General features: G+C 71.7%; 47 protein-coding genes (1 of these 47 running past the window's edge). 29 read left to right on the top strand and 18 right to left on the bottom strand.

Going from position 1 to position 57,671, the window contains the following annotated elements:
• Nucleotides 1–103: the start of an alkyl hydroperoxide reductase gene (locus AB0D74_RS39215; RefSeq protein ID WP_362598075.1), read on the bottom strand. 437 nt of this gene lie to the left of the window's left edge; 103 of the gene's 540 nt are visible here — the first part of the coding sequence; its start codon is at nucleotides 101–103; its stop codon lies off the left edge, out of view.
• Nucleotides 104–107: 4 nt separating this feature from the next.
• Nucleotides 108–659: a peroxiredoxin gene (locus AB0D74_RS39210; protein ID WP_362597908.1), complete on the bottom strand. Its 552-nt coding sequence runs from the start codon at nucleotides 657–659 to the stop codon at nucleotides 108–110.
• A gap of 219 nt (nucleotides 660–878) precedes the next feature.
• Here AB0D74_RS39210 and AB0D74_RS39205 point away from each other — a divergent pair, with 219 nt between their 5' ends.
• Entirely contained in the window at nucleotides 879–1,787 is a 909-nt protein-coding gene (locus AB0D74_RS39205) for a LysR substrate-binding domain-containing protein (protein WP_362598072.1), read from the top strand.
• Between the two features lie 6 nt (nucleotides 1,788–1,793).
• On the opposite strand, the gene AB0D74_RS39200 is transcribed toward AB0D74_RS39205, so the two are convergent.
• From AB0D74_RS39200 to AB0D74_RS39190, 3 genes are read right to left on the bottom strand one after another with little or no spacing between them, the layout of a single operon-like run.
• Complete coding sequence (locus AB0D74_RS39200) at nucleotides 1,794–4,142, bottom strand: FtsX-like permease family protein (protein WP_362597905.1); 2,349 nt, start codon at nucleotides 4,140–4,142, stop codon at nucleotides 1,794–1,796.
• Nucleotides 4,139–4,828, bottom strand: a complete 690-nt coding sequence (locus AB0D74_RS39195) for an ABC transporter ATP-binding protein (protein ID WP_362597902.1) — start codon at nucleotides 4,826–4,828, stop codon at nucleotides 4,139–4,141. The genes AB0D74_RS39200 and AB0D74_RS39195 overlap by 4 nt, the downstream gene beginning before the upstream one ends.
• Entirely contained in the window at nucleotides 4,825–5,349 is a 525-nt protein-coding gene (locus tag AB0D74_RS39190) for a PadR family transcriptional regulator (RefSeq protein WP_362597899.1), read from the bottom strand. Before AB0D74_RS39190 ends, AB0D74_RS39195 begins: the two co-directional genes overlap by 4 nt.
• 228 nt (nucleotides 5,350–5,577) lie before the next feature.
• Between AB0D74_RS39190 and AB0D74_RS39185 the strand changes: the two genes are divergently transcribed.
• From AB0D74_RS39185 to AB0D74_RS39160, 6 genes are all read left to right on the top strand, one after another.
• A complete protein-coding gene (locus tag AB0D74_RS39185) occupies nucleotides 5,578–6,510 on the top strand; it encodes an NAD(P)-dependent oxidoreductase (protein WP_362597896.1) in 933 nt (310 codons plus the stop codon).
• Between the two features lie 244 nt (nucleotides 6,511–6,754).
• Complete coding sequence (locus AB0D74_RS39180; protein ID WP_362597893.1) at nucleotides 6,755–9,211, top strand: transglycosylase domain-containing protein; 2,457 nt, start codon at nucleotides 6,755–6,757, stop codon at nucleotides 9,209–9,211.
• A 210-nt stretch (nucleotides 9,212–9,421) separates the two neighbouring features.
• Nucleotides 9,422–9,871 (top strand): DUF2690 domain-containing protein, encoded by a 450-nt coding sequence (locus tag AB0D74_RS39175; protein ID WP_362597890.1) that lies wholly within the window; start codon nucleotides 9,422–9,424, stop codon nucleotides 9,869–9,871.
• Between the two features lie 63 nt (nucleotides 9,872–9,934).
• A complete protein-coding gene (locus AB0D74_RS39170) occupies nucleotides 9,935–12,181 on the top strand; it encodes a glycoside hydrolase domain-containing protein (protein WP_362597887.1) in 2,247 nt (748 codons plus the stop codon).
• 5 nt (nucleotides 12,182–12,186) lie between these two features.
• Complete coding sequence (locus tag AB0D74_RS39165) at nucleotides 12,187–12,669, top strand: hypothetical protein (RefSeq protein WP_362597884.1); 483 nt, start codon at nucleotides 12,187–12,189, stop codon at nucleotides 12,667–12,669.
• The gene (locus AB0D74_RS39160) at nucleotides 12,666–13,433 is read left to right on the top strand and encodes a hypothetical protein (protein WP_362597881.1); all 768 of its coding nucleotides are present in this window, start codon (nucleotides 12,666–12,668) and stop codon (nucleotides 13,431–13,433) included. Before AB0D74_RS39165 ends, AB0D74_RS39160 begins: the two co-directional genes overlap by 4 nt.
• A 73-nt stretch (nucleotides 13,434–13,506) precedes the next feature.
• On the opposite strand, the gene AB0D74_RS39155 is transcribed toward AB0D74_RS39160, so the two are convergent.
• The 3 genes from AB0D74_RS39155 to AB0D74_RS39145 form a co-directional block, all read right to left on the bottom strand.
• Nucleotides 13,507–15,597 carry a SpoIIE family protein phosphatase gene (locus tag AB0D74_RS39155; RefSeq protein WP_362597876.1) on the bottom strand — a complete coding sequence of 697 codons (2,091 nt, stop codon included), beginning with the start codon at nucleotides 15,595–15,597 and terminating at the stop codon, nucleotides 13,507–13,509.
• A 304-nt stretch (nucleotides 15,598–15,901) separates the two neighbouring features.
• A complete protein-coding gene (locus tag AB0D74_RS39150; RefSeq protein ID WP_362597873.1) occupies nucleotides 15,902–16,615 on the bottom strand; it encodes a DUF402 domain-containing protein in 714 nt (237 codons plus the stop codon).
• 84 nt (nucleotides 16,616–16,699) lie between these two features.
• Nucleotides 16,700–18,085, bottom strand: coding sequence for a class II fumarate hydratase (locus AB0D74_RS39145; protein WP_362598069.1), 1,386 nt, complete (start codon nucleotides 18,083–18,085; stop codon nucleotides 16,700–16,702).
• 186 nt (nucleotides 18,086–18,271) lie between these two features.
• On the opposite strand from AB0D74_RS39145, the gene AB0D74_RS39140 reads away from it, so the two are divergent.
• On the top strand, nucleotides 18,272–18,646 hold the full coding sequence (locus AB0D74_RS39140) for a hypothetical protein (protein WP_362597870.1): 375 nt from the start codon (nucleotides 18,272–18,274) through the stop codon (nucleotides 18,644–18,646).
• Nucleotides 18,647–18,880: 234 nt separating this feature from the next.
• On the opposite strand, the gene AB0D74_RS39135 is transcribed toward AB0D74_RS39140, so the two are convergent.
• On the bottom strand, nucleotides 18,881–20,551 hold the full coding sequence (locus AB0D74_RS39135; RefSeq protein WP_362597867.1) for a fumarate hydratase: 1,671 nt from the start codon (nucleotides 20,549–20,551) through the stop codon (nucleotides 18,881–18,883).
• Between the two features lie 181 nt (nucleotides 20,552–20,732).
• Here AB0D74_RS39135 and AB0D74_RS39130 point away from each other — a divergent pair, with 181 nt between their 5' ends.
• Nucleotides 20,733–21,434: a DUF1707 domain-containing protein gene (locus AB0D74_RS39130; RefSeq protein WP_362597864.1), complete on the top strand. Its 702-nt coding sequence runs from the start codon at nucleotides 20,733–20,735 to the stop codon at nucleotides 21,432–21,434.
• A 153-nt stretch (nucleotides 21,435–21,587) separates the two neighbouring features.
• On the top strand, nucleotides 21,588–21,971 hold the full coding sequence (locus tag AB0D74_RS39125) for a WhiB family transcriptional regulator (protein WP_362597861.1): 384 nt from the start codon (nucleotides 21,588–21,590) through the stop codon (nucleotides 21,969–21,971).
• 154 nt (nucleotides 21,972–22,125) lie between these two features.
• Here the strand turns inward: AB0D74_RS39125 and glpX are convergent, their stop codons facing one another.
• A complete protein-coding gene (gene glpX / locus AB0D74_RS39120) occupies nucleotides 22,126–23,163 on the bottom strand; it encodes a class II fructose-bisphosphatase (protein WP_362597857.1) in 1,038 nt (345 codons plus the stop codon).
• A gap of 126 nt (nucleotides 23,164–23,289) precedes the next feature.
• Here glpX and AB0D74_RS39115 point away from each other — a divergent pair, with 126 nt between their 5' ends.
• On the top strand, nucleotides 23,290–23,814 hold the full coding sequence (locus AB0D74_RS39115) for a DUF4245 domain-containing protein (protein WP_362597854.1): 525 nt from the start codon (nucleotides 23,290–23,292) through the stop codon (nucleotides 23,812–23,814).
• Nucleotides 23,815–23,938: 124 nt separating this feature from the next.
• Here AB0D74_RS39115 and AB0D74_RS39110 read toward each other — a convergent pair whose 3' ends face one another.
• The 3 genes from AB0D74_RS39110 to xseA all read right to left on the bottom strand — a co-directional run bounded on the left by AB0D74_RS39110 (nucleotide 23,939) and on the right by xseA (nucleotide 26,162).
• A complete protein-coding gene (locus AB0D74_RS39110; protein ID WP_362597852.1) occupies nucleotides 23,939–24,529 on the bottom strand; it encodes a malonic semialdehyde reductase in 591 nt (196 codons plus the stop codon).
• Between the two features lie 141 nt (nucleotides 24,530–24,670).
• Nucleotides 24,671–24,922 carry an exodeoxyribonuclease VII small subunit gene (locus tag AB0D74_RS39105; RefSeq protein ID WP_362597849.1) on the bottom strand — a complete coding sequence of 84 codons (252 nt, stop codon included), beginning with the start codon at nucleotides 24,920–24,922 and terminating at the stop codon, nucleotides 24,671–24,673.
• A gap of 31 nt (nucleotides 24,923–24,953) precedes the next feature.
• Nucleotides 24,954–26,162, bottom strand: coding sequence for an exodeoxyribonuclease VII large subunit (gene xseA, locus AB0D74_RS39100; protein ID WP_362597846.1), 1,209 nt, complete (start codon nucleotides 26,160–26,162; stop codon nucleotides 24,954–24,956).
• A gap of 119 nt (nucleotides 26,163–26,281) precedes the next feature.
• Between xseA and AB0D74_RS39095 the strand changes: the two genes are divergently transcribed.
• Together AB0D74_RS39095 and ppgK are read left to right on the top strand one after the other, a co-directional pair.
• On the top strand, nucleotides 26,282–27,295 hold the full coding sequence (locus tag AB0D74_RS39095) for a 4-hydroxy-3-methylbut-2-enyl diphosphate reductase (RefSeq protein ID WP_362597843.1): 1,014 nt from the start codon (nucleotides 26,282–26,284) through the stop codon (nucleotides 27,293–27,295).
• A gap of 76 nt (nucleotides 27,296–27,371) precedes the next feature.
• A complete protein-coding gene (gene ppgK / locus AB0D74_RS39090) occupies nucleotides 27,372–28,121 on the top strand; it encodes a polyphosphate--glucose phosphotransferase (protein WP_362597840.1) in 750 nt (249 codons plus the stop codon).
• Nucleotides 28,122–28,226: 105 nt separating this feature from the next.
• Here the strand turns inward: ppgK and AB0D74_RS39085 are convergent, their stop codons facing one another.
• Complete coding sequence (locus tag AB0D74_RS39085) at nucleotides 28,227–28,778, bottom strand: DUF6542 domain-containing protein (protein ID WP_362597837.1); 552 nt, start codon at nucleotides 28,776–28,778, stop codon at nucleotides 28,227–28,229.
• Between the two features lie 198 nt (nucleotides 28,779–28,976).
• Between AB0D74_RS39085 and ychF the strand changes: the two genes are divergently transcribed.
• Nucleotides 28,977–30,065, top strand: coding sequence for a redox-regulated ATPase YchF (gene ychF / locus AB0D74_RS39080; protein WP_362597834.1), 1,089 nt, complete (start codon nucleotides 28,977–28,979; stop codon nucleotides 30,063–30,065).
• Between the two features lie 76 nt (nucleotides 30,066–30,141).
• Here the strand turns inward: ychF and AB0D74_RS39075 are convergent, their stop codons facing one another.
• On the bottom strand, nucleotides 30,142–33,402 hold the full coding sequence (locus AB0D74_RS39075; protein WP_362597831.1) for a choice-of-anchor D domain-containing protein: 3,261 nt from the start codon (nucleotides 33,400–33,402) through the stop codon (nucleotides 30,142–30,144).
• A 396-nt stretch (nucleotides 33,403–33,798) separates the two neighbouring features.
• Between AB0D74_RS39075 and AB0D74_RS39070 the strand changes: the two genes are divergently transcribed.
• On the top strand, nucleotides 33,799–36,012 hold the full coding sequence (locus AB0D74_RS39070) for a DEAD/DEAH box helicase (RefSeq protein ID WP_362597828.1): 2,214 nt from the start codon (nucleotides 33,799–33,801) through the stop codon (nucleotides 36,010–36,012).
• Between the two features lie 5 nt (nucleotides 36,013–36,017).
• Here the strand turns inward: AB0D74_RS39070 and AB0D74_RS39065 are convergent, their stop codons facing one another.
• Nucleotides 36,018–37,019 carry a LacI family DNA-binding transcriptional regulator gene (locus tag AB0D74_RS39065; RefSeq protein ID WP_362597825.1) on the bottom strand — a complete coding sequence of 334 codons (1,002 nt, stop codon included), beginning with the start codon at nucleotides 37,017–37,019 and terminating at the stop codon, nucleotides 36,018–36,020.
• Between the two features lie 244 nt (nucleotides 37,020–37,263).
• Here AB0D74_RS39065 and AB0D74_RS39060 point away from each other — a divergent pair, with 244 nt between their 5' ends.
• The 8 genes from AB0D74_RS39060 to AB0D74_RS39025 all read left to right on the top strand — a co-directional run bounded on the left by AB0D74_RS39060 (nucleotide 37,264) and on the right by AB0D74_RS39025 (nucleotide 49,449).
• On the top strand, nucleotides 37,264–38,598 hold the full coding sequence (locus AB0D74_RS39060) for an ABC transporter substrate-binding protein (RefSeq protein WP_362597822.1): 1,335 nt from the start codon (nucleotides 37,264–37,266) through the stop codon (nucleotides 38,596–38,598).
• Nucleotides 38,599–38,605: 7 nt separating this feature from the next.
• Entirely contained in the window at nucleotides 38,606–39,553 is a 948-nt protein-coding gene (locus tag AB0D74_RS39055) for a sugar ABC transporter permease (protein WP_362597819.1), read from the top strand.
• Nucleotides 39,554–39,600: 47 nt separating this feature from the next.
• Entirely contained in the window at nucleotides 39,601–40,407 is an 807-nt protein-coding gene (locus tag AB0D74_RS39050) for a carbohydrate ABC transporter permease (RefSeq protein ID WP_362598067.1), read from the top strand.
• A 29-nt stretch (nucleotides 40,408–40,436) separates the two neighbouring features.
• Nucleotides 40,437–43,163, top strand: coding sequence for an alpha-mannosidase (locus tag AB0D74_RS39045; protein WP_362597816.1), 2,727 nt, complete (start codon nucleotides 40,437–40,439; stop codon nucleotides 43,161–43,163).
• Between the two features lie 118 nt (nucleotides 43,164–43,281).
• A complete protein-coding gene (locus AB0D74_RS39040; RefSeq protein WP_362597813.1) occupies nucleotides 43,282–46,260 on the top strand; it encodes a glycoside hydrolase family 2 TIM barrel-domain containing protein in 2,979 nt (992 codons plus the stop codon).
• 74 nt (nucleotides 46,261–46,334) lie between these two features.
• Complete coding sequence (locus AB0D74_RS39035) at nucleotides 46,335–47,042, top strand: response regulator transcription factor (protein ID WP_362597810.1); 708 nt, start codon at nucleotides 46,335–46,337, stop codon at nucleotides 47,040–47,042.
• Nucleotides 47,039–48,625: a HAMP domain-containing sensor histidine kinase gene (locus tag AB0D74_RS39030; RefSeq protein WP_362597807.1), complete on the top strand. Its 1,587-nt coding sequence runs from the start codon at nucleotides 47,039–47,041 to the stop codon at nucleotides 48,623–48,625. The genes AB0D74_RS39035 and AB0D74_RS39030 overlap by 4 nt, the downstream gene beginning before the upstream one ends.
• Nucleotides 48,622–49,449: an oxidoreductase gene (locus AB0D74_RS39025; RefSeq protein ID WP_362597804.1), complete on the top strand. Its 828-nt coding sequence runs from the start codon at nucleotides 48,622–48,624 to the stop codon at nucleotides 49,447–49,449. The genes AB0D74_RS39030 and AB0D74_RS39025 overlap by 4 nt, the downstream gene beginning before the upstream one ends.
• Nucleotides 49,450–49,546: 97 nt before the next feature.
• On the opposite strand, the gene AB0D74_RS39020 is transcribed toward AB0D74_RS39025, so the two are convergent.
• Together AB0D74_RS39020 and AB0D74_RS39015 are read right to left on the bottom strand one after the other, a co-directional pair.
• Nucleotides 49,547–50,719, bottom strand: a complete 1,173-nt coding sequence (locus AB0D74_RS39020; protein ID WP_362597801.1) for a serpin family protein — start codon at nucleotides 50,717–50,719, stop codon at nucleotides 49,547–49,549.
• Entirely contained in the window at nucleotides 50,716–50,853 is a 138-nt protein-coding gene (locus AB0D74_RS39015; RefSeq protein ID WP_362597798.1) for a hypothetical protein, read from the bottom strand. Before AB0D74_RS39015 ends, AB0D74_RS39020 begins: the two co-directional genes overlap by 4 nt.
• Nucleotides 50,854–50,953: 100 nt before the next feature.
• Between AB0D74_RS39015 and AB0D74_RS39010 the strand changes: the two genes are divergently transcribed.
• The 6 genes from AB0D74_RS39010 (at nucleotide 50,954) to AB0D74_RS38985 (ending at nucleotide 57,536) form a co-directional block, all read left to right on the top strand.
• Nucleotides 50,954–52,192 (top strand): DUF4190 domain-containing protein, encoded by a 1,239-nt coding sequence (locus AB0D74_RS39010; protein ID WP_362597795.1) that lies wholly within the window; start codon nucleotides 50,954–50,956, stop codon nucleotides 52,190–52,192.
• A 147-nt stretch (nucleotides 52,193–52,339) separates the two neighbouring features.
• The gene (locus AB0D74_RS39005; RefSeq protein WP_362597792.1) at nucleotides 52,340–53,092 is read left to right on the top strand and encodes a GntR family transcriptional regulator; all 753 of its coding nucleotides are present in this window, start codon (nucleotides 52,340–52,342) and stop codon (nucleotides 53,090–53,092) included.
• Nucleotides 53,093–53,420: 328 nt separating this feature from the next.
• A complete protein-coding gene (locus tag AB0D74_RS39000; RefSeq protein WP_352365188.1) occupies nucleotides 53,421–53,618 on the top strand; it encodes an SPOR domain-containing protein in 198 nt (65 codons plus the stop codon).
• A gap of 21 nt (nucleotides 53,619–53,639) precedes the next feature.
• Entirely contained in the window at nucleotides 53,640–54,071 is a 432-nt protein-coding gene (locus AB0D74_RS38995) for a (deoxy)nucleoside triphosphate pyrophosphohydrolase (RefSeq protein WP_362597788.1), read from the top strand.
• 152 nt (nucleotides 54,072–54,223) lie between these two features.
• Nucleotides 54,224–54,688, top strand: a complete 465-nt coding sequence (locus AB0D74_RS38990) for an ATP-binding protein (RefSeq protein ID WP_362597785.1) — start codon at nucleotides 54,224–54,226, stop codon at nucleotides 54,686–54,688.
• Nucleotides 54,689–54,947: 259 nt separating this feature from the next.
• Nucleotides 54,948–57,536 (top strand): SpoIIE family protein phosphatase, encoded by a 2,589-nt coding sequence (locus AB0D74_RS38985; RefSeq protein ID WP_362597782.1) that lies wholly within the window; start codon nucleotides 54,948–54,950, stop codon nucleotides 57,534–57,536.
• Nucleotides 57,537–57,671 lie beyond the last annotated feature (135 nt).

Raw genomic sequence — 57,671 nt, 5'->3', positions numbered from 1 at the left:
GCTGCTGCGCCGGCAGCTCCGAGTTGCCGATGACCGAACCCAGGTTGAGCTTCAGGTCCTTGGCGTAGTCCGGGACACGGGACTTGAGGGCGTCGAGGGACACGGGGTCACTCACCCGCCAGCAGCGCGACCGGGTCGAGGGTGTCCTCGCCCTTGGACCAGTTGCACGGGCAGAGCTCGTCGGTCTGCAGGGCGTCCAGGACCCGCAGGACCTCCTTGGGGTTACGGCCCACCGAGCCCGCGGTCACCATGGAGAACTGGATCTCGTCGTTCTGGTCGACGATGAACACCGCCCGCTTGGCGAAGCCGTCCTCGCCCTCGATGCCGAGGTCGCGCATCAGCTCGTGCTTCGAGTCGGCCATCATCGGGAACGGCAGGTCGCGCAGGTCGTCGTGGTCCTTGCGCCAGGCGTGGTGGACGAACTCGGAGTCACCGGAGAAGCCGAGGACCTGCGCGTCGCGGTCGGCGAACTCCTCGTTCAGCTTGCCGAAGGCGGCGATCTCGGTGGGGCACACGAAGGTGAAGTCCTTGGGCCACGCGAAGACCACCTTCCAACCCTGGTAGGTCTTGTGGGTGATCGTCTCGAACTCCCGGCCCTTCTCCAGCGAGACGCAGGCGGTCAGTTCGAACTCGGGGAACTTGTCACCGACAGTGAGCACACGCTCTCCTTGCAGCGCGGAGCACCCCGGATCGCGGGGCCGGCTCCGATGGGTTGGACGCCGCCGATCGTGGCACAAGGTGCATTGATTCCTGAAATAGCTACACTCGGTCGGGTTGATCGGAGGTGGCTATTAGTGGCTGTGGGTAATTCCCTGGGGAACGGTACCGGGGGCGGGGCCGGGGCCGGCGGCAGGCGGCGGCAGCCGAGTCTGGCGCAGCTGCGCGCCTTCTCCGCGGTCGCCGAGCACCTGCACTTCCGGGACGCGGCAGCCGCGATGGGCATGAGCCAGCCCGCGCTCTCGGGTGCGGTCGCGGCCCTGGAGGAGACGCTCGGCGTCACCCTGCTGGAGCGGACCACCCGCAAGGTGCTGCTGTCGCCCGCCGGTGCGCGGCTCGCCGTACGGGCGAAGGCGGTGCTGGACGAGGTGCAGGCGCTGCTGGCCGAGGCCGAGGCGGTACGGGCGCCGTTCACCGGCGCGCTGCGGCTCGGGGTGATCCCCACCGTCGCGCCGTATCTGCTGCCCACGGTCCTCGGACTGGTCCACGACCGCTATCCGGACCTCGACCTCCAGGTGCACGAGGAGCAGACCGCCAGCCTCCTGGACGGGCTCGCCGCCGGCCGGCTCGACCTGCTGCTGCTCGCGGTTCCCCTGGGCATCCCCGGGGTGGTCGAACTCCCGCTGTTCGACGAGGACTTCGTGCTCGTCACACCGCTCGGGCATCCGCTCGGCGGCCGTACCGGCATCGCCCGCGAGGCGCTCAGGGAGCTGAACCTGCTGCTCCTGGACGAGGGGCACTGCCTGCGCGACCAGGCCCTGGACATCTGCCGGGAGGCGGGTCGGGCGGACGTCGCGGTGACCACCACGGCCGCCGGGCTCGCCACCCTCGTCCAGCTGGTCGCCGGCGGGCTCGGCTGCACCCTGCTGCCGCACACCGCCGTCAAGGTCGAGACCAGCCGCAGCGAGCAGTTGCTCACCGGTTCCTTCGCGGAGCCCGCGCCGAGCCGCCGGGTCGCCCTCGCGACGCGCGCCGGGGCGGCGCGCGGCGCCGAGTACCGGGAGCTGGCGGCGGCGTTGCGCGAGGCGCTGCGGCCACTGCCCGTCCGGGTCCTCGGCGCCGGTGCCTGACGCGGGCTACTCGGTGCGCAGGCCGTCGGGGCGCATCAGCCGCAGCAGCGGCGGCAGGCTGAGCAGGGTCACCGCGAGGACGACCGCCGCGCCGAAGCCGGTCATCGCCAGCACCCCCGGCCAGTCCACGTGCACCGTGGAGCCGACCATCTTCAGCAGCACCGTGCCGAGCGTCAGCCCCACCACGCCGGCCAGCAGCAGGCCGAGCCCGACCGGGATCGCGGTCTGCCACAGCACCGACAGGCTCAGCGTGCGGCGCCGGGTGCCGAAGGCGACCAGGGCCGACAGCAGCTTCCTGCGCTCACGCAGCTGCTCCAGCTGGCCGACCAGCAGACTCGCGCCGATCAGCGTCAGTACGGCGGCGGCACCGACGAACAGCCCGGTGCGGATGGAGCCGAACTGGCCGTCCTGCTCGAACGTGGTCAGCGCCTGCGCCTGCATCAGCGGGTCGATCCGGACCGCCGTGTTGATCACGTACTCGTTGGCGTCGTGGACCGCTGAGTCGATGGACAGGTAGACCACACCCCGCACCGCCGTACTGGCACCGTGCGGCAGCGCGCCCGGGGTGAGCAGGAAACCGCCGCGCTTGTAGCCGGTGGGGTCCTCGCGGGACTCGGCCTGCTTCAGCTGCGCCGGTACCGTCCAGGGGCTCGGTGAGGCGTCGTCGTCGCCGCTGTAGGAGGGGTCGAGGTACAGCGTCCGGCCGTGCTTCGCCCCGGCCGCCAGCAGCTTCGTGGTCTCGGAGTCGCTGTCGGACCCCTTCACCACGAAGGTGTCGCCGTCGTGGCAGGACGGCAGGGTGGCGACCTCCCGCAGCGAGGCGCAACTGCCCACGCTCACCGAGGCGGTCCGGTTCGGGTCCTTCTTCCGGTCGCCTGCCTCGCCGTCGGCGATCGAGACCACCTTCCGCACGCCCTTGGTGCCGGTCATGGCCTGGGCGACCTCGGGCACCTGGACGCCCGCCGGCACCTGGACCGACATCTGCGCGCGGGTGAGGTCGTTGCCGGTCCGCTTGGTGTAGTCGGCCTGGACGCCGGAGAAGAGCATCTGGAGCGCGATCGCGCCGGCCACCGCCACCGCGATGCCGTTGACCAGCCGGGCCGCCGTGCCGCTGCTCAGCTGGAGGCGGCGGACGGCCAGCTGCCAGGCCACCGCGCCCGCGCCGAGGCGTGCGACGACCGCCTCGACGACCCACGGCAGCAGGGCCGTGACGCCGACCAGGAGCAGCAGGACACCACCGGTGACCAGGTACTCGTTGAAGTCGCCGCCGTTGCGGCCCTGCCCGATCATCGGGTAGAGCGCGGCCAGACCGGCCACCGGGAGGAGCAGCCGCCACCACAGGCGACGGGGCCTGGGCTTCGCCGTCCGCACCACGCCGAGCGGTTCGATGACCACCCCGCGCAGGGTGAACATGGTCACCAGCACGGCCGCCGCCGGGACCGCGACCGCCACCAGCGCGGCCAGCAGCGGCGAGGGGTTGAGGTAGCTCGGGAACACGCTGGTGCCGAACACCTCGGCGTTGCCCGCGAACTGGCGGCCGACGAGGAAGAAGCCGGCGCCGAGGACGAGTCCGAGCAGTGCGCCCGCCATCGCCTCGCCGGCCGCGATCCGCCGTACCATCCGGCCGTCGGAGCCGACCAGCCGCAGCGCGGCCAGCCGCCGGTCGCGGCGCTCGCCGCCGAAGCGGACGGCCGCCGCGACGAACACGGCGACCGGCATCAGCAGCACCACGAACACCAGCAGCACGAGCAGGGTGAGGACCGGGTCGGACTCCGCGTCCGGCGACCGGGGGCTGCCGAAGTGGTCGATCCGGGCCACGTCCGGCGGGTGGATGTGGGCGGCGAGGTCGTCGGAGCCCGCGTAGTAGGCGAGTTCCTGTGAGCCGGTCAGCCCGCTCTCCGCGATGGTGGCGGTCACCCGGTAGGGCAGCCGGGCCCGCAGCAGCGCCCCGTCGGGGGAGTCGAGCAGCCGCTTCAGCGCGGGCGAGACGGCCATCTCGCCGGGCGCGGGGTACGCGGTGAGCCCGGGCGGCACCGGCGCCTGGTCGCCCTCCCGCTGGATCACCCGGCCGCGGATGTCGCTGCCGCGGTAGGGCGTCTCGATGTCCGCGATGACGAACGTCTTCTCGCCGGCCTTCATGGGGTGGCCGAAGACGTACGTGTAGTCCGCCCGTGCCACGTCGCGCTGGTGGCGCACGGCCAGCGCGTTCGGGAGGGCCGTGGTCAGCAGCAGCAGCGCCACCCCGAGGCCCACGCCCACCGCCGTCATCGCGGCCCGGAACCAGCCCTCCCGGCCGCCCCCGAAGGCGAACCGGACCCCCATGGCCAGATCCCTGCACCACTGCCTGACGTTCATACCGCCCGCTCCATGTCCCGGGACTTCCCGTCCCGTACGACGATCTCGCGGTCGGAGTAGGCGGCCACCCGTGCCTCGTGGGTGACGAGGACGACGGCGGCGTTGGTGGAGCGGGCGGCGTCGGTCAGCAGCTCCATCACCCGCTCGCCGTTGAGCGAGTCGAGCGCGCCGGTCGGCTCGTCCGCGAACAGCACCCGGGGACCGGTCACCAGCGAGCGGGCCACCGCGACCCGCTGGCCCTGGCCGCCGGAGACCTCGCCGGGCCGCTGCTTCGCGAGGCCGTCGACCTCCAGCTTCTCCATCCAGCCCAGCGCGGCCCGGTGGGCCTCCTTGCGGGAGGTGCCGTTCAGCCGCAGCGGCAGCGCGACGTTCTCCACGCAGGTCAGTTCGGGCACCAGCTGGCCGAACTGGAAGACGAACCCGAACTCGCTGCGCCGCAGCGCGCTGCGTTCGGCGTCGCTCATGGTGGCCATCTCGCGCCCGGCGTAGAGGATCGAGCCCGAGTCGGGCGGCACGATGCCGGCGAGGCAGTGCAGCAGCGTCGACTTCCCGGAGCCGGACGGCCCCATCACGGCGACGACCTCGCCCGGGTGTATGGAGAACTCGGCCCCGTCGAGGGCGACGGTCGGGCCGTACGCCTTGCGGAGGTCGGCGGCCGTGAGCAGCGAACCGGCGGGAGCGTTCACTTGGCCACCTCCGCGCGGAGCTTGTCGAGCCGGGCCGCGGTCAGTTCCAGCCAGCGCAGGTCGGCCTCCAGGTGGAACAGGGCGTGGTCGCAGACGAGCTGGTCCGCGAGATCGCCGTGGCGCTTGCGGTCGGTGAGGATGCGCATGCTGCGCAGGTGCTCGGAGCGCTGGCCGTCGAGGATGTCACCGGCGTTCCGGTGCGTCAGCAGCGCGAGCACGACCTTGGTGTACAAGGTCGACTGGAGGTACTCCGCCGGCTTCTCGGGTGTCGCCAGCCACTGCTCGACGTCGGTGACCCCGGCGTCGGTGATGGCGTACCGCTTCCGCTCGGGTCCGCCGCCGGCCTCGATGCCGTCGACTTCCACGAGCCCGTTCTTCAGCAGCCGGGACATCGTCGAATAGACCTGGCCGTAGTGGAGCGGCCGGTCGTGACCGAACTTCTCGTCGAAGGCCCGCTTCAGGTCGTAACCGTGGCGCGGGCCGGACTCCAGGAGCCCCAGGAGGGTGTGACCGATGGACATGGGGAGGACTCTACACACGGTGTATACGCCGCGTGTATACGCGCCGTGTGTAGATCATGGCCCGCTGTACGGACCCGCAGGTGGGGCGCGGGCGGGGGGTGATTGTCACGGTTCTGCGACAGGGCGGCGCCGGTGCGATGTCACAGCGGCGGGGGCCGTCTCGTCTCCGGTCCGGGAGCGGGTCTCCCGTGTCGGATCGGATCGGGTCGGAGCAGGAAGGTGATCACCATGCGGGTGTTCGTGGCAGGGGGCAGCGGGGTCCTGGGGCGGCGGCTGGTGCCGCAGCTGGTGGTGCGGGGGCATCAGGTGACGGCCACCACGACCGGCGCGGCCAGGCTCGGGCTGCTGGCGGAACTGGGCGCGGACGGGGTCGTGATGGACGGCCTGGACGCGCTGTCGGTCGGCGCGGCGGTGGCCGCGGCCCGCCCGGACGTCATCGTCCACCAGCTGACCGCCATCTCCATGGCGCACGCCGGCAAGCCCGACATCAGGCATCCCGACCGCTGGTTCGCCCTCACCAACCGGTTGCGCACCGAGGGCACGGACCACCTGCTCGCCGCCGCCGAGGCGACCGGCGTGCGGCACGTCGTCGCGCAGAGCCACGCCAGCTGGAACGGCATCCGCGAGGGCGGCTGGGTGAAGACGGAGGAGGACCCGCTGGACCTGATGGCGGGGACCCCCGCGCACGGCGGGATGCTCGCGCTGCGCCACCTGGAGGACGCGGTGCTGCGGGCCGGCGGCGCCGCCCTGCGCTACGGCGCCTTCTACGGCCCCGGCGCCATCGACGACCAGGTGGAGCTGGTCCGCAGGCGCCAGTACCCGCTGGTCGGCCGCGCCACCGGGTACAGCAGCTGGATCCACCTCGACGACGCGGCGAGTGCGACCGTCCTCGCGGTGGAGCAGCGGGCGCGGGGGGTGTTCAACGTCGTCGACGACGAACCGGCGCCGGCCGCCGAGTGGCTGCCGTACCTGGCCGAGTGCGCCGGGGCGAAGCGACCGCTGCGGGTGCCGGTGTGGCTGGCCCGCCGCATGGCCGGCGAACAGGCGGTCGTCATGATGACCCAGGGCCGTGGCTTCTCCAACGCCAAGGCCAGGCGGGAGCTGGGCTGGGAGCCGCGGTACCCCTCCTGGCGGCAGGGGTTCAAGGAGGAGCTGGCCTGAGACCGCTCTGGCCTGGTCTTTTCCGTCCCGGTGGTTTCACTTGCCCCCACCGGGCAACCCTCCGCCCTTTCCGCTCGTCGGTTCCGTTGGGTGGGGGTGCTGATTGTCACGTCCGAAAAAGGGCAGATCGTGCGTCCTCTGTCATAGAGAGCGGTGTTAGTTTTCTGGACTGACCTGAGCCACGTACCTGTGTGACACCCGTACACATGTGTGACAGCCGAGACGAAGCGGAGCAGACGGACTCATGGGACGAGCGGACGACAGAAGAGCGCGACAGCGTGGCGGTCGCCGCGCCGCGCCGCGGAACCGCACGTCCCAGCAGACCGGGCCCGAGACGTCGGTGACGGCGGAGGGCGGGACCGCGACCGCGGTCGAGTCGCCGGTCGCCCAGGCCGCCCCGGCGGCCGAGGGCGCCACCCGCGCGGAGCGCCGCAAGGCCGCCGCGGGGAAGGGGCGGCCGACCAAGGACGGCAAGGACGCCAAGCCCGCCAAGGACGGCAAGCCCGCCAAGGGCCGCATACGCAGGCTGTTCACGTGGAAGAAGATGCTCGGCGCGTTCTTCACCGTCTGCCTGCTCGGCATCGGCTCCTTCATCGCGCTGTACATGATGGTCAGCGTCCCCGAGGGCAACGCGCTCGCGCAGACGCAGAGCAACGTCTACAAGTACAGCGACGGCTCGGTGCTGGCCCGCAAGGGCACCGTCAACCGCGAGATAGTCGACCTCTCCAAGGTCCCGAAGGCCGTCCAGCACACCTTCGTCGCCGCGGAGAACAAGACCTTCTACAACGACAACGGCATCGACCTCAGGGGCATGGCCCGCGGCCTCTACAACACCGCGCGGGGCCGCGGCACCCAGGGCGGGTCGACGATCACCCAGCAGTACGTCAAGAACTACTACCTCGACCAGGACCAGACCGTCACCCGCAAGCTGAAGGAACTGGTCATCTCGCTGAAGGTGGACCGCGAGAAGTCGAAGGACGACATCCTCGCCGGTTACATCAACACCAGCTACTACGGGCGTGGCGCGTACGGCATCCAGGCCGCCGCCCAGGCCTACTACCGCGTCGACGCCGACAAGCTCACGGTCCAGCAGGGCGCCTACCTGGCCGCGCTGCTCCAGGCGCCCAGCCAGTACGACTGGGCGGTGGCGGGTCCCATCGGCAAGAAGCTGGTGCAGGCACGCTGGAACTACGTCCTGGACAACATGGTCGGCCAGAAGTGGCTGGACAAGTCCGAGCGCGACACCATGAAGTTCCCGATCCCCAAGGAGCCGAAGGCCGCGTCCGGCCTGGAGGGCCAGAAGGGCTACCTGGTCGACCTGGCCAACACCCAGCTGGAGAACCAGCTGATGAAGACCCAGAACCTCACCCGGTCCGAGGCCGAGGCCCAGGTCGTCGACCAGGGCTGGACGATCACCCTGAACATCGACCCGAAGAAGCAGGCCAAGCTGGAGGCGGCCGTCAAGGGCCAGCTCACCAGCAAGCTCGACGGCAAGAAGCGCAAGGTCGACAAGAACGTCCAAGCCGGTGCCGTCTCCGTCGACCCGGCGACCGGGAAGATCCTCGCCCTGTACGGCGGCGTGGACTACTACAAGCACTACACGAACAACGCCACCCGCGCCGACTACCAGCCGGCGTCCACCTTCAAGCCGATCATCCTCGCCGCCGCGCTCGACCGGGACGCCAAGACGCAGGACAGCAAGGACATCAACGCCAACACGATCTACGACGGCACCAGCCGCCGCCCGGTCAAGGGCAGCGACATCGCCTTCGCGCCGCCGAACGAGGACGACGCCGACTACGGCAAGATCACCGTGCAGACGGCGATGAACAAGTCCGTCAACTCGGTGTTCGCGCAGATGGGCGTGGACGTCGGCATGACGAACGTGCTGAAGACCGCCGACGACCTCGGCCTGGACACCGAGAAGCTCCAGGCGGTGCCCGCGATGACCCTGGGCACCATGGGCGCGAGCCCGCTGGAGATGGCCTCGGTGTACGCGACCCTCGACAACCACGGGCAGAAGGTCACCCCGTCGATCCTCGCGTCGGCGGAGAAGACCGGCCGCAAGGTCGACCTGCCCGACCCGATCGGCGAGCAGGTGATCAACCGTGAGGCGGCCGACCAGGTGACGTCGGTGCTGACCGGTGTGGTCGACGACGGTACGGCCAAGGTGTCGGTGGCCCAGAACCCGCTGCGCAAGGGCCAGCAGGTGGCGGGCAAGACGGGTACGTCGGACTACAACAGGTCGGCCTGGTTCACCGGTTACACGCCGGACCTGGTGACCTCGGTCGGCCTGTTCGGCGAGGACGCCAAGACCCACAACCAGGTGCCGCTGACCGGCGCCACGGGCCTGATCCCCGGCACCGGCCGCATCAACGGTGGCGGTTACCCGGCGCAGATCTGGGCGGCGTACACCTTCGGCGTCACGAAGAAGGCCAAGTTCGAGCTGAACACCGAGCTGGGCGCGGCCGTCAAGCCGACGGACACGCCGAGCTACAGCGAGAGCCCGTCCCAGACGCCTTCGCAGACCCCGTCCCAGACCCCGACGAAGTCCGCGACCCCCTCGCAGACCCCGTCCCAGACGCCGTCCCAGACCCCCTCGCAGACGCCGTCCCAGACGCCCTCGCAGACGCCGACGGACACGCCCACCACTCCGGGCGGCGAGAACACGGACCAGCCGCTCGACCAACTCAACCCGTAGGCCGGCAGACAGGCACCGAGCACGACGGAAAGGGCGTCCAGCACCGGCTGGGCGCCCTTCCGCTTTTTTCGGCACCGCACATTACGGACAAAAAAAGCCGTGGACATGCCATGGAGCACTGCCTAGGATGAGTAAAGAACAGGCAAGGCGACCGTAAAGCGGTCGCTTTGTCGCGTCGAATAGTCCTGACAAACCGAAGGGGGCTGTGTTATGCGCAGAAATTCGGTGAAGGCGGCGCTGGTTTCCGTCGCGGCCATGGCGATCGCCATGATTCCGCTCGCGGGTACCTCGTACGCCGCGGGTTGTTCCGGGACCGGCTGTGACAACAAGGGGCCGGTCACCTACGGCTGCGACTCCAACGTCACCACGGAGCGGACGGTCACCAGTGAGAACCGGGTCGCGGAACTCCGCTGGTCGACCGACTGCCTGGCCGGCTGGGTGCGCGTCGAGAACAACGCCACCCCGTCGGTGTACACCTCGTACGCCACGATCGAGAAGTACAACTCCGCGGGAACTCTCATCAGGTCGCTTTCGGTGACCACGCCCGGTTATGGCAAGTCCGACTGGTCGAACATGCTCGGCGGTTCGGCGTACTACTACCGGGTCTGCATCCGGTTCGACGCCGACCTGTATCCGCTGAAGTGCAGCACCAAGTGGTAGCCGGCGGAAAAGAAAAAGCCGACAGGCCGTTCTTTTCCGCGAGCGACCACAAGGGGGACTTCAGTGGCCGATGAAATGGTGCTCAGAGCCCAGCGATTCGTGAACCAGGTCTACGGCAGCCGGATCGGCATGACCGTCACCGAGGACGGGAACACCGGCTGGAACACGATGTACGCGCTCACGCGCGCTCTTCAGTACGAGCTCGGCATCACGACCCTGTCGAACACCTTCGGGCCCACCACGCTCTCCACGCTCCAGTCCAAGTACCCGAAGCTGAACGCGTCCACCGTCCCGTCGGGCGACTTCTGCCGCATCATCCAGTCGGCCCTGTACTGCAAGGGCTACGACGGCGGCAGCATCGACGGCCTGTACAGCGACCGGGTCGCGGCGGCCGTGGCGGGGCTGAAGGCGAACATGGGCGTCGACGGCGCCTTCCCGGGCGGGAGCCTGGAGCCGAAGGTCTTCAAGGGCCTGCTCAACATGGACGCCTACGTCACCGTCAACGGCGGCTCCGACACGATCCGCGGCATCCAGCAGTGGATGAACGGCCGCTACGTCAACCGGCAGGACTTCTTCGTCATCCCCTGCGACGGCCACCACTCCCGCGACGTCGCCAAGTCCCTGCTGTACGCCATCCAGTACGAACTCGGCATGGCCGACGGCACCGCCAACGGCGTCTTCGGCCCCGCCACCCAGACCGGCCTGAAGTCCCACACCGTGACCGTGGGCACCACCGGCACCTGGGCGCTCCTGTTCACCGCGGCCATGATCCTCAACAAGCGCGCCGTGCCGTTCGGGAACTTCACCGCGGAGGTGCAGTCCGGGGTCCAGGTGTTCCAGTCCTTCGCGCGCCTTCCCGTCAGCGGGAACGGCGACTTCCAGACCTGGGCGTCCCTGCTGGTCTCCTACGGTGACCAGACCCGCGCGGGAGAAGCCTGCGACGGCGTCACGAAGATCACCCCTGCCCGTGCCCAGGCGCTGAAGAACGCCGGCTACAAGTACATCGGCCGGTATCTGTACAACCCCTCCACCACCTCCCTGCCGGAGAAGGAGATCCAGCCCGGCGAGCTCGACACCATCAAGCAGTACGGGCTGCGCTGCTTCCCGATCTACCAGACGTTCGCCAGGTCGGCCGACTACTACAGCCCCGACCAGGGCGTCACCGACTGCCTGAACGCCGCGTACAAGGCAGAGGAACACGGCTTCAAGTACGGATCGCGGATCTACTTCGCGGTCGACTACGACGCCGTCGACGACGAGGTCACCGCGTTCGTCCTGCCGTACTTCGCCGCCATAGAGGCGCGCATGGCCCGGATGGGAAACCCGTACCGGATCGGCATCTACGGTCCGCGCAACGCGTGTTCCCGGGTCTCCGCCGCCGGACACGCGGAGACGAGCTTCGTGTCCGACATGTCGTCCGGCTTCTCCGGCAACCTGGGGTACACGCTTCCGGAGAACTGGGCCTTCGACCAGATCGTCACCAAGACGGTCGGTTCCGGCGACGGTGCGATCGAGATCGACAACAACATCGCCTCCGGACGTGACACCGGCCAGGGCGACTTCGACCCGGCCCCCGCACAGAAGCAGGACATCGGCTTCAGCCTGGCCTACTGGGAGGGGCTGGCGCAGGAAGCCACCGGCTACATGGCCTCCATCGGCAGGGGCGAGGGCACCAACAACATCTACACACGTCTCCAGTGCCTGGAGACGGTCATCCAGCTCGACGACGTGATCACGGCGACCGCCCGCCGGTACCGGATGCGCAAGGCCCTCATCCAGACCTCCGCCTTCTGGGAGTTCTGCCACTACGGTTCCGAGGACGTCATCGTGGACGCCGGTGTCGGCCTCTACTACTCCGGGATCCTGCCCGACTGGGCCGAGGGCCTGCCGGGGGTGGAGAGAGCCCAGGACAGCAGTATCGGAATCGGGCAGATCCAGGGCCGGATCGGGATCCTGGCGTGGAACAACTCCATCCGCTCCGGTCTCGTCGACGGCACGATCCTCGATCCCGCCGACGTGCGCCCCAGCCCCGACGCCGACCGCTACACGATGTGGCTGCGGCTGCTGGAGGACAACGCGTTCAACGTCCGTACCGTGGCCCACGTCCACATCTGGTCCGCGGACGGCAAGGCGGGCGACGTCGCGGAGACCCCCGTCAGGCGTCCCGCGCTCGACTACACCGACACCGAGATCTACGAAGTCCTGCGCCGCTACCAGGGCCCGGCGGAACCGGCGTTCTCCGACGCGACGCTCCGCATGCCGCTGTACGCGATCTTCGAGAAGTACAACCGAGTCATCAGAGAGTCATAGCCCTCATGCCGATGTCCGACCCCTACCAGACACCGGACTTCACCGTGCTCGTCACGGTCCTGTTCACCGGCCTGGCCGCCCTGACCGGCCTCGCCGGGTACCTGGTCTCCCGGCTGACGAGACAGCACCTCGCCACCCGCACCCCGCCCACCGTGTGGCGCGACCTGTCCCTGACAGCGGTGGCCGGGTCGCTCGCCCTCTATCTCTGGGGGTGCCTCCATCTCGTCCTCCTGGAACGGCAGGAGATCGGCAACGAGTGCGCGAAGAGGGCCGAGGGGGTACGGGTGGCCGCGTTCCACGGCGACTTCGTCCCCCTGCGGCTCGTCTGCCGCACGGACGCCGACCGCAGCTACACCGTCGTCGTCCCCGGCTACCTCAATCCCTCCCTCGCCGTCCTGCTGCTGCTGGCCCTGGCCTGCGCGGTCACCGCCGCCGTGCTCCACCGCAAGCAGCGAACGGCCAAGACGGAAGAAAGGCCGACCCTTTGAGCCATCCCGTCCCGACCCGCAGACACGCCCTGACCGCGGCGGCCGGTGTCACCGCCGCCGCGAGCCTGGCCGCCACCGGACTGACGGCCGCCCCGGCCGCCGCCGCGCCCCCGGCCGGGCCCACACCCCTGAGGAACGACAAGCTGAAGGAGGCGCTGCGCCGTCAGCAGGCCCGGCGCCGGCGCCTCCTGACGAACCGCCCGTCCGCGAACGGATGGGAGATGGAGAACGAGACCGACGCGAGCGGCTCGATCTGGACCTACGGCATCGAGGGCACCCCCGGCCCGCTCACCGTCGCCCTGCGCGCCGGGGACGTGCGGACCGTGCTCGTCCACGTGGTCCGCCGCTTCCACTACGAGATCGACGCCCTCGGCACCCACGGCGAACCCCGGCCGGTCGAGGGCTGGGTACCGCCCACGGACATCCGCGACAGCCGCCTTCCCGAGTCGAACCGGGCATCCGGCACAGCCGTGGCGATCCGGCCGGGCTCCTACCCGCCGGGTGCCCGGGGTGCCTTCACGGCCGGCCGGCACCTGGTCATCCGCGACATCGTCGCCGACACCGAGGGCGTCGTCCGCTGGGGCGGCGACGACCGCCGTCCCAGCGAGGGCCTGTTCTACGTGGCGGTCCGCCCGGGAGATCCACGCCTGGCCCGGGTCGCCGCCAGGATCCGCTCCTGGGAGGAGACCCCCGGCCGGGGAGCGGGCGTCCTGGTCGACATGACCCAGCCGTCCCGGAAGCGCCGCGCCGCGCGCTACGCGTGACGGGGGCCTGAGGCCAAGCACGTGAACGGCCCTGCCCCGCACTCATCTGCGGGGCAGGGCCGTTCGGCGCTTCTCAGCGGTTCAGCTCGAACCAGACGACCTTGCCGGTACTGAGCCGGGTCGCCCCCCACCGTCGGGCCAGCCGGTTGACCAGGTACAGGCCCCGGCCGCCCTCGTCCGTCGCCCGGGCCTGCCGCAGGCGCGGGAGCTGGGGGACGTCGTCCCCGACCTCGCACCGCAGCACGTCCGTCCGCAGCAGCCGCAGCGTCACCGGCCGCGACGCGTACCGCACGGCGTTCGTGACGACCTCGCTGACCAGCAGCTCGACGGAGTCGGTCAGCTCTTCGAGGCCCCAGCGGGCCAGGGCCCGCCGCGCCAGCCGCCGGGCCCGCCCCGGGGCCGCGTCCTCCGGCTCCAGGAACCAGTACGCGACGTCGCTCGGCGCGATCCCGTCGAACCGGGCCGCGAGCAGCGCGATGTCGTCGTCGCGGTCACCCGGCCCGAGCATGTCGAGCACCTCGTCGCAGAGCGCTTCCAGCGGCGGCGGATGGTCCGGCCCCGTCAGCTGCGCGGTCGCGGCGAGCTTCTCGCGCAACTGCTCTATGCCGGTCCACACGTCCCGCAGCCGGGACTCCACCAGACCGTCGGTGTACAGCAGCAGCGTCGCCCCGGCCGGCGCGTCCAGCTCGACCGCCTCGAAGTCGACCCCGCCGACGCCGATCGGCGCCCCGGCCGGCACCCGCAGCACCTCGGCGTGGCCGCCCAGGTGCAGCAGCACCGGCGGCGGATGACCGGCGTTGGCGATGGTGATGCGGTGCGAGACCGGGTCGTAGACCGCGTACAGGCAGGTCGCCATCCGGTCGGAGCCGAGCCGCTGGGCCTGCTCGTCCAGGTGGTGCAGGACCTCCTGCGGCGGCAGATCGAGCCCGGCGAGGGTCTGCGCGGTCGTCCGCAACTGGCCCATGATCGCCGCCGACGTCATCGAGTGGCCCATGACGTCACCCACGACCAGCGCCACCCGGCTCCCGGGCAGCGGGATCGCGTCGTACCAGTCGCCGCCCACCCGTGCCGTCTCGGCCGCCGGCAGGTAGCGGGACGCCAGCCGTACGCCCGTGGCGCTCGGCAGGTTCTCCGGCAGCATGGTCCGCTGCAACTCGTCGGCGATGTAGGCCTCCCGGCCGTACAGCACCGCCTTGTCGATGCCGAGCGCGCTGTGCGTGGCCAGCTGGGCGGCGACCAGCAGGTCGTCGGCCTCGAACGCGAGGCGTTCCGGGCGGCGCAGGAACAGGGCCGCGCCGATCACCCGGCGCCGGCCGCGCAGCGGGGCGAGGATCGCGTGCTGGGCACCGGGGACGAGCGACTCGTTGCCCTCGCCGAGGAGTTCGGGCAGCGCGGCGCGCGCCGCCGGGGAGTCGGCGAAAACCGGTCGTACGCCCCGCAGTACCTCGTTCAGCGCGCCGCCCGGCCGTACCTCGCACAGGTCCGCGGTGAACGCGGCCAGGCCGATGTCGGCCGGATCCGGTTCGGGGACCGGCACCGGCAGGAAGCCGCCGTCGGTGTCCCGTTCCTCCGGGATCCGGTCGGTGCGGCGCAGCCGCAGCACCACCGGGCCGACCGGCCGCTCGTCGCCGACCGGCAGCGGGTCGCGCAGATAGACCAGGATCGCGTCCGAGAAGGTCGGCACGGTCGCCCGGCACAGCCCCATCACGATCTCGTCCAGGTCTATGCCCCGGGCGATCCGCCGGGTCGCGGCGCCCACGAAGCGCAGCCGGTCGCCGTCCCGCCGCATCGGCATCGGCCGGCCCGCCGGCAGCCCGCGTCCGGTACGGCGCTCCTGCGCCGCCGCGGCCGGCCGCTCTGGCTCGGTGCCGGGCTGCGGCGGGATGCCCTCCGGAGCGGGGCGCGGCCGGTGCGGATCGGGCTCAGCGCTGGTGGGCTGGGCGTGCTCGGGGCCGTTGACGGAGTGCTCCTTGGACGTGCTGGTACCGGGACCGGAGGGCGTCTCGCCCGCGCGGGCCTGTGCCGGTAAGGCGGTGCCGCCGCGCGGACAGGGCTGGGGTTGTCCCTGTGTCTGTGGCTGCGGGGTATGCAGGAGCGCCCCGCGGGCCTCCGCGGGGTCGGCGCCCGGCTGTGGGCGCTCGTAGGAGGTGGGGTGCTCCGTCACGCGTGTCGAATCCGTCCGTCCGGGGCTGCGCGCCGGGCGCGCAGGTGGTCCCGCCGAAGTGCCGATACCCGGATTACGTGTCCCAGGAACGGAATTTCGGCGTGGCTGGAGGCTGTTCCTGTGCCACCGGCGAACGATCTGCGGCCCGCGCACCGATCGCCGGTGTTGCCCTCGTACCCCTCGCTCACGTCCTGCCGCCCCTCGGTGACGTTCGGTCAAGCCCGGCACATGGTCCGGGAGTTGTGCGCACGCTTCCTTGCGGAGGACGATCCTACGGTTGTGGACCGGGGGCGCATCAAGGGTCTCATGAGGACACGTGCGCGGGCGTACGGTCCCAGTCCTCCGGCAGTGACGGTACCGCCCAGGACGGGTCCGGGCGCCAGTGCTGCCAGCCGGCCGAGAACGGCGCCTGCCAGGCCTCGACGGCGGCGACCGCGGCCAGGCCCGCCGTCCGCACCGCCGCGGCCGTCTCCGCGTCCATCAGCCCGTCCCGCTGGGCCTGCGCGAACTCGTCCTCGTCGAGCCACTGCCAACTGCGGTCCGGGTGCACGGAGATGTCCAGAAAGTAGTCCTCCGAGTCCACTCCGCCGCCCCAGCGGACCAGCGGCTGCTCAAGGTTGACGTACCAGTTCTTGAACTCCCAGCCCGGCTCCCAGAACAGCCACACCGACCAGGGCTCGCGGGGCCGGGCCAGCTTCAGCACGCCCGTGCCGCGCCAGTGGCCGTGCGTGACGGAGCGGGGTTTGGTGTAGCGGGACTCCAGCGGTTCCTCGCCGACCGACGAGCCGTCGGCGAGCACGGGCCGGACGCACTCGGTGCCGGGGGCCAGCCAGACGGCGAGCAGCTCCTCGTCGTCCCGGACGACGGTGACCGGGCGCGCGATGTGGAAGCCGTGCCCGGCGTTCTCCCGGTACCGCCACAGGATCTGGCTCCCGGGTGTCCAGAAACCGGTCCCGTCGCCGGTCGCACCGCCCGTTTCCCCGCGCCTCACGCGTCTCACCGCTCCACCGTCTGCCATGCACAGATATTAGGTGCCGTAGGCATACGACGCTGCGGCGGACGTCACGGTTCTGGCCGGGCGGCGCGAAACGTTCGCACGTGGTTACGGGCGTGTCATCCGCAGGACATCCAGCGCCTCGTCCAGCTGCCCGACGGTCAGGTCGCCCCGCTCGACGTACCCGCCCTCGATGACCACTTGGCGGATCGTCTTACGTTCCGCGAGCGCCTTCTTGGCCACCTTGGCGGCCTCCTCGTACCCGATGTACTTGTTCAGCGGGGTGACCACGGACGGCGACGACTCGGCGTACTCCCGGGCCCGCTCGCGGTGCGCGGTGATCCCGTCCACGGTCCGGTCGGCGAGCAGCCGCGAGACGTTGGCGAGCAGCCGCACGGACTCCAGCACGTTCTTGCCGATGACCGGCAGCATCACGTTGAGCTCGAAGTTCCCGGCGGCGCCGGCCACCGCGATGGTCTGGTCGTTCCCGATCACCTGTGCGGCCACCATCAACACGGCCTCCGGAACGACCGGGTTGACCTTCCCCGGCATGATCGAGGACCCCGGCTGGAGGTCCGGCAGCGAGATCTCGGCGAGCCCGGTCCGCGGCCCCGAGGACATCCACCGCAGGTCGTTGGCGATCTTCGTCAGCCCGACCGCGACGGTCCGCAGCTGCCCGCTGGTCTCCACGATCCCGTCCCGCGCGCCCTGCGCCTCGAAGTGGTTCCGGGCCTCCGTGAACGGCAGCCCGGTGACCCGCGCGACCTCCTCGATCACCGCGGCGGAGAACCCGGGCGGGGTGTTGATCCCGGTGCCCACCGCCGTCCCGCCGAGCGGCAGCTCCGCGAGCCGGGGCAGCGCGGCCCGCAGCCGCTCGACGCCGTACCGCACCTGGGCCGCGTACCCGCCGAACTCCTGCCCGAGCGTCACCGGCGTCGCGTCCATCAAGTGCGTCCGCCCGGACTTCACCACATCGGCGAACTCCTCGGACTTCCTGGCCAGCGCGTCGGCGAGGTGGTCGAGCGCCGGGATCAGGTCCCGGGTGACGGCGGCGGTGGCGGCGATGTGGATGGACGACGGGAACACGTCGTTGGACGACTGCGAGGCGTTGACGTGGTCGTTGGGATGGACGTCCCGCCCGAGCCGCTCGGTCGCCAGCGTGGCGAGCACCTCGTTGGCGTTCATGTTCGACGACGTACCCGACCCCGTCTGGAACACGTCCACCGGGAAGTGCTCGTCCCATTTCCCCCCGGCGACCTCCTCGGCCGCCTCCTGGATCGCCCGCGCGATGTCCTCGTCGACCACCCCCAGCTCGGCGTTCACCTTGGCCGCCGCGCCCTTGATCCGGGCCAGCGCCTCGATGTGCGCGCGCTCGATCCGCTGCCCGGAGACGGGGAAGTTCTCGACGGCCCGTTGGGTCTGGGCCCGCCACTTGGCGTGGACGGGGACCCGGACCTCGCCCATGGAGTCGTGTTCGATGCGGTAGTCGCTCATGCCCTTGTCAGCGAACGGCACGCGCCGGTTGTTCCGGCCGCCTGCTGCATTGGCACCACCGAAGTCACCGGGTCGGGGGACTGCCCCTCCGCCCGCCGGGCGGGACATCGCGAACAAGTGTGACGATCACCCCAAGGTGACAGGGCGACTCCCCGCCGTCACCACGGCTGGCAGGAGGACCACTCGATGAACTTCACTCCCAAGGGTCTGCTCGGCGCCCTCGCGGCGGTCTCCATAGGCGCGGCGACCCTGCTGGGCGCGACAGCCGGTACCGCCGCCGCCGGAGGCGGCGCCCACCGCGCCCACTGCGCCCGCGCCGAACGCCCCGTCTGGAGCGGCGACCCCAGCCGCAACATGACCAGCCACGGCTGCACCCTGCCGTCCGCCGAGCGCCCCTGGTACCGCGTCGCCATCGACACCCTGGCCCAGCCCCACCACACCACGGACTACACGAACGGCCCGGTCGACCACACCGAGAAACTCCGCGACGAAACCGTCAGGTGCATGGGCTACACCAAGGACGGCGACACGGTGAACTGGTTCGGCTGCGTACCGGACTGACACCTTGGCCGAAGGCCGGCCGGCATCCCCCGTCTAGCCCGTCCGGCGCTTGAGGACGAGAGCCGGTCCGCACCCCCTCCAGCCCGTCCGGCGTTTGAGGACGAGGCCGGAGGCCGATGCGGGGGTCCGGGGGCGGCAGCCCCCGAACCGGGCGGTCGAAGGGGGACCACCCCCTGGAAGGACGGGACGGGTAGGGGCGGCGGGGGCGAAGAAACCCCCGCCGCACCGGACGCGCTACGCCAGCCCCGGCCCCCGCACCGGAATGCTCGTGAAGGTCGGCGACGGCGCCGGATCCTGGAAGAAGTCGTTGCCCTTGTCGTCCACGACGACGAACGCCGGGAAGTCCTCGACCTCGATCTTCCAGACGGCCTCCATGCCGAGCTCCTCGTACTCGACGACCTCGACCTTCTTGATGCAGTCCTGGGCGAGCCGCGCCGCGGGCCCCCCGATCGAGCCCAGGTAGAAGCCGCCGTGCGCCTCGCACGCGTCGGTCACCTGCCTGCTGCGGTTGCCCTTGGCGAGCATCACCTTGGAGCCCCCGGCGGCCTGGAACTGCTCCACGTAGGAGTCCATGCGCCCGGCCGTCGTAGGACCGAAGGACCCGGACGCGTACCCCTCGGGCGTCTTCGCGGGGCCCGCGTAGTACACCGGGTGGTCCTTCAGGTACTGCGGCATCTCCTCACCCGCGTCGAGCCGCTCCTTGATCTTGGCGTGCGCGATGTCGCGCGCCACGACCAGCGGCCCGGTGAGCGAGAGCCGCGTCTTGACCGGGTACTTGGTCAGCTCGGCGAGGATCGTGTCCATCGGCTGGTTCAGGTCGATCTTCACGACGTCCGAGGACTCGTCGAGGTGCTCGTCCGTCGTCTCCGGCAGGAACCGCGCCGGGTCCGTCTCCAGCTGCTCCAGGAAGACGCCCTCGGCGGTGATCTTCGCGACCGCCTGCCGGTCCGCGGAGCAGGAGACCGCGATGGCGACCGGGCAGGACGCGCCGTGCCGCGGCAGCCGCACCACGCGCACGTCGTGGCAGAAGTACTTGCCGCCGAACTGCGCGCCGATGCCGATCTTCTGGGTCAGCTCGAAGACCTTCTGCTCCAGGTCCTTGTCCCGGAAGCCGTGCCCGAGCTCCGAACCCTCGGCCGGGATCTCGTCCAGGTAGTGCGCGGAGGCGTACTTCGCGGTCTTCAGCGCGAACTCGGCGCTCGTACCGCCGACGACGATCGCGAGGTGGTACGGCGGGCACGCGGCCGTGCCGAGCGAACGGATCTTCTCCTCCAGGAACTTCATCATGGAGGCCTCGTTCAGGACCGCCTTCGTCTCCTGGTAGAGGAACGACTTGTTGGCGGAGCCGCCGCCCTTCGCCATGAAGAGGAACTTGTAGGCGCCGCCGTCGGTGGCGTACAGCTCGATCTGGGCGGGGAGGTTCGACCCGGTGTTCTTCTCGTCCCACATGGTGAGCGGGGCCATCTGCGAGTAGCGCAGGTTGAGGTTCAGGTACGCGTCGTAGATGCCGCGGCTCAGCGCCGCCTCGTCGCCGCCCTCGGTCAGCACGTTCTGCCCGCGCTTGCCCATGACGATCGCCGTGCCGGTGTCCTGGCACATGGGGAGCACGCCGGCCGCCGCGATGTTCGCGTTCTTCAGCAGGTCGAGGGCGACGAACTTGTCGTTGCCCGACGCCTCCGGGTCGTCGATGATCCGGCGCAGCTGGGCGAGGTGGGCGGGCCGCAGGTAGTGCTGGATGTCGTGGATCGCCTCCGCGGCGAGCTTGCGCAGCGCCTCCGGCTCCACCTTGAGGAACGTCCGCCCGTCCGGTCCCTCGACGGTGGACACACCCTCCGAGGTCACCAGCCGGTACGGGGTGGTGTCCTCGCCCTGGGGGAGCAGATCGGTATACGCGAACTCAGGCATCTCAGCCCATTCCTCACTCTGACGGACGGCCGCCCGCCGACGCTGGCGGGCGCAGTCCAGCGTAGAACCTGCCGCTGACAGGGAGCCTGTGAGGTAAGGCTCAGTTCGGGAACCGTACGGGTTTTCCACAGGTCGCGACGAGGGGTAGTCGCGATCTATCGCGTTTCGGTACGCTGCTGCCGTGGACCTTCAGAAGCAGACCCCTCAGGAGCGTGCCGGAGCGCCGGTGGCCGAGCTGCGCGCCTCGGACGCCGACCGCGACCGCATCGCCGACATCCTGCGGGAGGCCCTCGCCGAGGGGCGCCTGACCGCCGACGAGCACGCCGAGCGCGTGGAGGGGGTGCTGAACGCCAAGACGGTGGGCGAGCTGGAGGTCTTCATACGGGACCTGCCCGCGGCCCACGCCCGCCCGGCCGCCCCGGGCTACACGCCGGTGCCGCCCCGGCCGACGCCCGGCGCGATCCCCGCCGAGGCGGACAGCAACGTGGTGGCCGTCTTCAGCAGCGCCCGCCGCCGGGGCCGCTGGCGGGCCGGCCGCCGGCTGCACGCCTTCGCGGTCTTCGGCTCCATCGAGCTGGACCTCACCGAGGCGATCTTCGAGTACCAGCAGGTCGTCATCAAGGCGGTCTCGGTCTTCGGCGACATCCAGATCCGCGTTCCGGAGAACGTGTCGCTGCGCGGCACCGGCGGCGGTGTGCTCGGCAACTTCGAGGCGGACACGCTGGATTCGGTCGACTCCGACGCACCGGTCGTCTACGTCGACGGCTGGGCCGTCCTCGGCAACGTGGAGGCGCGGCCGAAGCGCGGAAAGCTCATCGCGGACATTCTGGACCGGGTTCAGGGCAAGGTCGACCGGAAGCTGCGCAAACACCTGGACCGTTGACGGTCGCGAATCACTCCCCGCCCACCTGCCTCAGGGGTCGTGAACAAGCCGCCGTGGTACGGCTGTTGAGGACGCTGTGCATAGGCCCACGCACAGCGGGTAGGCCTTGCTGCATCGTCTCTCGCTCGCGAAGCCGTCGTCAGGAGTAGACCCGTGCTGCAACCGCCGCATTCGTCCCTGCAGGTAGCTGCCGTGCCGGCCCAGCGGGGGCCAGTGCGGGACAGGGACCAAGACGCACCCTGGCACACCGAGGCGGTGTGCCGGCGCGACGAGGCAGGCCTGTTCTTCGCACCCTCCAAGGAACCCACCGCCGCCCGGCTGTCCCGGGAGGAGGCGGCCAAGCGGGTCTGTGCCCGCTGCCCGGTGATGGTCGAGTGCCGCGAACACGCGCTGCTCCAGCCCGAGCCCTACGGCGTCTGGGGCGGCCTCACCGCGGCCGAGCGCCGCGTGGTCCTGGCCCGCCGCAGGCGCCGCGACATGGAACTGAAGAAGGCGGCACGAGCGACGGCGGCGAACCGCATAGCGCAGGCAGGCTGACGAAAAAGGCGCCCTCTCCGCACAGAGGGCGCCTTCTGACGTGCCCCGTCAGGGGCGCGGGGCTGTGCTGATGTGCGGCTGCCGCCGCGTGGGCGCGACCAGCCACAACGCGCCCGCACTCGCCGACGCACCGCAGCACCCTGCCCCGACCGCGTCACTTGGCCCGGTCGAAATCCACCGTGCTGTACGCCCGCAGCTTGCGCAGCCGATGCTCGGAGTCGATCCGCCGCACCGTCCCCGACTTCGACCGCATCACGATGGATTCGGTCAGCGCGGTCTCCGACCGGTACCGCACCCCGCGCAGCAGCTCACCGTCGGTGATCCCGGTCGCCACGAAGAACACGTTCTCCCCGGTCACCAGGTCCTCCGTGGTCAGCACCCGGTCCAGGTCGTGCCCGGCGTCGATCGCCCGCTGCCGCTCCGCGTCGTCCTTGGGCCACAGCTTGCCCTGGATGGTGCCGCCCAGGCACTTCACCGCGCACGCCGAGATGATGCCCTCGGGCGTGCCGCCGATCCCGAGCAGCATGTCGACGCCCGTGCCCTCGCGCAGCGCGTAGATCGACCCGGCGACGTCACCGTCGGAGATCAGCTTGATGCGCGCGCCGGCCTCCCGGATCTCCTTGATGATCCCTTCGTGCCGCGGCCGGTCGAGGATGACGACGGTCACGTCTTCCGGGGTGGCCCGCTTCGCCTTGGCGACCCGCCGGATGTTGACGGAGACGGGCGCGTCGATGTCGACGAAGTCCGCCGCCTCCGGGCCCGTGACCAGCTTGTCCATGTAGAAGACGGCGGACGGGTCGAACATGGCCCCGCGCTCGGCCGCGGCCAGCACGGCGATCGCGTTGGGCATGCCCTTCGCGGTGAGCGTCGTCCCGTCGATGGGGTCGACGGCGATGTCGACCTCGGGCCCGGTGCCGTCGCCGATGCGCTCTCCGTTGAAGAGCATCGGGGCCTCGTCCTTCTCGCCCTCGCCGATGACGACCACGCCGTTCATCGACACGGTGGAGACGAGGGTCCGCATCGCGCGCACCGCGGCGCCGTCGGCGCCGTTCTTGTCGCCGCGGCCGACCCAGCGTCCCGCGGCCATCGCGGCGGCCTCGGTCACCCGGACGAGCTCCAGGGCGAGGTTCCGGTCGGGGGCCTCGGAGGGAACATCGAGTTCGGACGGCAGATGATGATGATTCTCGGTCATCGGAGCGCACCTTTCTGATACGACGACGGCCGGATGAGGGTTTCCCGTCGACTCTATCGCCAGGCTGACAAAATGAGCAGGGGACCCCACGGATGAGCGCAAAGGGCACCTGCGACGATAGGGGGCGTGGCAGGCACGAACGGCAAGCAGAAGACGGTCCGGGACATGATTCTCTCCCTGGCCCTGATCGGTCTCGCGGCGGGCTTCATCTACCTGCTCGTCCCGCACGACGATCACGCTCCCGACATCCAGCGGGTCGACTACCGGGTCGAGCTGCTGACGGCACGGCGCGCGGCGAGTTACCAGGTGGCCGCGCCGGAGGGCCTGCCCGGTACCTGGAAGGCGACCTCGGTCCGTTTCCAGGGCGAGAACGGCGACCGCTGGCACCTCGGCTACCAGACCCCCGACGGTCAGTACGTCCAGATCGAGCAGTCCACTCAGAAGCCCGCGGACTTCATCGACGACGCCAGCCAGGGCGCGTCGGCCACGAAGACGACCGAGAAGATCGGCGACCGCACCTGGACGCACTACACCGGTGGCCGCTACGACGCGCTGGTGCTGGACGGCACCACCGGCTCCACCACGGTGGTGGCCGGCACGGCCTCCTTCACCGAGCTGACGAAGATGGCCACGGCCCTCAAGATGTCCTGAGTGTCCTCAGGCGTCCTGGGACGTCCCGAGGAGTCTTGAGGTGCCCTGACACGGCCGTCACGACGTGAACGCCAGAGGCCCCCGGCGCCGTTGCCGGGGGCCTCTGGCGGTGCTGCGGGGTGGCTCAGACGGTCGTGATGACGTTGTCGTAGGCCAGGCGCGGGGAGCGCGGGAACCAGGCGTCCGGGCCCGGCTTGCCGATGTTGACGACCATCAGCGGGGTGTGGTCGTCGTCCAGGAACTCCTTCTGGACGCCCGCGAGGTCGAGACCGGTCATCGGGCCGGCGGCGAGACCGGCGGCGCGGACGCCGATGATGAAGTAGGCGGCCTGCAGGGTGGCGTTCAGGGCGGCGCTGCCCTCACGCGCCGAGCGCTCGCCGAAGAAGAGGTCCTTGGCCTGCGGGAAGTGCGGGAAGAGCTCCGGCAGCTCCTCGTGGAACTCGTTGTCCGCGGCGAGGATCGCGACCAGCGGGGCGGTGGCGGTCTTCTTCTGGTTGCCCTCGGCCATGTGCTGCACGAGGCGCTCGCGGGCCTCGGGGGAGCGGACCAGGACCACGCGCAGCGGCGACTGGTTCATGGAGGTGGGGCCGAACTTGACCAGGTCGTAGATCGCCTGCACCTGCTCGTCGGTCACCGGCTCGTCGGTGAAGGTGTTCGCGGTGCGGGCCTCGCGGAACAGCAGGTCCTGGGCGGTGGGGTCAAGAACGAGAGACATTGCGGAACTTCCTCGGGGGGTGACGTCCGATCCGTACCGGACCGCGGTCCGGATAGGCTGACGGCATCACCGTACGCGAGGAAGGTTCAAGCTTCAACAAAAAGCGGGGCGTGGTGATCCGCTTCACATTCGCCCGCCCGTTCACTCCTCCTCCGCGGCCTCCTCTGCGTCCTCTGCGCCCTCTTCGTCTTCCTCGGCCAGCGCCGCGTCCAGCCGGGCCCGCGCCCCCTCCAGCCACCGCCGGCACACCTTGGCCAGCTCCTCGCCCCGTTCCCAGAGCGCCAGCGACTCCTCCAGGCTCGTCCCGCCGGCCTCCAGCCGCCGCACGGTCTCGATCAGCTCGTCCCGCGCCTGCTCGTAGGAGAGACCGGCCTCTTCCGTCCTGCTGCTCATCTGCACACCTTTCTCGTCTGCTCGCGCGGTGTCAGCCGTCGACCCGCACCGTGAACTCACCCTCGGCGACCCGCGCCCGCAAGGCCTCACCCGGCCCGACGTCCCCCGGGTCCCGCACCACATGACCGTCGTCCTTCTGCAGCACGGCGTACCCGCGCTTCAGGGTGGCCGCGGGGGAGAGGGCCACCACGCGCGCGTGCGTGTGTGTCAGCTCGGAGTCGGCGCGGTCCAGTAGATGCCCGACGGTGCGCCGTGCACGGTCGACCAGCGAGGCGACGTGATCGGCCCGCTCGTCGACCATCCGGTGCGGATCCTCCATGGCCGGCCGCGCGAGCGTATGCGCCAGTCCCCGCTCCTCCCGCGCCACCAGCCCGTCGACACACCGCCGGGCCCGGTCCCGCAGCATCCGCACCCGTTCCAGTTCCTCCCCGACGTCCGGGACGACCTTCTTGGCGGCGTCGGTGGGGGTGGAGGCCCGCAGGTCGGCGACGTAGTCGAGCAGCGGGTTGTCCGGCTCGTGCCCGATGGCGGACACCACGGGCGTACGGCACTCGGCGACCGTCCGCACCACCTGCTCGTCCGAGAACGGCAGCAGATCCTCCACGCTGCCGCCGCCGCGCGCGACGATGATCACATCCACCTCCTCCATCGCGTCGAGCTCCTTCACGGCCTGCACGACCTGGGGCACCGCGTGCACGCCCTGCACCGGCACGTTCCGCACCTCGAACCGCACCGCGGGCCACCGGTGCCGGGCGTTCTCCAGCACGTCCCGCTCGGCGGCCGAGGCCCGCCCGCACACCAGCCCGATCAGCTGCGGCAGGAACGGCAACGGTTTCTTCCGCCCGGCCGCGAACAGCCCCTCCGCGGCCAGCGCCTTCTTGAGCATCTCCAGCCGCGCCAGCAGCTCCCCGACCCCCACGGGCCGTATCTCGACCGCCCGCAACGACAGCTGCCCACGCGGCGCGTACCACTCCGGCTTCGCGTGTACGACGACCCGGGCGCCCTCCCCGACCACGTCGGCCACGGTGTCGAACACCTGCCGGAAACAGGTGACGCCGATCGAGATGTCGTACGACGGATCCCGCAGGGTCAGGAACACCACCCCGGCCCCCGGCCGCCGTGACAGCTGGGTGATCTGCCCCTCGACCCAGACGGCCCCGAGCCGGTCGATCCACCCGCCGATCAGCCGGGAGATCTCACCGACGGGGACAGGGGTCTCGGCGGACGTGTTCAAAGCCATGCGGCGAGCGTAACGGCGCCGACCGACAGCACCCGCTCTCCCGCTCGGGCGCTCTTCCGCCGGTCTCCCCGGGATCGTCACCAGGACGCGATCTTCCACGCCCTGAACGCGGCCTTACGATGGGTGCCATGACTGCTTCGCCTGGCCGCCGTGTCCTGCTCGCCGCCCCCCGTGGCTACTGCGCGGGTGTGGACCGCGCCGTGATCGCCGTCGAGAAGGCCCTGGAGCAGTACGGGGCCCCGATCTATGTCCGGCACGAGATCGTTCACAACAAGTACGTCGTGCAGACCCTGGAGAAGAAGGGCGCGATCTTCGTCGAGCGGACCGAGGAGGTCCCGCCGGGGAACATCGTGATGTTCTCCGCGCACGGCGTCGCCCCCGTCGTCCACGAGGAGGCCGAGCGCGGCCGTCTCGCCACCATCGACGCGACCTGCCCGCTGGTCACCAAGGTCCACAAGGAAGCCGTCCGCTTCGCCAACGAGGACTACGACATCCTCCTGATCGGGCACGAGGGCCACGAGGAGGTCATCGGTACCTCCGGCGAGGCCCCCGACCACATCCAGCTGGTCGACGGCCCGGCCGACGTCGCCAAGGTCGAGGTCCGCGACGAGTCGAAGGTCGTCTGGCTCTCCCAGACCACGTTGAGCGTGGACGAGACGATGGAGACCGTCGACGCCCTCAAGGAGAAGTTCCCGCAGCTCATCTCGCCGCCCAGCGACGACATCTGCTACGCCACGCAGAACCGTCAGCTCGCCGTGAAGCAGATGGGCGCCGAGGCCGAGCTGGTCATCGTGGTCGGCTCCCGCAACTCCTCCAACTCCAAGCGGCTGGTCGAGGTCGCCAAGCTGGCCGGCTCCCGCGACGCGTACCTGGTCGACTTCGCGAGCGAGATCGACGAGGCCTGGCTGGGGGGCGTGACGACGGTCGGCGTCACCTCCGGCGCCTCCGTACCCGAGGTGCTGGTCGAGCAGGTCCTGGAGTGGCTCGCCGAGCGCGGCTACGGCGACGTCGAGATCGTCAAGGCGGCCGAGGAGTCCATCGTCTTCTCGCTGCCCAAGGAACTCCGCCGTGACCTGCGGGAAGAGGCGGCCACCCTGGTCGCCGAGCGCGGCGGCACCGGCACCGGCGCGTGATCACCGTCCGTACAACTGTGTGACCGCGGGCTCGCCCGACGTCGTGACTGTCAGTCGTACGACGTAACGTGGAGCCATGCAGATCTTCGGCGTGGACATCGGTGGTTCCGGGATCAAGGGTGCTCCCGTGGACCTGGACAAGGGCGACCTGGCCCAGGAGCGGTGCAAGGTGCTCACCCCGCATCCGGCGACGCCCGACGGCGTCGCCGACGGGGTCAAGCAGGTGGTCGACCACTTCGGGTGGAGCGGCCCGGTCGGGCTCACCTTCCCCGGCGTGATCACCGACGGCACCCACATCCGTACGGCGGCGAACGTCGACAAGAGCTGGATCGACACCGACGCGCGCTCGCTGTTCAGCGAGCGGCTCGGCGGTCTCCCGGTGACCGTGGTCAACGACGCGGACGCGGCGGGCGTGGCCGAGATGGAGTTCGGCGCCGGCCGGGACCGCAAGGGTGTCGTCCTCCTGCTCACCTTCGGCACCGGCATCGGCAGCGCCCTGTTCGTCGACGGCGAGCTGGTCCCCAACACCGAGCTGGGCCACCTGGAGCTGGACGGCCACGACGCGGAGAAGAAGGCGTCCAGCAAGGCCAAGGAGGACCAGGAGCTGAGCTGGGAGCACTGGGCGCACCGGGTCAACAAGTACCTGGCCCACGTCGAGATGCTCTTCAGCCCGAACCTGTTCATCATCGGCGGCGGGGTGAGCCGCAAGGCCGACAAGTTCCTGCCGTACGTCCAGGGCATCAAGGCCGAGATCGTCCCGGCCCAGCTGCAGAACAACGCGGGGATCGTGGGCGCGGCGATGCGCGCCGCACAGCACGCCAAGTAGCCGGCACCCGGCACGCCCCGTCCGTGCCCCGGGCCCCCGTCCGTGCCCCGGCCCCACCGTCCGTGCCCCGGCCCCACCGTCCGTGGCCCGGGCCGGCGGCCGGGGTCAGGCCCTGCGGCGCCGGAGCATCCGGACCGTCCGGATCATCCGGATCCGGCGGACGACGACGGTCACCCCGGCGATCAGCGTCCCGCCGTAGAGCCAGCCGGCCTGCGTGGACAGGGCCGTCACCAGGCCCATCACCCCGCCCAGGAAACCGCCGCCGCCGTCGTCGGCGACCAGCGACAGGCCGACGGCGAAGGCGATGGGGATGACGACGGGGGCGGTCAGCAGATCGCCCCCGCGCACCCACAGCGCGGTCAGCGCGGACACCGGCAGGGACAGCACGCCGTACACGGTGAGGGACGCCCCGAAAAGCAGGTCGTCCAGGAAGCCGAGCGTGAGCATCGCGGCCATGCAGAAGAGGCCGCAGCCGAGTCCCGTGAGCCGTGGGTTCGGCAGCCGCGCGGGCCCCGCCCCCGGCGCCGGACGCGACCCTCCGGGAGCGGGCCGGCGCCGGGCCGTCCCCGGCCGCGGTCTCGCCTGCGGGGGCAGCGGCGCACGGGGGCCGCCTCGACGCGGTCCGGGCTGTCGGGGTCGGGTCCTGTGATGCTCCACCGGACCAACCTAGGTCGGTTCATGGGCCCGATCGCACCCCGGACACGCCGAAACCAAGCCGAAGAGCGGACCTTGGCCAGGTGTTCGACGCTGTCGCCGGCAGGGTGCCCCGAACCCCGTAAACTGGGGGATCGGCCGGCCCGCCGGCACTGGCAGCCCCCCCGGCTCACTCACCCACTCACTACGGGAAGTCGCAACGTGTCGCTCACGATCGGAATCGTCGGCCTGCCTAATGTCGGCAAGTCGACCCTGTTCAACGCCCTGACCAAGAACGACGTGCTCGCGGCCAACTACCCGTTCGCCACGATCGAGCCCAACGTGGGTGTCGTCGGCGTCCCCGACGCCCGCCTGGCCAAGCTGGCCTCGATCTTCTCCTCGGACCGCATCCTCCCCGCCACGGTCGACTTCGTCGACATCGCGGGCATCGTGCGCGGCGCCTCCGAGGGCGAGGGACTGGGCAACAAGTTCCTCGCGAACATCCGTGAGTCCGACGCGATCTGCCAGGTCATCCGGGCCTTCAAGGACGAGAACGTCGTGCACGTCGACGGCAAGGTCTCGCCGAAGGACGACATCGAGACGATCAACACCGAGCTGATCCTCGCCGACCTCCAGACCATCGAGAAGGTCCTGCCGCGGCTCCAGAAGGAGTCGCGCATCAAGAAGGACGTGGCGCCCAAGGTCAAGGCGGTCGAGGAGGCCAAGGAGATCCTGGACAAGGGCGACACCCTGTTCTCCCAGGGCATCCTCCAGGGCTCGGAGCGCGCCGAGCTCCTGCACGACCTGCACCTCCTCACCACCAAGCCGTTCCTCTACGTCTTCAACGTCGACGAGGACGAACTGCTCGACGAGGACTTCAAGACCGAGCAGCGCGCCCTGGTCGCCCCCGCCGAGGCGATCTTCCTCAACGCCAAGCTGGAGCAGGACCTCGCGGAACTCGACGAGGAGGACGCCATGGAGCTCCTGGAGTCGGTGGGCGCCGAGGAACCCGGCCTCGCCACCCTCGCCCGCGTCGGCTTCGACACCCTCGGCCTCCAGACCTACCTCACGGCCGGCCCCAAGGAATCCCGCGCCTGGACCATCAAGAAGGGCGCCACGGCCCCCGAGGCGGCCGGCGTGATCCACACCGACTTCCAGAAGGGCTTCATCAAGGCCGAGGTCATCTCCTTCACCGACCTGGTCGAAACCGGCTCGGTCACCGAGGCCCGCGCCAAGGGCAAGGCCCGCATGGAGGGCAAGGACTACGTCATGCAGGACGGGGACGTGGTGGAGTTCCGCTTCAACGTGTGAGTGAGTGCAGTGACACGGGCGGCGTGGCACCCGGTGAAAGGTGTCGCGCCGCCCGTTGTTTGCTGGGGGTGGGGGATCAGATGAGGGAGTTGTAGATCTTCCAGCCGGGGCCGACGCTGACGCGTGCCGCGTAGGGGGCCGTGGCCTTGCCGGTGCCGGGGTAGAGCCAGAGCGTGCCTGTGGTGTCGCGGGCCAGCAGGTCGGCGCGGCCGTCGCCGGTGACGTCGCGGGGGCCGGCGAACGCGTTGTAGGTGTTCCAGCCCGTGCCGATCCTGGTGCGGGCGGCGAAGGGGGCGGCGGCCTTGCCGGTGCCGCGGAACAGCCACAGGCTGCCCCCGGTGTCGCGGGCGACCAGGTCGGCCCTGCCGTCACCCGTGACGTCGCCCGCGCCGACCAGCGTGGAGTAGCCCTTCCAGCCTCCGCCGACCAGGGTGCGGGCGGCGAAGGGGGCGGTGGCGTTGCCGGTGCCGCGGTAGAGCCAGAGCCTGCCGGTGGTGTCGCGGGCGACCAGGTCGGCCTTGCCGTCGCCGGTGAGGTCACCGGTTCCGGTCAGTGAGGTGTAGCCGCCCCAGCCCGGCCCGACCTTCTTCCGGGCCGCGAGCGGAGCCGCCGCCTTTCCGGTCCCCTGGTACAGCCACAGCGTGCCCGAGCCGTCGCGGGCCACGACCGAGCCGCTGCCGTCCGACATCACCCGCGAGACGCTGGTGATCAGGTTGTACGTGTTCCAGCCGGGGCCGACGGCGAGGCGCTTCGCGAGAGGCGCCGCCGGCACGCCCGTGCCGTGGTACTGCCACAGCGTGCCGGAGGTGTCCCGCGCCAGCAGCGTGCCGAGCTGTGCCGGCGGCGGGGTGCCCGTGCCGGTGACCGTCTCCAGCATCGCGCCCTGCCCGGCGTCGCCGGTGATCTCGTAGGACGCCGACCGGGCGCCGACGGTGGTCGGCGAGAAGGTCACGGTCTGCCGCACGCTCTGCTCGGGGCCGATGACCAGGCCCTCGGGCAGCGGGTCGGCGCTGGTGAACACGCCGGCCGGCGCCTTCGCCTTGGTGATCGTGACCGGGACGTTCCCGGAGTTGGTGATGGTGAACGCCTTGGTGACCGACGTGCCGCGGGTGACCCCGCCGAACGAGAGAGACGGGGGAGTGAGCAGCAGGTGTCCCTTGCCGCTGATCGCGTTGCCCTCGACGGGGATGGTCAGGGTGCCGCTGGTGCTCGTCAGCGTGATCGACGAGGAGTGCGAGCCGGTGGCCGTGGGCGCGTAGCCGACGCGGAGCACGACCGAGCCCTGGGCCGGGACGACCGTCGGGTCCGCCGGGTCGGCGCTCGGCAGGTTGTCCGCGCTGAACGGTCCGGTGGGCGAGGTGACGGAGGTGATGGTCTCCGGTTCGGTGCCGGTGTTGGTCACCTGGACGTTCGCGGTGGCCGCGGTCCCCGTCGGCTGGTTGTCGAAGGACACCGTGCCCGGGAACGCGGCCAGCCCGGCCCTGGTCCCGACGCCGTGCAGGCTCAGCGCGAACGTGCCCGCGCCCGTGACGACGGTGAGCGTGCCGCTCGCGCCCAGGACCGCGGTCGGCCTGAACGTGACCGGCACGGTGAGCTGCCCGCCGGCCGGGATCGAGGCCGGCAGCGACGAGGTGTCCGCGGTGAACGGGCCCTCGACGCTCACCGACCTGATGGCCAGCGCCTTGGACGGGTTCTGGTTCTCCGTCAGGACGACGTCGGTGCTCGCCGCGTCGCCGACCTCTGCCGTCCCGAAGTCGACAGGGCCGCCCTTGAGGGGGCTGCCCACGGGGTTGCCGTAGGCGTAGACCCTGCCGTCCCGGGTGCCGACGAAGACCTGGTTGCCGTCGGTCGCCGGGACGGCGAACTTCGGTGCGGTGCCGATCGGCGCGGACCACACAAGACGCAGGACGCCGTTCGCGTCCGGCACCGGGTTGTAGGCGCGCAGCTGGGCGCCGACGCCCGTCGGGCCGCCCGACCACACGACCCACACCAGGGCGCTGCCCGAGCGCGTCCCGTCGGAGGTGACCACCGGCGAGCCGCTGGTGTAGGGGAAGGAGTCCTGGCTCGCGCCCGCGACGCTCAGCGCCGGGTCGCCCTTGGTGGTCACACCGCGGTGCAGCGCCGTCAGCGAGCCGCCGTTGCCGACGACGTACACGTAGCCGCCGTCTCCGCCCCAGACCGCGGGGTGGCCCCACTGGCCCTTCAGCGGCCCGGTGACGCCGACGACCGCGTCCGTTCCGCCGGGGCCCTGCGAGCGTCCGCCGAGGTGGTCGCGGTCCAGCAGGAACACCCGGCCGTCCTTGCCCTGCTGCACCATCAGGTGCGGGTGGGAGGCGGTGCCGAAGCTGTCCGGGAGGCCCACCGGGCCGCCGGACGCCAGGTCGGTGTCCTGCTGGTCGAGCGTCGGAGCGTTGGACGGGCTGAAGAAGTCCGCGGCCTTCAGGCTCTGGTCGGGCTGCACCTGGAGCCGGACCACGGACTCCGCGAGCGTGCCGGGCGGCGAGGTGCCCGGGCCGGGCGCCGGGCTGACGCCGTTGCCGGTGGCCACGAAGATCCGGCCGGGACCGTCGGAGACGAGACCGCCGCCGGAGTGCCAGATGCCGGCGCCGCTGTTGCTGGCGCCGGTCTCCGCCGCCCACATCGACGTCACCGAGGGCGAGGTGGTGCTGACGCCGACCACGTAGCCGCGGTACGGCTTGGCGTCGCAGTGCCCGCCGAAGCCCGCGTACACGACCCCGTCGAGGAGCAGCAGCCCCGGCCGCTGCATCTCGTACGCGGGCAGGAACGACTGGCTCGGGTCGTTGGACGCCGAGCCCTGGATCGTCACGGGGAAGCCCTGCTTCTCCGCGCCGGTGACCGGCTCGAGCGCGTGCATGTACCAGTGCGGGTTGAGCGCGTTCGGGCCGTCGTCGACCTTGGTCGTCAGGTAGACCGCGCCGGTCGCCGGGTCGTACACCGGCGTACCGGTGCTGCCCACGTTCGGCGCCAGGTCGCCGCAGCTGAGCGTCGCGGCCGGCCACGCGGGCCCGAAGTTGCGCTGCCACAGCACGGCACCGGTGGTCCGGTCCAGGCCGTAGGCCCTGTTGTTCTCGGTGACCGCCACCACCGTGGCGCCGACCACGATCGGCTGCGCGTAGATCTGCCCGTCCAGCTGGGCCGGGGTCTTCCACAACTGCCCGAACGACGACGACTGCACGTCCGCCGCGCTCAGGCCCGCCTCACCCTGGTCCCAGCCGGTCCGCAGCGAGTCCACCGACCCGGTGGTCTCGCTGGCCTGCGCCTGCGGGACCCCCACGCCGATCAGCCCCGCCGTCAGCGCGCCCGTCACCGCGAGCACCAGCCCACGCCACCCGGCGCCTCTCCTCCGTATGCCGCCGCGTCTGTCAGCACCCACGACGAAAACCCCCTCCGATGCCGGTCCCTGAAGCCCCCACGACCGCGCTCCCCGCGCGACCGCCCTCCCCGAGCCGCCCGGCGCCTTGGGCGGCCTCCTGATGAGGAGACACGCGGCGCACGGTCACAGCCCGCGCATCAAACCACACAATCCACCCCACGTGACCTGGTTGCCCCTTCTCCCGCGCGCGGCGTCTCGCGACGCGGATCCTGACAACTCCCGTACCGTGCGCGGCCATCCATGGTTCACCTGTGGCGGCCGGCGCCCCGGCCCCGCCGGTGATGTCGCTGCGGGGTGGGAAGATGCCGGAACGGCCGGTGAGGAGTGAGGGGCGGGCGCGTGGGGCGGGACGAGCGGGGCGTGGTCGCGCGGGCAGCGCGGCTGGCCGAGGCGGCCCGGAACGTGGCCGGTGATCACGGCAGGGCCGTCGAAGCCGTACGGGCGGCACTCGCGCCGATCCACGACGCGGCGGTACGGCGGGAGCTCGACGCCATCCCGGTCGCGCGGCTCCAGGACGTCACCGAGGGCCGGCTGCGGCTGGGCGGCGTCGAGCAGAGCGGGCTGCGGACGGTGGGCGCCGTGCTCGACGCGGGCGCGTACCGCCTGTTGCAGATACCCGGGGTCGGGCGCCGCACCGTCGACCAGATGCTCGCCGCGGCCCGCAGACTCTCCGAGGCCGTGCACGAGACCGTGGCGGTCCACATCGACGTGGACCGGCCGGAGCCGAGCACCACCGCGCTCGTCGTGGCCTTGCAGGTGCTGGTGGAGGCGGGACCGGAGGCGCGCCGCGCCGTCGACCGGGCCGACGCCCTGTCGCGACGGCTGGAGCCGCTGCTAACCGACGCCCGCCCCGCCGCCGGGCGGTTCCGGATGCTCCTGGCCGGCCGGGAGCGGAAGGCCCGCGCGCTGGCGGCCGTGGCCGGACTCCGGCCGCTGGTCGACGAGGCGGACCGGGGACGGCTGCTCGAACTCTTCGCCCAGGCCTCCGTCGACCTGCTCCGCGGACCGTCGTCCGACCTCGCCGCCTGGGCGGACTTCGAACTCCGCTCCGCCGACTACTACAGCCTGCTCGCCGAGATCTCCGGCGCGGCACCCGACGTGGCCGCCGCCGAGGGCTTCCTGCCCGACGAGATCGCCGAGCGGGTCCGGGCCCAGCACCTGGACGACTCGCACCGGCGGGTCTCCCTGCGCGGCTACCAGGCGTTCGGCGCGCGGTTCGCCCTCGCGCAGCGCAAGGTGGTCCTCGGCGACGAGATGGGCCTAGGGAAGACCATCCAGGCGATCGCCGTGCTGGCCCACCTGGCCGCCGAGGGGCGGAGCCACTTCATGGTGGTGTGCCCGGCGAGCGTCCTCGTGAACTGGACGCGGGAGATCGAGGCCCGCAGCGCCCTGCGCGTACTGCTGCTGCACGGCCCCGACCGGCACGACGCGTTCGCCGACTGGAAGGGGCGGGGCGGGGTCGGGGTCACCACGTTCGACGCCCTGCGCGGGTTTCCCGCACCGGGCGGCGGCGAGGTCGGCCTCCTCGTGGTCGACGAGGCGCACTCGGTGAAGAACCCGAAGGCCAAGCGGTCCCAGGCGGTCGCCCGGTGGGCGGAGCACTGCGAGCGCACCCTCTTCATGACCGGCACCCCGATGGAGAACCGGGTCGCGGAGTTCCGCAGCCTGGTCGGGATGCTCGACCGCGGCGTCGCGGAGTCCCTGGACGACGGTGACGCCCTGGCCGGATCGGTCGCCTTCCGCAAGGCCGTCGCCCCCGTCTACCTGCGGCGCAACCAGCAGGACGTGCTGACGGAACTCCCCAGTCTCCAGCACACCGACGAGTGGGAGGAGCTGAGCGCGTCCGACGCGGAGGCGTACCGCGACGCCGTACGCGCCGGCAACTTCATGGCGATGCGCAGGGCCGCGTATCTCCGCCCGGAGCGGTCGGCCAAGCTGGAGCGGCTCCGCGAGATCGTCGAGGAGGCCGGGGAGAACGGGCAGAAGACGGTGGTCTTCTCCAACTTCAAGGACGTCCTGCGCGTGGTCGAGCAGGCGCTCGCCGACCGCACCGCGGTCTTCGGTCCGCTCAGTGGCGATGTCCCGGCCGCCCGCCGGCAGCAACTCGTCGACGACTTCGCCGCCGCCCCCGGCGCCGCGGTGCTCCTGGCGCAGATCCAGGCGGCGGGCGTCGGCCTCAACATGCAGGCCGCCTCCGTCGTCGTCATCTGCGAACCGCAGATCAAACCGACCGTCGAACACCAGGCGGTAGCCCGGGCCCACCGCATGGGCCAGGTCAGACCGGTCCGCGTGCACCGCCTCCTCGCCACCGGGGGAGTGGACGAACGCCTGGTGGAGATGCTGGAGCGGAAGACCCGCCTGTTCGACGCCTACGCCCGCCGCAGCGCGGTCGCCGAGGCCACCCCCGACGCGGTCGACGTGTCGGACACCGAACTGGCCCGCCGGATCGTCGAGGAGGAACAGGCCCGTCTGGGCACGACGGACGGGGACCATGTCCGAGCCCAGGGAGTCCGGAGACCCGACGGGAACCACGCCGAGAGGGCGGACGCCTGACACCCCTACGCCGACTCCCGCACCCGCAACTCCGCCCCCACCTTCAGCTGCTCGGCCGGCAGCGGGTCGCGGTCGGTCAGCAGGCGGGCCGCCTGTTCGACCGCGAGGGCGCCGAGGCGGCGGGTGTCCAGGGCGACCGTGGTCAGCGGGGGGTCGACGAGCGTGCCCAGTTGCAGGCCGTCGAAGCCGACCACGGCCAGGTCCCGGGGGACCTGGAGACCGAGCCGGCGCGCGGCGCGCAGCGCACCTACCGCGATGATGTCGTTGAAGGTGAAGACGGCGGTCAGCTCCGGGTGCGCGGCGAGGAGTTCCTGGAGCGCGCTCTCCCCGCCCTCGGCGCTCTGGTCGGCGCGGGCCACGGCGCCGGAGTCCAGCCCGCACGCGGACATCGCGGCGTCGAACCACCTGTGCCGGATGCTCGGTTCGGACCGTTCGGCGTGTTCGAGCATGCCGATGTGCCGGTGTCCCGCCGCGGTCAGGTGGCTGATCGCCGCGTGCACGCCGCTCTCGCCGTCGATCCGGATCGAGCTGAACCGCTGGGTGCGGTGCTCGCGGTCGATGAGCACCACGGGGAGCCCCCGGGTCAGCCTGTCGATCTCGTCCTCGGGCAGGCTGAGATAGCCCACGACGGCGTCGACCTGGGAGGCGATCACCTCCAGCGTGCCCCGCTCCTCGTCGGTCCGGTCGCCGGTGTCGTACACGACGACGTGCCAGCCCCGGTCCCGGGCCGCCTCCAGGGCCGCCGCGGCGACCTCGGTGAAGAACGGGTTGAGCAGGTCGGGGATGACGAGGCCGACACTTATGGTGTCCTGCCGGACCAGCCCCCGGGCGAACCGGCTCGGCCGGTAGCCGAGCGCCAGGGCGGTGTCGAGAACACGCTGCTTGGTGGAGACGCCGATCTCGCCCTTGTCGTTGAGCGCACGTGACACGGTCTGCCGGGACACGCCCGCGGCCTGGGCCACATCGTCGATCGTGACCCTGCGGGGTCCGGTCCCCGACGACGCCATCTCTCACCTCCGCCTAACTGCAGGCGCGCCAGCGCCGCAGGGACACCGAGTATGCCCCGGTGCACAGAAACCTTGACACTCCGGCGGTCGGAAGCCCACACTCCCAATCACTTCCCGTTACCGCTCCCGTGAGCGCTCACGGTACCGCTCACGGAACCCAATTCCAACCAGAAGGCATCCGCCTCCAGGTGTCAACGTCGACCCGCCTGGTCCCCGTCGCCAGGCGTTCTCTGGAACGGAAGACATGAGAAGCACAGCCACGCGCACCCGCCTCGCCGCCGCAGCCGCGACCGCAGGCATCGTCGTACTCGCCGGGTGTTCCTCGTCCGGTTCGGCGGACAACGCGTCCGCGTCCTCCTGCGAGCCCGCGAAGGGCAAGGTGACCCTCCAGTACTGGAACACCGTTCCGGGCATGGACAAGGTCGTCGACCTGTGGAACAAGCAGCACCCGGACATCCAGGTCGAGACGAAGAACATCTCCAACGACCAGTACGGCACCCTCGGCAACGCCCTCAAGGCGGACAAGGCCCCCGACCTCGCCCAGGTCGGCTACGACGAACTGCCCAACCTGCGCACCCAGAGCGCCTTCGTGGACGCCTCCGCCTGCAAGGCGGCCACCGCGGCCAAGGCGAAGTTCGTGCCGTGGACCTGGTCGCAGACCAGCTTCGGCGGCACCGGCGTCTTCGCGATCCCGCAGGACACCGGCCCGATGGCGCTCTACGTCCGCAGTGACCTCTTCAAGAAGTACAACGTTGTCGTCCCCACGACCTGGGACGAGTACGCGACGGCCGCCGAGAAGCTGCACAAGGCGGACCCGGACCTCGACATGACGTTCTTCGACCCGAACAACGCCGAGTGGTTCAACGGGCTCCTCTGGCAGAACGACGCGAAGATGTACGGCTACTCCGGCGACAAGTGGCAGGTCTCCGTCGACTCGGCGCAGAGCAAGCAGGTCGCGGACTACTGGCAGAAGCTGATCTCCGAGAAGGTCGTGCGCACCGACCTCGCCCACGGCTCGACCCAGATGTACGCGGCGTACCAGAAGGACCAGCTCGCCACCTACGTCGGCGCCGCCTGGGGCTACAGCATGTTCCGCGACAACCTGCCCAAGCAGGCCGGGAAGTGGTCGATCGTCCCGATGCCGACGTGGGGCGCGAACGGCTCCTCCGGTGACTGGGGCGGCTCGACCGTCGCGTTCATGAAGGGCGGCAAGCACCTCTACGAGTCGGTCGAGTTCAACACCTGGCTGAACACCGACCCGGACGCCCTCGCGCTGGAGAACAAGCTCGGCGGCCTCTACCCGGCGGCCACCGCCGGCCTGGACCTGCCCGCGCTGAAGCAGGGCGTGCCGTACTACGGCAACGAGAAGGTCTTCGACGTCTTCGCCGACGCCTCGAAGAAGATCGACACCAGCTTCGCCTGGGGCCCCACGCAGAAGACCGTGAACCTGGCCCTCCAGGACGCCCTGGCCAAGGCCGCGGCCGGCGACGGCACCCTCACCGACGCGCTCGCGACCGCCCAGGCCGCCGCGCTGACGTCGATGAAGGACCAGGCGATCCCGGCGACGGCGGGCAAGTGACCGTTCGATGACCGACCTCGCAACCCGCTCGGCCGGCGTGCGAACCACGCCCGGAGGCCGCCGTCGCCCGAACGGCGGCGGCCCCCGGGCGGCCACCGTCGCCGCCTTCGTGACCCCGTTCTTCCTGCCGTTCCTGCTGTTCTACCTGGTGCCGGTCGGCTACGCCCTCTGGCAGAGCTTCCGTGTCGTGCGCCGCTCCGGCGGCCAGTACGGCACCTCGTACACGACCTTCGGCGGCTTCGAGCAGTACACGCAGGTCCTCCGGAACACCGAGTTCTGGTCCAGCATCGGCCGCATCGGGCTGTTCGGCGTCGTGCAGGTGCCGGTCATGCTGTTCGTGGCCCTGGTCATCGCGCTGCTCCTGGACACGCCCCTGCTGAAGGGCAAGGGGTTCTTCCGCACCGTCGCGTTCATGCCGTACGCGGTACCCGGCGTGATCGCCGCGATCATGTGGTCGTACCTGTACTCGCCCCAGCTCAGCCCGGTCGTCGACCTGCTGAACGGCATCGGGCTGCACCCCGACTTCCTCGGTCCGGGCGCCGTGCTCTGGTCGGCCGCGAACGTCTCCACCTGGCTGTGGACCGGCTACAACATGCTGATCATGTTCTCGGCGCTCCAGTCGATCCCGCAGGAGCTCTACGAGGCCGCGAAGCTCGACGGCGCCTCCAACTGGACGATCGCCTGGCGGGTCAAGGTGCCGATCATCGCCCCGTCGATCGTGCTGACCACCGTCTTCTCGATCATCGGCACGCTCCAGCTGTACGCCGAGCCGGCCGTGCTGCGGCAGATCTCCTCGAACATCTCCAGCACGTTCACGCCGAACATGCTCGCCTACACGGTGGCCTCCGGGAACAACTACCAGCAGGCCGCGGCCATCTCGGTGGTCATTGCCGTCATCACCTTCGTCTTGAGCTTCGGGTTCATGCGACTGACCTCGAAGAAGGCCGGACTGTGAGCAACACGAGCACGCAGCGCGAGAGCCGGGTCAGCCGCACGGCCGCCATGGGGCTGATGGTGCTCCTGGCCGTCTACTTCCTGCTGCCGGTGTACTTCCTGGTCGTCGCGTCGACCAAGCCGCAGGGCGACCTCGCCGCCACCAACGGGCTGGCGTTCTCGCACTTCAACCTGTTCGACAACCTGCACACCCTGTTCACCCGCAGCGACGGCGTCTTCGGCCGCTGGGCCCTCAACACCGTCCTCTACGCGGTGCTGGGCGCGGCCGTGGGCACCCTGATCTCCGCGCTGTGCGGCTACGCCCTCGCCAAGTTCACCTTCCGCGGCCGGGAGTTCCTGTTCTCCGTCATCCTCGGCGGCGTCCTGGTGCCCACCACCGCGCTCGCCCTGCCGCTGTTCCTGCTGTTCTCGGCGACCGGCCTGGTCAACACCTACCTCGCGGTGTTCCTGCCCAGCATCGTCAGCCCGTTCGGCGTGTACCTCGCCCGGATCTTCGCCAACGCCTCGGTGCCGCAGGAGCTGATCGAGTCGGCGCGGCTGGACGGGGCGGGCGAGTTCCGGATCTTCTTCTCGGTGGGCTTCCGGCTGATGACACCGGCCCTGGTGACCATCTTCCTGTTCCAGTTCGTGGCCATCTGGAACAACTTCTTCCTGCCGATGGTGATGCTTCAGAAGGAGTCCCTCTTCCCGATCACCCTCGGCCTGTACGAGTGGAACGGCCAGACCGCCCGTGCCCCGCTGCTCCAGGAGTCGATCATCACCGGCTCGCTGGTGTCGATCCTGCCGGTGATCGTCGTCTTCATCCTCCTCCAGCGGTTCTGGCGCACCGGCCTGGCCGCCGGTTCCCTCAAGTGACCCCCCACGCGCGGAAGGTGCTCCCCACCATGCCCAACCCGGCTGTCTTCGTGCCCCACTTCCACTGGGACCGGGAGTGGTACGAGCCGTTCCAGGTGTTCCGGCACCGGCTCGTCACCGCCCTGGACACCGTGCTGGAGACGGCCGAGGCCGACCCGGACTTCCGGTTCACCGTCGACGGGCAGATGGCCGCCGTCGAGGACTACCTGGAGATGCGGCCCGAGAACCGCGAGCGGGTCGCCGCCCTGGTCCGCGAGGGCCGGCTGGCCGTCGGGCCGTGGCTGATCCTGCTCGACGAGTTCCTCTGCTCCGGCGAGACCATCGTCCGCAACCTCCAGATGGGGTGGGCGGCGGCCGAGCGGCTCGGCGGCGCGATGCCGGTCGGCTACCTGCCCGACATGTTCGGCCACATCGCGCAGATGCCGCAGATCCTGGCCCGCGCCGGCCTCGAACACGCCGCGCTGTGGCGCGGGGTGCCCGGCACGGTCGACGGCCACGCCTTCCGCTGGCGCGCACCCGACGGCTCCGAGGTGCGCACCGAGTTCCTCTTCGACGGGTACGACAACGGTCTCGACGTCCTGCTGGTACCGGACCGGATCCGCCGCGCGCTCGGCGAGTACGCCGAGATGACGGCCGGGCGGTGGGGCGGCGACCCGGTGCTCGCCATGGCCGGCACCGACCACAACGCGCCCGACCCGCGGCTCGCGGACTGGCTGCGCAGGGCCTCGGGCGAGGAACGGCCGATCACCGTCGCCACCCTCGACGAGTACATCCGGGGGCACGTACGGGACGAGGTGACGGCCGTCGTCACCGGTGAGCTGCGCAGCCACGTACGGGGCAACATCCTCCCCGGCGTGCTGTCCGTGCGGCTCGGGCTCAAGCAGCGGATGGCCACCGCCGAGCGGACGGTCGACCACGCCGAGCGGATGAACGCCCTGTGGTCCGGCCGCGACGACTCCGCCTTCCTCGCCCTCGCCTGGCACAAGATCATCGAGTCCACCGCGCACGACTCCGTGGTCGGCTCCGGCACCGACGAGACCTGCGACCAGGTCGCGGCCCGCCTCGCCGAGGCCGCGCAGACCGCCCGCGCGGTCCGGGACGCGGCCCTCGCCGAGCCCGCCGCCGGGGTGCCGGGCGACGCCTACCTGGTCGCCAACCCGCTGCCGGCGCCCCGCACCGCACTGGTCGAGGTCGACGTGGTGGCCGCCCCGGACGGGAGCACGCTGGTCGCGACCACCGCCGACGGCACCGCGCACCCCGTACAGCAGGTCGCCCAGGCCCCCACCGTCCTCAGCGACGAGCGGCTCGACGCCTCCCAACTGGAGCGCGTGCTGCGCCGCATCCACCGCCGCGAACTGTTCGGCCTCCTGATCAACGGGTACGAACTCACCCCGAACTCCCTGGTCTTCCACCTCGCCGAGGTCCCGGAGGGCCCCTTCGACCTGATGACCCTGCGCGGCGAGGTCGCCGCCGCGGCCGTGGCGCATCCGGGGGAGTGGCGGGTACGGACCCTCGCCCAGGCCCGGGCCACCGCGCTGGTGGCCGTACCCGTCCCGGCCACCGGACTCGCCGCCTTCCGGGTCGGTCCGGGCGAGCTGCCCGCCGCCCGAGCGATGCAGGGTGCGACGGCGACGGCGGACACCCTCTCCAACGGCCTGGTCGAGGTCGCCGTCGCCGCCGACGGCACCCTGGACGTGACCGGCGTCGACGGCACCGTGCTGTCGGGCGTCGGCCGCCTGGTGGACGGCGGCGACCGCGGCGACAGCTACAACTACGCCCCGCCGGCCCACGACGTGCTCGTCTCCGAGCCGGCCCGTGTCGCGGCCGAACTCCTCGAAAGCGGCCCGCTGCGGGCCCGGTTGCGCGTCACCCGCGTCTACGACTGGCCGGAGGCGCTCGCCGACGGCGACCGCGACCGGCGCGGCGGGCGCACCGTCCCGACCCCCGTGGACATGCTGGTGGAGGTCCGCGCGGGCGAACCCTTCGTCCGGATCTCCACGTCGTTCCTGAACCGGTCCGCCGACCACCGGCTGCGCCTGCACGTCCCGCTGCCGCTGCCCGTCACCGCCTCGGCGTCGGCCGGGCAGTTCGCGGTCACCGAGCGCGGCCTGACCGCCGAGGGCGGCTGGGGCGAGTACCCCCTGCCGACTTTCCCGGCGAGCACCTTCGTGGCGGCGGGCCCGGCCACCGTCCTGCTCGACCACTCCGCCGAGTACGAACTCGTCGACGACGGCTCCGCACTCGCCCTCACCCTGCTCCGCGCCATCGGCTCCATCAGCGTCAACATCCACCCCCTGCGCGACGAACCCGCCGCGAGCGAGATCCCGGCACCCGGCGCCCAGGACCTGGGCATGCGCATCGAGAACCGGTTCGCCGTGCTGCCCTGGGCATCCGGCTGGCAGGGCGCCGACGCGGTCGCCCTCGCCGAGGAGTTCCGGGGCGACGCCCTGGTCACCCGGGGCACCGCGCCCGGCGGCGGCCCGCTGCCCCCGGACGCGTCCGGCGTGCAGGTCGACGGCCGGGACGTCCACGTGTCGAGCATCCGCCGGATCACCGACCCCGAGCACGGACCCGGCACCGAGCTCCGGCTGGCCGCGATGCGGGACACCGCGACGACCGTCCGCGTGACCGGCGCGTTCACCGAGGCGACCACCGTCGACCTGCTCGGCCGGCCGCTCGCCCCCGAGCCGGTCCGGGACGGGCTCGAACTCGACCTCGGGCCGTGGGAGATCCGCACGGTCGTCCTCCGTCGGTAGGGCCGCGATGTCACGTCCGCCGTCTGTCGGCTGCGGCGCCGTTGCGGCTGGTCGCGCAGTTCCCCGCGCCCCTGACGGGGCGCTGCCATCCCCCCGTCTTCAAGAAAGTTGTGACGCCTTGACCTCTGACCTCACCGCCTACGTATCCGACCCCACCCCCTGGCACGGTGCCCTGCGTCCGGCCCGGTCGTGGCTGCACTCGGACGCACCGGCCCTGTCGCTGAACGGCGACTGGCGGTTCCGGCTGTCGCCGACGGCGGCGGTGGCGTCGGACTTCGCCGCCGAGGACTTCGACGACCGGGGGTGGGACAGCATCCCGGTGCCCGCGCACTGGGTACTGGAGGGCGACGGCGCCCATGGCCGGCCGGCGTACACGAACGTGCAGTTCCCGTTCCCGATCGACCCGCCGCACGTCCCGGACGAGAACCCCACCGGCGACTACCGCCGCCACTTCGACCTGCCCGCCGGATGGACGGACGCCGAGCGGGTCGTCCTGCGCTTCGACGGCGTCGAGTCGCTGTTCAAGGTGTGGGTGAACGGCGTCGGGATCGGCACCGCGAGCGGCAGCCGGCTCGCCCACGAGTTCGACGTCACCTCCGCCGTGCGCCCCGGGGACAACGTCGTCGCCGTCCGCGTGCACCAGTGGTCGGCGGCCAGCTACCTGGAGGACCAGGACCAGTGGTGGCTGCCGGGCATCTTCCGGGACGTCACCCTGCTCGCCCGCCCGGCCGGTGGCATCGAGGACGTCTGGCTGCGCACCGGGTACGACGACGGGCGCGGCCGGGTCGAGCCGGAGGTCACCGCGGAGGCCTCCGCGTTCCCGGTCACCCTGCGCATTCCCGAACTGGGCGTGGAGCGGGTCTGGGCGACGCCGGCCGACGTGGCGCCCGTCGACGTCCCGGAGGTGGAGCCGTGGTCGGCCGAGCTGCCGCGGCTGTACGACGCGACCGTGTCCTCGGCCGCCGAGAGCATCGCCCTGCGCATCGGCTTCCGCACGGTCGAGATCCGCGGCGACCAGTTCCTGGTCAACGGCCGCAGGGTCGTCTTCCACGGCATGAACCGGCACGAGGCCCACCCCGAGCGCGGCCGGGTCTTCGACGAGGCGCACGCCCGCGCCGACCTGGCCCGGATGAAGCGGTTCAACGTGAACGCCATCCGCACCAGCCACTACCCGCCGCACCCCCGGCTGCTCGACCTCGCCGACGAACTCGGCTTCTGGGTCGTCCTGGAGTGCGACCTGGAGACCCACGGCTTCGACAAGGTCGGCTGGACCGGCAACCCGACCGACGACCCGGCCTGGCGCGCCGCCTGCCTGGACCGCATCGAGCGCACCGTCGAACGCGACAAGAACCACCCCGGTGTCGTGATCTGGTCCCTCGGCAACGAGGCCGGTACCGGGTCCAACCTCGCCGCCATGTCCGCCTGGGTGCACGCCCGCGACCCCGAGCGCCCCGTCCACTACGAGGGCGACTACACCGGCGACTACACCGACGTCTACTCCCGGATGTACTCGACCGTGCCCGAGACCGAGCAGATCGGCACCGACGGCTCCGCCTACCCGCTGCTGGGCTGCACCCCCGCCCAGGGCGCCCGGCAGCGCACCAAGCCGTTCCTGCTCTGCGAGTACGCCCACGCGATGGGCAACGGGCCGGGCGCCCTCGACCAGTACGAGGAACTGGTCCACCGCCACCCGCGGCTGCACGGCGGCTTCGTCTGGGAGTGGCGCGACCACGGCATCCTGGCCACCGCCCCCGACGGAACGCCGTACTACGCCTACGGCGGCGACTTCGGCGAGGTCGTGCACGACGGGAACTTCGTGATGGACGGCATGGTGCTCAGCGACGACGTGCCGACGCCCGGCCTCCACGAGTTCAAGGCGGTCGTCCAGCCGGTCCGGTTCGCCTTCGACGGCGACGAACTCGCCATCACCAACCTGCGGCACTCGGCCGACACCTCCGACCTGCGGTTCCGCTGGCGCGCGGAGTTCGACGGCATCCCCGTCGAGGCGGGGGAGCTGGAGACCCCGCTGCTCGCGGCGGGCGAGACGGGGCGGGTGCCGCTGCCCGCGATCGCGGTGGCCGCCGACGCCGAGACCTGGCTGACCGTCGAGGCGGTGCTGGCGACGGACACGGCCTGGGCCCCCGCCGGGCACCAGGTCGCCACCGCCCAGCTGGACCGCTCGGCACGGCGGCCGGTGCCCGCCGCCCGGCCCCGGTCCGGCTGGCGGCCCGGCGAGGGGACCCGCACGCTCGGCATCGCCGAGTTCACCGGCGGCACCCTCACCCGGCTCGCCGGGCGGGCCGTGACCGGGCCGCGGCTGGAACTGTTCCGCGCCCCGACCGACAACGACGAGGGCACCGCCGACCGGCTGGAGGGCAGCGACGCCAGCGAGGCCGGGGTGTCCAGCGCCGAACTGTGGCGCCGCGACGGCCTCGACCGCCTCACCACCCGCCGGATCGGCGTGGAGCAGACCACCGACGCCCTGCGCACCGTGGACCGGGTCTCGGCCGCCGACTCCGCACTGTGGGTGACCGTCGAGTCGGTCTGGTCGGTCGAGGACGGCGAACTGGAACTGCGCGTCGAGATCGAGCCCTCGAGCGGCTGGGCGACGGTGTGGCCGCGGATCGGGATCCGCTTCGAACTGCCCGACGGCACGGCCCCCGTGGACGGCGCCGAGTGGTTCGGCCTCGGCCCGCTGGAGTCCTACCCCGACAGCCTCCGCGCGGCCCGCACCGGCCGGTTCTCGGCCACCGTCCGGGACCTGTCCGTCGACTACGCCCGCCCCCAGGAGACCGGCCACCGCTCGCAGCTGCGCACGCTCACGCTGACCAGCGGCGACACCGAGGTACTGCGCCTCGCGGCCCTCCCCGACACCCGCGGGCGGCGCCCCGGCTTCACCCTCGCCCGGCACACCCCGCAGCAGATCGACCGGGCCGCCCACCCCTACGAACTCCCGGAGTCCGCCACCAGCCACCTCATCGTCGACGCGGCCCAGCACGGCCTCGGCTCCCGCGCCTGTGGACCGGACGTGTGGCCGGAGTTCGCGCTGCGCCCCGAAGCCCGCACGATCAGGCTGCGGATCACGGCAGGCGCCTGAACAACAGGACCCGACAGCTCTTTCACAGCCCGCACCCACGCGCCTCACGGCCCGGCGGTGGACGGTCACCGGCCATGAAGTTATCCACCGGTACCCCACGGATCCTGGTCGTGGACGACGAGAAGGACCTCACCGACCTGCTGGTGACGGTGTTGCGGGCCGAGGGCTGGCGGACCGAGCCGGCGCCGGACGGCACGACGGCCCTGCGGGCGGCCCGCGGCTTCCGGCCCGACGCGGTCGTCCTGGACCGCGGGCTGCCCGACCTGGAGGGCCTGGAGGTGCTACGGCGCCTCCGGGCCTGGCGGCCGGACCTGCCCGTGCTGTTCCTCACCGCCCGGGAGAGCGTCGAGGACCGGGTCGCCGGCCTGTGCGCGGGCGCCGACGACTACGTGCCCAAGCCGTTCGACCTCGACGAGGTCGTGGTCCGGCTGCGCGCCCTGCTGCGCCGCTGCGACGCGTTGCGGCCGGACGCCTCGCTGCTCGTCGTCGACGACCTGACCCTCGACGAGGAGACCCGGCAGGTGCACCGGGCCGGCACCCCGGTCCGGCTCACCGCCCGGGAGTTCGAGCTGCTGCGCTACCTGATGCGGCACACCGGCCGGGTCCTCGGCCGGGCGGAACTCCTCCACAACGTCTGGGCGGAGGAGGCCGACCGGCACCTGAGCATCGTCGAGAGCTACGTCAGCTACCTGCGCCGCAAGATCGAACGCGGCCGTCCCGTCCTCATCCACACCGTGCGCGGCGTCGGCTACCTGATGAAGCCCGCCGCGGCGAAGCGATGAGACGCCGCCCGCGCCGCCCGCACCGGCCGCGCAGTCTGCGCTCCCGGATGATCCTCTCCAGCAGTCTGCTGCTGGCCGCGCTCTCCGTCGTGATCATCGCGATCTCCGGAGTGGCCCTGCGCACCTACCTGATGACCGGCCTGGACCAGCGCCTCGACGCTCTCGCCGAGCACTCCTCGGCCGCCCGCGGCCAGATCGGCGCCCCGACCGCGGGGCTGCCCTACCTCAGGGCGTTCGGCGTCCCGGCCGGCACCATCGGCGTCTCCGTGGCCGGCCGGCACGCCACGGCCACCGTCCGCCACGCGGCGGTCGTGGACGGCACCGGGAGACTGGCCGCCCCGACCGCCGGCCAGCGCCGGATCCTCGCCGGCGTCGAGGCCGACGGCCACCGCCACACCCTGGACCTGCCCGGCCGCGGCACCTACCGGGTCAAGGCCGTGCGCGCCGACACCCGGAACACCGAGATCACCATCGTCACCGCCGTGTCGGTGCGGCCGGTGGACCGGATGCTCGGCCGCCTGCTGGCCGTCGAGTCGGCCAGCGCTGCCGCCGCCCTGCTCGTGGCCGCGCTGATCGGGGCCACCGTGATCGGCCGTCAGCTACGGCCGCTGCGGCGCGTCGCCGCCACCGCCACCCGGATCTCCCGAGAACCCCTCGGACACGGCGCGGTCCGCGCCCTGGAACGCGTCCCGGAGACCGACCACGGCACCGAGACCGGCCGGCTCGCCGAAGCCGTCAACCGGCTGCTCGGCCATGTCGAGAACGCCCTCGCCGACCGCTACGCCACCGAACTGCGCATGCGGGACTTCCTCGCCGACGCCGGCCACGAACTGCGCACCCCGCTCGCCTCCGTCGCCGGCCACCTCCAGCTGGTGCGCCGCGCCCCGGAGCCGGCCGCCCCGCAGGCCGCGTACGCGCTGGGCCGCATGGAGTCCGGCATCGGCCGGATGCGCACCCTCGTCGAGGACCTGCTGCTCCTCGCCCGCCTGGACACCGGGCGTCCGCTGGCCCGCGAGGAGGTCGGGCTCGGCCCGCTGCTCGCCGAGGCCGTGGCCGACGCCCGCGCGGCGGGACCCGGCCACCGCTGGGAGTTCCTCATGCCCGGCAACCTGGTGCTGGTCGAGGGCGACCCGGACCGCCTCCACCAGGTCGTCGCCAACCTCCTCGCCAACGCCCGCACCCACACCCCGCCCGGCACCAAGGTCACCGTCACCGTCCGGACCGCCGACGACCAGGCGCTGATCCGCGTCGCCGACGACGGCCCCGGCATCCCGCCCGACCTGCTGCCCCGCGTCTTCGAACGCTTCGCCCGCGGCGACGCCTCCCGCTCCCGGGCCACCGGCAGCAGCGGCCTCGGCCTCGCCATCGTCGCCGCCGTCGCCGCCGCCCACGGCGGATCCGCCGAGGCCGGCAGCGAACCGGGCCGCACGGTGTTCACCGTACGGCTGCCGCTGTGCCCGGCGTACGCCGGTGAGGTGAACCCGCCCCGGAAACCCATTGGACGCGAACTCCCCTACGGGCGAGGCTGGTCGGCTGTACCGGCAGCGGAGAGCACCGGGGAGCGACAGGGAGACGGGACATGACCAGGGTCTGGCTCATCACCGGCGCGAGCAGCGGCTTCGGCCGGGCGCTCGCCGAGGCCGCGCTCGCCGCGGGCGACACGGTCGTCGGCGCGGCCCGGCGCCCCGAGGCACTGGCGGAGCTGGCCGCCGCCCACCCCGGCCGGGTGGACCCGGTCCGCCTGGACGTCACGGACACGGCGTCGATCGAACCCGCCGTACGGGACGTGATCGCCCGGCACGGCCGGATCGACGTCCTCGTCAACAACGCGGGCCGCACCCACGTCGGCGCCTTCGAGGAGACCACCGACGCCGAACTGCGCGACCTGTTCGAGGTGCACGTCTTCGGCCCGGCCGCGCTGGTCCGGGCGGTCCTGCCGCACCTGCGCGCACAGCGCTCGGGGGTGATCGTCCAGATGAGCAGCATGGGCGGGCAGATGTCCTTCGCCGGCTTCTCCGCCTACAGCGGCACGAAGTTCGCGCTGGAGGGCATGTCCGAGGGGCTCGCCGACGAGGTGGCGGAGTTCGGCATCAAGGTGCTGATCGTGGAGCCGGGCGCCTTCCGCACCTCGCTCTTCGAGAGCAGCCGCGCCGGGGCCAGTTCCGACACCGGGGTGTACGCCAAGGTCGCCGGGACCCGCGCCGCCGTCGAGAGCGGCGACGGCAGCCAGCCCGGCGACCCGGCCAAGGCCGCCGCCCTGATCCTGGCCGCCCTGGACACCGAGAAGACCCCCTTGCACCTCCCCCTGGGCAACGACGCGGTGACCGCCGTACTGACCCAACTGGACTCCGTACGAGGCGACATCACCGCCTGGGAGAAGCGAACACGGGCTACGGATTTCGCATGAGCAGGCCGAGCGGCAGCGCCTCTCAAGGGGCGCGGGGAACTGCGCGATCAGCCCCCGCGGCGCCGCAGCCGAACGACACCGCAGCGCGCCGCTCCGGCTACCCGGCCACCGCCGGCTCCGTCACCCACCCCACCGCCAGCACCAGCCGGCTCTCCCGGTGCACGGCGAGGAACCCGAACGGCCGGTCGAAGGCGGCCCGCACCACCGTGGACTCGTACGGGTACCGCGGCGCCCCGCCTCCCGGCGCCGCCACCACGGCCGTGACCGCCGCGGCCCGGAAGCCCAGCGGCCCGAACTCCGCGACCGCGGACTGCCCGGCCGCCCCGATGGCCAGCGGCGCGGCACTGATCCCGGGGAAGTGCCCCTCGCGGGCGTCCGCGGCCGTGGTGAGCCCGAACAGCCCGTGCAGCTGGAGCAGATCGTGGTCGGCCCGGACGGTGAAGGCGGGGACGGTCACGTCGAGCCGGATCGGGTCCGGGGCGACGGACGGCTGCCGTTCCACGACCACGCCCGGCCCCGCCGGCCCGTAGGGGAGCTGCCCGCCGGTCGTCACCGGCAGGGCCCGCTCCAGGACGCCGATGCCGGTGTGCAGCACCTGCCCCGGGGCCATCCCCTCGGCGCCGAGCACCAGGTGCACGTCGAGGCCGTTGTCGCCGAGGACCTTCACCGTGGTGACGTGACCGTCCGGACCGGCGGTCACCCCGATCCGGTCGGGCCGGACGCTGCTGCGGTGCAGACCGGCGAGGTCCCGCCCCTGCCAGGGCCCGGAGCCGGGCCGCAGCACCGTCTCCCGGAACGGGTGCTGCCAGTCCGTGCGCACCGCCAGCGCGGTCGCCAGCACCAGCCGGGCGTCCTCGGCCAACTGCACCGGCAGCCGCTCGACCAGCCCCTCGGTGCGCTTCGCCGCCCACGCGTCCAGCGCCGCCCGGGAGGCCGCGGGATCGGCGCCGAGCACCCCGTGCGTGTCGGCCGGCAGCCCCGCCGCCCACGGCTCGCGCAGCTCCAGCGCCCGGTCGGTCCACAGTCCCAGAGCCGACCCGACGCCCGGCATCGAGTCGAGCCCGTCGAGTAACTCCCGCGCACCGGCGGCGGCTTGGTCGGCTTGCCTGCCCACGGCCCGGGCCAGTTCGTCCCGGGCCGGGCCGGTGGCGCCGTCGGCGAGGAAGGCCAGCAGCGGCCAGACACCGGCGGCCGAGAAGACCGTGCCCTGTCTGGTCTGCCGCGCCCAGCGTGCGGTGAGCGCGTTGACGGCGCTGACGGTCTCGTTCATTCGTCGTCCTCCCAGGGGAACTCGGGGAAGGGCAGGGGATCCGTGACCCAGCCCGCCGCGAGGACGAGCCGGGAGTGCCGGTGCAGGGCGAGGAAGCCGAAGGGGCGGTCGAAGGCGGCCTTCCCGACCCTCATTCCGCCCCCGTTCACGGCGCGCTTACGATGCGCGCAGTCGTACGTCAGTTCAGCCGTCCGTTTCCGCGCGGCCCGACGCCCCCTCAGGAGCACGGTACCGGTGTCCATACCTCCGCCCCCCGGTCCCCACCAGCCACAAGGGCCCTACCCGCCGCCCCAGTCGGGCCCGCCGCAGTACCCGCAGTACCCGCAGCCGCCGTACGGGCAGCAGCAGCCGCCGTACGGGCAGCAGCCGCCGTACCCGGGGCCGTACCAGCCCTGGGGGCAGGGCTACGGCCCCTACCCCCCGCAGCCGCCCGTCAACGGCCTCGCCATCGCCTCCCTCGTGCTCGGGCTGCTGTGCTGCCTGCCGGGGGTGGGGCTGGTGCTGGGGCTGATCGGGCTGGGGCAGATCCGCAAGCGGGGTGAGCGCGGCAAGGCGATGGCGGTCATCGGGTCGGTGCTCTCCGCGCTCGGGCTGGCCCTGTGGGTGCTGGTGCTGGCCACCGGCGGGGCGGCGGAGTTCTGGGAGGGCGTCAAGGAGGGCGCGAACGACAGCTCCAGCCTCTCCCTGTCCACCGGCGACTGCTTCGACACCGCCGACGGCACGCTCACCGGCGACCTGGTCTCCGACGTCGACGTCGTGGACTGCGAGAAGGCCCACGACGGCGAGGTGTTCGCCACCTACCGGCTCAAGGGCTCGGACTACCCGGGCGACGACGGCGTCGGCGACTCCGCCGACCGGCGCTGCTACGCCCTGGAGGACGGCTACGCGATGGACGGCTGGGCGATCCCCGGCGACGTCGACGTGTACTACTTCACGCCCAGCGCGGACAGCTGGGGGTACGGCGACCGGGAGGTGGCCTGCGTCTTCGGCAACAGCACCGAGGGCCGCACCCTGTCCGGCTCGCTGCGCAACGACGAGAGCGTGCTGGACAACGACCAGGTCGCCTACCTGCGCGCCGCGCACGTCCTCAACACCGCCCTCGACACCGTCCCCGAGGCCGAGTACGTCGAGGACGACCTGCCCGGCTACCGGCAGTGGGCGAACCGGGTGACCACGGCCCTCGGCAAGCAGACCGCGACGCTGCGCGCGCACGACTGGGGCCCGGACGGAAAGAAGCCGGTGAACGACCTGGTCGCGGACCTCGACAGGGCGAGGACGGAGTGGGCCGAGGCCGCGAAGGCCACCGACGCGGACGCCTACTACGCCCACTACGACAAGGGTTCGGCGCTCCTCGACCCGAAGCGGACCGTCACCGCCCGCAAGGCTCTGGGCCTCGCCACCACCCCGCCCTCGTACGACGACGGGGGCTCCGGTGCCGGCAGCGGAGGAAGTGGCTCCGGCATGGAGGTGTGATCGCGGCTATAACGGGGAGAAAGTGCCTGCGTAAAGCCTCCCCGAACCACATGTCATCACATCGAGTGATTCTCTGGCCTTTGCTTGCACCGCTCAACCCACGGTTGCCACGCTGTTGCTGTCTGTACAACCTGATGGGAGCGGCCAGTGACTTTCGGTGAGCAGCCGGCGTATCTGCGCGTCGCGGGTGATCTCCGCAAGAAGATCGTCGACGGTTCGCTGCCGCCCCACACCCGGCTGCCCTCGCAAGCCCGTATCCGCGAGGAGTACGGCGTCTCGGACACGGTCGCCCTGGAGGCCCGCAAGGTGCTGATGGCCGAGGGTCTTGTCGAGGGCCGGTCCGGCTCCGGGACCTATGTGCGCGAGCGGCCGGTGCCCCGGCGGGTGGCCCGCTCCGGGTACCGGCCGGCGGGCGGCGCCACCCCGTTCCGGCAGGAGCAGTCCGACGCGGCGGCGCGCGGCACCTGGGAGTCCAGCAGCGAGCAGGCCGGGGCGGGCGCCGCCATCGCCGACCGGCTGGGCATCCACCTGGGCGACCGCGTGATGTGCACCCGGTACCTGTTCCGGGACGCGGGCGAGCCGATGATGCTCTCCACCTCCTGGGAGCCGCTCGCCGTCACCGGCCGCACCCCCGTGATGCTGCCCGAGGAGGGCCCGCTCGGCGGGATGGGCGTGGTCGAGCGGATGCGCGCCATCGACGTCGTCGTGGACAACGTCACCGAGGAGGTCGGCGCCCGTCCCGGCCTCGCCGAGGAGTTGCTCACCCTGGGCGGGGTCCCCGGCCATGTCGTCCTGGTGATCCAGCGGACGTACTACGCCTCCGGCCGCCCGGTGGAGACCGCGGACGTCGTCATCCCGGCCGACCGCTACCGGGCCTCTTACCACCTGCCGGTGAGGTAGGCGGGAATACCACCTCTCCGTGAAGTAGCGCACACCCTTGCGATGGTTGACGCCTTCACGACCCGGGTCCGGACCGGTGGCCGCCGCTGGAATCCAGCCGTTCTCCCAGGTGACCCGGCCGTCCTCGGTGTGCCCGCGACCCGAAGCGCGGGGCGCGCGAACGGCGCATTCGTCGTCGTGCGCCCCCACCGTTCTGGCTGGTTGCGTACCTCTTTGTGAAAAGGCGTATTCGCTGCGTAAAGGTTAGGCGTACGCTCGGGCATATGCGGAGTGCGGTTTCCTTAGCGGGGCGGGGATGGACGGGAGCCGGGAGATGCGGAGGGGCGCGATGACGGAAGGCACGGTCTCTCTCCCCTGGCTCGTCATACGGCAGGACGACAACGGCAATCGCTACCGCGTCGGCCGGTACGCGACCCGGGCCGAGGCGCAGAAGATCGCCGACAGTCTCGACGACCGCGGACACAAGCAGCTCTACTGGGTCGAGCGCATCGGCCACAGCAACGGGGACGGGGCCACCCGGAACTGACCCTCCCGTAGGCTCCGGCCCATGAGCGAACGGATCGTGGTGGTCGGAGCAGCCCTCCTCGACGGCGACCGCCTCCTCGCGGCCCGCCGCAGCGCACCGCCCGAGCTGGCCGGCCGCTGGGAGCTGCCCGGCGGCAAGGTCGAGCCCGGCGAGACCCCCGAGGACGCCCTCGCCCGTGAACTCCACGAGGAGTTGGGCATCGAGGCGGAGCCCCTGACCCGCGTCCCGGGAGAGTGGCCCCTGCGCTCCCCGTACGTCCTCCAGGTATGGACCGCCCGCCTCCACCCCGGCTCCCCCCAGCCCAAGCCCCTCCAGGACCACGACGAACTGCGCTGGCTCACCCCGGCCGAGATCTGGACCGTGAACTGGCTGGACCAGGACATTTTGGCGGTGCGCGAGGTTGCGGCGATGGTGGGCGGAGAGGGGGCAGGGGCGAAGCCCCGCCCCCTCTAGGGGCGCGGGGAACTGCGCGACAAGCCACGACGCACCCGCGGTCGCCCGACTTGCGCGCCCCCCGAACTCACAGGCGCACGGCCCTCCCGGCGTAAGCCGTTCGCACCACAGCGCGCCCTCTCCCGCGGTACTGCCCCCCGGTAATCGGGTATGTGCCCATTAACCCCACGAAACCGGACAGTGCCGGGCTCGCAGCCAGGGGAAGCGACTGGGAAGTGATCGGTGTGATCGACACTGACACCGTCGAGTGGACCTTTCCCGCGGAACCGGGCGCCGTGCGCACCGCCCGTACCGCGGTCCGAGACCAACTACGCGGCTGGGGCCTGGACGGCCTCGCCGACCTCACCGCCCTGCTGGTCAGCGAGTTGGTCACCAACTCGCTGCGGTACGCCACCGGCCCCATCGGCGTCCGCCTCCTCCGCCCCCCGGGCCTCGGCGACACCCTGCGCGTCGAGGTCTCCGACCCCCTCCCGGACCCGCCGCGCGAGCGCACCGCCAGCCCCGACGACGAGAGCGGGCGCGGCCTCCAGCTCGTCGCGGGCTCCTCACGCAGCTGGGGTACCCGCCCCGGGGACAACGGCAAGACGGTCTGGTTCGAGCTGGCCGTACCCGGGTGAACGGGGTGAACGGGGTGTACACGCAGTGCTACGGCGTCCACCCTCAGGAGTGGCCGATCAACGCGTGCCGGAGTACGTGATTCGACGGCGTGTTCCCTGGTTAGAAGACTGGAAGTGTTGTCACGGTCCGGTCCGGAAATCGTCGGGACCGTGCTGTGATCGTGAACACCGTGTCAGGCGGCACCGTAGTGCTGGATACTGCGGGCAGCCGCACCCGGTGACCGGTGCCGGACGCGGTGAGCTGGAGGGGACGGTTCGCGTGAGCGAGATACCAGCTAAGGCCACGGAGTCCGAGGACCCGTCGGACGGCGCGAGGGCGGGGACCGCGGGGACAGCCGCGGCCCCTGGCGACGCCATGTGGCAGAGCAGCCCACCCGGCTCGATCTACGACTACATCAAGGTCGCCTCGTTCTCCATCGGCGCCGGCGGCCTGGTCGACCAGTGGAGCCTGCGCGCCGAGCAGATCTTCGGCATCCCCGCGGAGCGGGCCGTCGGCATGGATCCCATCGAGGCGTTCGTCGACCCGGACCTGCGCGAGCGCGGCCAGCGGAAGATGGCCGAGATCCTGGACGGGCGGGAGTGGACCGGCGTGGTCCCGTTCCGGATGCCTGACACGGCGGACGGCGAGCGCGGCGAGGAGGGCCTCGCCGAGGTCTACGTCATGCCCACCCGCACCGCCGAGGGCGAGAACGCGGCCGTGTGCATCGTGGTCGACGTCCGCACCCTGCGCAGCATCGAGACCGACCTCGCGGCCTCGCAGTCGATATTCGGTCAATCTCCGTTCGGCTTCCTGCTGATCGACCCCGACCTGCGGATCCGCCGCGCCAACGTGCGGTTCTCCTCCATCTTCGGCGGCACCCCCGACGACCACCGCGGCAAGGGCGTCCACGACTACCTGCCGCGCTCCGAGGCCGAGCGGGTCGCGGCCACCATGCGCCGGGTCCTGGAGACCGGCAACTCCATCACCGACATGCACGTCACGGGGTTCGTGCCGGGCTCCGAGGAGCGCCGGCACTGGTCCATCAACCTCTACCGGGTGCACAGCGGCACCGGCCGCCCCATCGGCATCGCCTGGCTCGGCCAGGACATCACCGCCCGCCGCGCCGCCGCCCGCGAGGCCGCCGCCGCCCGGCGGAATCTCGCCCTCCTCAACGAGGCGGGCGCCCGCATCGGCAACTCCCTCGACCTGGAGACCACCGCCCGCGAACTCCTCGACGTGGTCGTGCCCGGCTTCTGCGACCTCGCCACCGTCGACCTCTACCAGGGGCTGCTGGCCGGCGACGAGACCCCGCCGGGACTCGCCGACGGCAGCGCCGAACTGCGCCGGGTCGCCTTCGCCAGCGCGGTCTCCGACGCCCCCTTCGTGGGCGGCGGCGCCCCGGTCGCCGTCGGCGCGGTCCACCACTACCCCTTCAACTCACCGTGCGCGGACGCCCTGCGCACGGCCCGCCCGCAGCACGTGCCGGCGGCGGAGGGCGGCCTCGTCCAGTCCACCCTCGCCGTGCCGATGGTCGCCCACGACACGGTCGTCGGCCTCGCCCAGTTCGCCCGCACCAAGGGCAGCGAGCCGTTCGGCGACCGCGACCGGGAGCTCGCCGTGGAGCTGGCCGCCCGTGCCGCCGTCTGCATCGACAACGCCCGCCTGTACCGGCGCGAGCACGAACGCGCGCTGATACTGCAACGGTCCCTGCTGCCGCCCGGCGACCCCGAGGCCTCCGGCCTGGACATCGCCTGTCGCTACCTGCCCGGCAACGCGGCCACCGAGGTCGGCGGCGACTGGTTCGACGTCATAGAACTCCCCGGCCACCGCACGGCGCTGGTGGTGGGCGACGTGATGGGCCGGGGTCTGCGCGCGGCGGTCGCGATGGGCGAACTCCGCACCGCGGTCCGCACGCTGGCCCTGCTCGACCTCGAACCGGCCGAGGTGCTCTCCGCGCTGGACGAGATCGCCCGCGGCCTCGGCACCCCCGGCGGGGTCCAGCAGGCCACCCGTACGGCCCGCCAGCCCCGCGACGCCGACCTCTCCGAGGTCTACCTCGCCACGTGCGTGTACGCCGTCTACGACTCCGTCACCAGGCGCTGCACCTTCGCCAACGCCGGCCACCTGCCGCCCGTCCTCGTGGAACCCGGCGAGGCCGCCCTGATGCTCGACGTGCCCCCCGGCATGCCGCTCGGCGTCGGCGGCGAGCCCTTCGAGGAGGTCGAGGTCGAACTCCCCGAGGGAGCGTTGCTGGCGCTGTACACCGACGGCCTGGTCGAATCCCGCGACCACCCCCTCGACGAGGGCCTCCAGGCCTTCGTGGGGGCGCTCACGGACCCCGCCCAGCCCCTGGAGGACGTCTGCGACCACGTCCTCAACACCCTCGACACCCACCACGGCGAGGACGACATCGCGCTGCTGATGGCACGTGTACAGGGACTGCCGGCCGACTCCGTCGGCGACTGGACGCTCCCACGCGAGCCCCGCAGCGTCGGCCGCGCCCGCGAGTACGCCCGCGGGCAGCTCCTCACCTGGGACCTGGAGCCGCTGGTCGACACGACGGAACTCCTCGTCAGCGAACTCGTCACCAACGCGCTGCGGTACGGCGAGGGCGAGATAAGGCTCCGCCTCCTTCTCGACCGGACCCTGGTCTGCGAGGTCTGGGACTCCGGCCTGGTCCAGCCGCGGCGCCGACGCGCCCGGGACACCGACGAGGGCGGCCGTGGCCTCCAGCTGGTCGGCCTCCTCAGCGCGGCGTGGGGCTCACGGCGGACGCCGCGCGGCAAGACGGTGTGGTTCGAACTCCCGCTCCCCGACGGCGAGACAGGCCTGACCGACCCCGCGGAGGCCCTGCTCAGCCTGTTCTGAGCGGGCCGTGGTCATGGCGCGGGTGCGCGGGGGCTGGTCGCGCAGTTCCCCGCGCCCCTTCGGCACCGCCCTGTACGAACTGGCGGCCTGGCTCATCGCCCTACGCCCGGACCTCGGCCCGTGGCTGATCGGAAT

Origin of the sequence: Streptomyces sp. NPDC048278, assembly GCF_040652195.1 — a bacterium.
Taxonomy (GTDB): domain Bacteria; phylum Actinomycetota; class Actinomycetes; order Streptomycetales; family Streptomycetaceae; genus Streptomyces.
This window is presented reverse-complemented; position numbering and strand designations above follow the sequence as displayed.

Excerpts from the sequence above, each read along its gene's own strand:
- AB0D74_RS39000 (WP_352365188.1), top strand. The coding sequence starts at position 53,421 with ATGACGGAAGGCACGGTCTCTCTCCCCTGGCTCGTCATACGGCAGGAC.
- AB0D74_RS39030 (WP_362597807.1), top strand. The coding sequence starts at position 47,039 with ATGAGACGCCGCCCGCGCCGCCCGCACCGGCCGCGCAGTCTGCGCTCC.
- AB0D74_RS39185 (WP_362597896.1), top strand. The coding sequence starts at position 5,578 with ATGCGGGTGTTCGTGGCAGGGGGCAGCGGGGTCCTGGGGCGGCGGCTG.
- AB0D74_RS39110 (WP_362597852.1), bottom strand. The coding sequence starts at position 24,529 with ATGTCTCTCGTTCTTGACCCCACCGCCCAGGACCTGCTGTTCCGCGAG.
- AB0D74_RS39045 (WP_362597816.1), top strand. The coding sequence starts at position 40,437 with ATGCCCAACCCGGCTGTCTTCGTGCCCCACTTCCACTGGGACCGGGAG.
- AB0D74_RS39105 (WP_362597849.1), bottom strand. The coding sequence starts at position 24,922 with ATGAGCAGCAGGACGGAAGAGGCCGGTCTCTCCTACGAGCAGGCGCGG.
- xseA (WP_362597846.1), bottom strand. The coding sequence starts at position 26,162 with ATGGCTTTGAACACGTCCGCCGAGACCCCTGTCCCCGTCGGTGAGATC.
- AB0D74_RS39055 (WP_362597819.1), top strand. The coding sequence starts at position 38,606 with ATGACCGACCTCGCAACCCGCTCGGCCGGCGTGCGAACCACGCCCGGA.
- AB0D74_RS39175 (WP_362597890.1), top strand. The coding sequence starts at position 9,422 with ATGCGCAGAAATTCGGTGAAGGCGGCGCTGGTTTCCGTCGCGGCCATG.
- AB0D74_RS39015 (WP_362597798.1), bottom strand. The coding sequence starts at position 50,853 with ATGAGGGTCGGGAAGGCCGCCTTCGACCGCCCCTTCGGCTTCCTCGCC.
- AB0D74_RS39190 (WP_362597899.1), bottom strand. The coding sequence starts at position 5,349 with ATGTCCATCGGTCACACCCTCCTGGGGCTCCTGGAGTCCGGCCCGCGC.
- AB0D74_RS39200 (WP_362597905.1), bottom strand. The coding sequence starts at position 4,142 with ATGAACGTCAGGCAGTGGTGCAGGGATCTGGCCATGGGGGTCCGGTTC.
- AB0D74_RS38995 (WP_362597788.1), top strand. The coding sequence starts at position 53,640 with ATGAGCGAACGGATCGTGGTGGTCGGAGCAGCCCTCCTCGACGGCGAC.
- glpX (WP_362597857.1), bottom strand. The coding sequence starts at position 23,163 with ATGACCGAGAATCATCATCATCTGCCGTCCGAACTCGATGTTCCCTCC.
- AB0D74_RS39035 (WP_362597810.1), top strand. The coding sequence starts at position 46,335 with ATGAAGTTATCCACCGGTACCCCACGGATCCTGGTCGTGGACGACGAG.
- AB0D74_RS39065 (WP_362597825.1), bottom strand. The coding sequence starts at position 37,019 with ATGGCGTCGTCGGGGACCGGACCCCGCAGGGTCACGATCGACGATGTG.
- AB0D74_RS39050 (WP_362598067.1), top strand. The coding sequence starts at position 39,601 with ATGGGGCTGATGGTGCTCCTGGCCGTCTACTTCCTGCTGCCGGTGTAC.
- AB0D74_RS39145 (WP_362598069.1), bottom strand. The coding sequence starts at position 18,085 with ATGAGCGACTACCGCATCGAACACGACTCCATGGGCGAGGTCCGGGTC.
- AB0D74_RS39095 (WP_362597843.1), top strand. The coding sequence starts at position 26,282 with ATGGGTGCCATGACTGCTTCGCCTGGCCGCCGTGTCCTGCTCGCCGCC.
- AB0D74_RS39140 (WP_362597870.1), top strand. The coding sequence starts at position 18,272 with ATGAACTTCACTCCCAAGGGTCTGCTCGGCGCCCTCGCGGCGGTCTCC.
- AB0D74_RS39025 (WP_362597804.1), top strand. The coding sequence starts at position 48,622 with ATGACCAGGGTCTGGCTCATCACCGGCGCGAGCAGCGGCTTCGGCCGG.
- AB0D74_RS39150 (WP_362597873.1), bottom strand. The coding sequence starts at position 16,615 with ATGGCAGACGGTGGAGCGGTGAGACGCGTGAGGCGCGGGGAAACGGGC.
- AB0D74_RS39060 (WP_362597822.1), top strand. The coding sequence starts at position 37,264 with ATGAGAAGCACAGCCACGCGCACCCGCCTCGCCGCCGCAGCCGCGACC.
- AB0D74_RS39020 (WP_362597801.1), bottom strand. The coding sequence starts at position 50,719 with ATGAACGAGACCGTCAGCGCCGTCAACGCGCTCACCGCACGCTGGGCG.
- AB0D74_RS39180 (WP_362597893.1), top strand. The coding sequence starts at position 6,755 with ATGGGACGAGCGGACGACAGAAGAGCGCGACAGCGTGGCGGTCGCCGC.
- ppgK (WP_362597840.1), top strand. The coding sequence starts at position 27,372 with ATGCAGATCTTCGGCGTGGACATCGGTGGTTCCGGGATCAAGGGTGCT.
- AB0D74_RS39135 (WP_362597867.1), bottom strand. The coding sequence starts at position 20,551 with ATGCCTGAGTTCGCGTATACCGATCTGCTCCCCCAGGGCGAGGACACC.
- AB0D74_RS39165 (WP_362597884.1), top strand. The coding sequence starts at position 12,187 with ATGCCGATGTCCGACCCCTACCAGACACCGGACTTCACCGTGCTCGTC.